Source organism: Kitasatospora sp. NPDC051164, from assembly GCF_044455625.1.
Classification (GTDB): domain Bacteria; phylum Actinomycetota; class Actinomycetes; order Streptomycetales; family Streptomycetaceae; genus Kitasatospora.
This window is the reverse complement of the sequence record NZ_JBITFB010000012.1, coordinates 1-54,929: the sequence shown is the minus strand read 5'-3', so window position 1 is coordinate 54,929 and position 54,929 is coordinate 1. Positions and strand designations below refer to the sequence as shown.

Here is a 54,929-nt window from a genome sequence, read left to right as displayed (position 1 = left end):
CGCCGACGACCAGGAAGTCGGCGGGCAGGGCGTCGATGTAAGCGTTCGCGTGGTCGTAGTACGCGGTGCTGCCCGTCTCGACGGCGTCGTCCGAGTTCAGCCAGGCGGGGTCGGTGGTCCACGTGTCGTCGAGCTCCCGGAGGCTGTTGCCGGGCACCGCCCGGCGGCGGGCCCGGTCGACGAACCCTGCGCGGTCCAGGCTGATCAGGGCAGCCTCCTCGTCCCGCTGCCGGGCGCCCGGCTTGCCCTTGATCTCGGCCAGCACCTTGAGCTGGGGCTGATCGCGGAAGGCGAGGAGCGCCCGGAAGGAGTCGCTGCCCCACTGTTCCGCGAACGCCGCCCATGGCTGGGCGGGGGGCATCCCCTCGGTGGCGCGCGACCAGGCGTCGTAGAGGTCGGCCGCCTCGGCCGCGCGGCGGTCCCGCAGAGCTGCGAGGTCGAGGAGGCTGAGGACGCCGCCCGCACACCGGTCGGGTTGTCCGGACGCGGACCGTACGAGGCGCGGATCGTCGGCGGGTGCTCCGGAGATCAGCGGGAAGTGGCTGGTGTACCGGCCTTGGGTGATTTGGTAGCTGCCGAAGTGGCCACCTCGGACCTTGCTGAGAGCGCGCCGCAGTCGCGTGTCGAGGGTGTAGGCGGTTTCGGCGGCGTGCGCGGGCAGGCACACAAGGGTGTGTCGTGAAGCCATCGGAGTTCCGTTCGCAGAGCGGGAGTAAGGAGCGCCGAGCCAGGAGCAGCCCCCAAGGGCGAGCTCTACTGGTGCGGCGAAGGAATGCTCAAATAATAGCCATTCCCATAGACTTAAGCAACAGCTTACCGACGCCGACTCCGCGGGATGTCAAAGGGGCGGCCGATATGCCAGTGCGGCTTTCGCCCGCTGTACTGGCACTCATAGGCGACCTTGGGGTGCCGCCACGGATAGTCGCGCGCCAGCCGATCGACGACATCCTGCGCCGACTCCAGTGACGGAAACTGCCGTTTGTCGAGACAGGCGCGCTTGCGAGTCGCGGACACCTTGGTGCGCCGCAGCGCGGACTTGCCCATCAGGTGCCACCCTCCGGCACGCCCCCCTGCGGCTGGCCGCCGCCTGAAGCGGGGCCGGCCGACCCCGGTTCCTCAACCCGAGGCGCGGGAGTCAACGACATCCCGGCCGCCGCCGATCGGAGATCCCGGTTGGCCACGGTGAAGAAGCGCCGCGGGGGGCCGATGCTGATCCGGCGGGCCTGCGCCCGCGGCGTTCCACCGGACTTCGTGTCGTCCATGATTCTCTTCCGTGTTCGTCGCGTGCGGGGACCCGCGGCTCGTGGCCGACAGGTCCCGGCCTGGGCGGGCTGCGGGGCCAGGGGCGAGCCCCGACCCCAGGGGTGAGGACGGAACTATGCGTAGTAGCTCGCCATGATCCACTCCGGCTTGGCGGTGCGGGCGCGCAGTTCCAGAACAGACAGGGCCCGTGCCAGGACCGCGTCGTACTGGGAGGCGGCGCCCATCGCTGAGGGATCCAGCACGAGCGGCTTGCCGTCGGGTTCCTTGACGACCGCGGCGAGGATGTGGCCGTCATCGTCCCATCCGATCGAGTAGGTCTGCAGCCGCAGCCCACTCAGGCCGGAGGCCGCCAACCGCTCCTCCGCCGCCCCGGCGAAGTGGTCGGAGTGGTTCTCCTCGCGCATCGCCTCCGTAGCCCACGACACCTGCGGCATCAGCCATGAAGAACCGTCGGCGCTGCACCAGGTCAGGTCGCTGGCCAGCCCCACCCAGCCGTCGGCTGGCCCTCCAAGGCGATACCCGTACATCAGGGCTTCGTGATTCTCGACGGCGCCCATGGCGTCCTCCATGTTCGTGGGCTGATTGGTCTGAGCTGAGCGGCGAGGCATCACGGGCGCGTCAGCGCCTTGTAGATGCCCTCCGCCTCCTCGCGGAAGTACTGGCACGCCTCGACGTACATCTCCTGCCGGGCGTTGGACACGTGGGTCCCCATGCCACCCGTAACCCCGATGTCGACGGTCCTCTCCGCGTTGGCGATCGCGTCCTGGAAGACCAGCGAGGCGTTCCTGAGCGCGCACTGACCGACGACGCTGGACCACATCTCAATGAGCCGCTGGCGCAGCTCCAGGCCCTTGAACAGGCCGGATGCGTTGATGACCCCCGGGTCCATGCCCTTGAACCGGTCCCAGTGCTCGGCCAGCTTCTTCTTCTGGTCCTCCAGTGCGCGCTGCGCCCGGCCGGAGAGGCGGTCGTGGATCTGGGCGGATCGCTTGCTGTCGGTGGAGGTCATTGTGGTCTCCCGGGAGGGTGTTGGGGTGGGTTCGACGCTTACGGCCGGCCCGGCGAGCGGGCCGCCGCGATGCCTTAACTCTATCTCTTCTCATAGAGTTAAGCAATATCCTTGTGGCGCGTCTTCCTTCCTCGGCTCGTCGGAGGCCGCTGGCGCACCCATTCCTGGGCCGCCGGGTGCCAACGGGCCCGCGCGAATACCCGGTTGAGGTCCGGCATGTATTCGGGCCCGTAGTCCACGGCGTCGGGCCTGGGTGCAACTGGCACCCAGCCCTCGCCGGGGCGGAGCGCGGCGAACCAGCCGAAGCCCACCGCGGCTTCCTCGCCGGGTACAAGTCCGGTCCACACGCCGCCGCCGCTGTGGCCGTGCCGGCCGGGGCAGATGGCCTGCGGGAAGCCGGTCTGCGGGCAGTGCGTCTCCAGGCAGCCGGCCGAGTGCCCCTCGCCGACCTGCACCCCGCAGCCGATGCACGGTTCACCGCGGGAGAGGGTGAGCTCGGTCGCCATCAGCGTTCCCCGTCCGACAGAGCCTGGGGCCCGAGGCGGAGTTCGAGAAGACGCAGCGCCTGATCCCGCTTGCCGTCGACGTACGCGCGTTGGCCGGGAGTGAATGAGGACCTGGTCGCCAGCTCGTAGTCGGACGGGTCCGCCCAGAGCGGGACGACCACCGAGGCGACCTCCCGAGCCGCCTCGACCCAGTCCGCGGCAGCGTCCTGCGGGATGTTGAACAGCGGGGCGAGAGTGCTTGCCGGATACGGGTCCCTGTCCAGCGGCGCCGGGGTCCGGGCCAGGTCGGCGGCCAGCGGGCGGAGGTGCTCGGCCGGGCAGGTTCCGTCGACGCGCTCCTGCGCGACTTCCGTCCCGCGCTCGGGGAGGTGGCGAATCTGGTCCTCCGACAGCTTGAACTGGTTGTGCACGGCCAGGCAGCCGAGCTCGTCCGAGTCGAACCGCTGGACGACCTCACCGCCTCGCCACTCGTACCCGGCGCCGAGCACCACCAGGACCTGGTGGAGGGCCTGCGTCCGGGTGGGGTACGAACAGGGGAACGTGCGGATGAGGTCGGCCAGGGTTAGGTCGACGCTCGCCATGGAGACACCTCTTGACGTTGGGGGATCGGGCTCCGGGGGCGCAGCTCATGCCGCGCCCCGTCGGTCGGATGGCGGTTGCCGCTATACGGCGGCGGTGCGGAACTCGACGCACGCCGGGAAGTCCGGCTTGATGTCCGGCCCTCGCCGACGCTGGGCCTTGATGGCGCACTTCATCCGCGCTCTGCCGTCGCCGGCGACCCGTTCCACCAAGAAGGTGCACGTCCCGCAGCGGGAGGCTGGGGTGATGGTGCCGGGCTCCAGCAGCGGCTTGAGGGTGGCCGGGTGGATGCCGCGGTCCAGGTTGATGCGTATCGCTCCGCGACCGACGACCGCCGGCGGAATGGTCAGGCTCATGTGGCTGCGTCCTTCGAAAGGTACTGGTGGGGATGGGAGATGGGCGGGCTTGGCCCGAGCCTGGCCGGTACGGCCAGAGCAGAGCCGGGTCAGCGGAGCTTGACGTGCGTGGTGTAGTGGCGGCCGACGTAGCCGCGGGTGAAGCGGGCCCCGCAGCGCCAGGCGTCGGTGAGCAGCATGTCGAGGGTGCGCTTGGCGTCGTTGGCATGTGGCCCGACGTGAGGCCGGGCGGCGCGCTTGGGCAGCCGGGCGAGCGGCCAGCCGCCGATGCGGTGCGTCGGGTAGAGCGCACGGCCGGAGCGGTGGGGCCCGCCGTGTCGGCGGCCGTCGGCCGTGTAGACGTCGCCGATGTACGCCTGGCCCTGGTGGGCGTGGACGGTGACGTAGGTCGCCTCGGGGTAGAGGGCGGCCAGAATCCCGGTGACGGCGTCCGTGAGCTGCTGCGCGACGGGGATGAGGGCAGCGCGGGCAGCGTCGAGGGTGCTCACGGCGTCGGTGCTCATGGTGGTCGGCCTTCCTCGGGTGTGCTGTCGTCGGCTCGGGTTCGGATCGCCGGTCGACTCCCGGAGCAGCGCTCCGCGATGCCCTAACCATAACGCGATTCATAGACTTAAGCAACATGAGGCTGGGTTGTCCGCCTGCGATGCGGGGCGGCTGCGACCGGGAGGCTTCCCCGCCCGAGCCGCCCCGCGGGACATCGGTCGTCAGCTTGGCTGTGCTACTGCCGCGCGACCCGCCGACGCTCCCGCACGGCTCGGAGGCGATTGATCATCACGGGGTGGCGGGCGAGAGCTGCCTCGCTGTCCAGGAGGTCGTTGAGCAGCTGGTAATAGCGCGTCGGCGAGATGCCGAGCTCCTCTCGGATCGCGGCTTCCTTTGGTCCCGGGGCGGCGGGAGCCAGCCTGGGCCAGTATCTGTGCTCGAAGTCCAGGAGGGCGGCGTCGCGCCCGCTGAGGGTAAGTCGGGCGACGGGGGTGCCCTCCGCTCCGCCCGCCATGTCGCCGCATGGGCTGCTCGGCGGGGGTGCGGGAGGTTGGATGGCTCCAGGGGGCGTGCTCAATGGTTGCTCAGCCACTCGCCGAGGCCGACGGCCACCACGATGGCCACCCACATCGGTGCGGTCTGGTCGTAGATGAACAGCCCCGCGGCGGCCATCCATGCGAGATAGCGGAGCGCGTCCAGCGCGATGTTCGTGGTGCTCTTGCTCAAGAGATCACTCCATGGGGAAGGTGGGCCACTGCGGCGCACGACTCGCCAAGGAGGCGCCTGGTGTGATCGGGGCCGGCACTGCCCTGGCGCAGCGAGGCGACGAGGCCGTGCGCGGTGGCGTGCTCGACCAGGGCGACCGCGTGGGCCCAGGAGACGGCGGCGGCCTTGGCGCCGACCTCGCCGATGAGATCGGCGATCAGGCGCGCGCAGGCCCGGGGGGAGAGTGCTGCGGCAGAAGACACGGAGTTCCTTTCACTCGGAGGCGGTCTCCGCGCCAGATGCCGCGGAGACCGCCTCCGAGCTGTTCAAGTCGACGTTGGGGGCGCGCCGTTCGCACGGCAGGTTCAAGGGCGAGGGCTTCTCACGATCCGGCTGCTCGGGCGCTGATCGTGCTGGTCCGGGCGGCACGGCGGGTGTCGAGACCTCGGTCCTTGGGGCCGTTGACGTGTGCCTTGACCCGGACCTTGATCTTGGGACAGGTCCCTCCTGCTTCGATGATGGCCTTGTGGTCGCGGGGGTTCGGGCAGCGCCAGCTCCATCGGGCGTCGACGCTCCAACGCAGCGTCTCGTCGGCCCACCTGCGGTCGTACTCGGCCGGTACGTGCTCGCCGGTGTAGCGGGTCGCGGCCTCGCGGATCACTCGGACCGGCCGGAACTTGACGCGGAGCTTGGGGCCCTTGCCGGTCTTCCGCATCAGGGTCTGGTCGTCGTGCTCGAACGCGGGCCGCAGCGACCAGAACGCGAGCAGGAGGCCGACCAGGATGGACGCCGGTGCCGCGCCCCAGTGAGGGTGGTGTCCGTAGCTCTGGATCTTCGTGCTGACCGAGGGGACGGCCAGGACCATGGCGTTGGGCGTGTAGGGGCTGCGGGCCCAGTGGGTGGGCAGTAGAGGCGGGGGGAGGGCCTCGTACAGGTCGGGTGTGCTGGTGAGCGCGATCACGGACAGCTGGAGCTGGTCCCCGCTACCTTCGGATTCCCAGGCCAGGCCGTGGATGGGGAGCTCGGAGGCGGCGGTGATCGGGATGGGGAAGTGCACGACGCCGACCGGCGCGGGGGCCTCGTCGGTGCTCTCCAGGAGGTAGCCGTCGGGGCTGGTGACCAGCTCGTGGTCGGCCACGGCTGCGGTGAGGGACGGCGAGGCGACCCACACCTGGGCCTGATCGAGGTTCTTGGACATCTGGAGCACCCGCTCCCGGTGGAGTTCGACGGCCCGCCGGTCGTCCCCGAAGTCCTCGCTGGTCCGGCTCAGGTGCATGGCCTGGATGAAGTCCAGGGCCACGGGCAGGCCGCGGACGGGCTTGCCGAAAAAGTCGGCGAGGTCGGCGCGCATCTGCTCGGCGGCTTCGGCGCTGTGCTCGATGCTCACGCGCTCACCTCCTCGGAGAGGATCAGCTCGCCGATCCGGGCGGTGTCGAGACCGTGGGCCTCGAACAAGCTGACGAACAGGGAGATGACCAGGTCCGCGGCGGACTGTTCGCGCAGCGGGAGCGCGTGGCTGCAGTTCGCGCAGTGAAGCTGGACCTCGTCGGTTTGGATGTCGGTGATCTCCATGCGCGCTGCGCTGGGGCTGTCGGCGTCGACGATGTTGATCCATGCCGTGGCGGCGATGGAGGGAGCGGTGTCGCCGCACTTCGGGCAAGGGCCGAACATGATCAGTACCTCCTGGAGGTGGCTGGTGCGTGGGGCGGGGTCGGCGCCCGGCCCGGCGGTGGCCGGGCGCCGTGTGCGGATGGGTCAGCGGGCGGGCTGCTTCGGGAGCCCGGCGACCTGCTGTCCGAGGCCGGTGCGGAACGGGTAGTGGACTGCGCCGGAGACACCGGTGTCGCCGTCGGTCGGCTTGGGGTTCCCGTTCGCGTCGCGGTACTCGGCGAGTCCGAGGTCGACGAGGGAGCTTGCCGTCTGCCAGGTCACGTTCGGCGCCAGACGGCCGCTCGGTTCGACGTGGCGGGTCAGGGCGTACAGCTGCGGCGTGCTCAGGACAGCTCTGCGGCCCTCCACTGTGATGAGGACCGGTCCCGCGGTCTCGGCGAGCGCGTCCTTGACCGAGAGCCGGTAGCCGTCGCGGTCCGGGCGGTAGGCGTATCCGTCGGTCAGCAGCGCGTGGAGGATCTTCTTGCTGATCTTGTCGGGCAGCCGGCCGTTCGGGTCGGCGCACGCGGTCTTGAGGTGCTTGACAGCCCTCGGCGTCGGGGGTTCGGGGGAGGTCCTGGTCATGGGAGGCGTCTCCGGGGTCTCGGGGGTGGGCGGGGCGGGATGGGGCTGGGTCGGCTGCTACAGGCCCAGGGCGCTGATCAGGGCACGGAGCCGGTCCAGTTCGGGCCGGGGGTTTCGCCGGATGGGCCGGATGCGGAGGACCGGCACCGCCAGGTCTACCCCGAGCAGCACGTTCGGCCGGTCCGGGGCCGCCTTGATTCGGTAGTGGGCGGCGTCGATCATCCAGGCGTCGAAGTCGTCGGCGGGACGGCCGGAGCGCGCGGAGTGCCCCTGGTCGGGTGCAGCCTCCAGGCAGGGGCAGCCGGGGTCGTCGCACGGGCGTCCCGCCGGATGCTTCGCCAGCGAGGAACTTGTGCGATACGTCGCGGCGGTCCCGTTGAGCATGGGGCACCGCAGCTTGCTGTAGGCCAGGCACTCCGGGTGGAGTGCGGGTTCGGGCGCGAAGCCGACCCGGACGTCCATCGGCCGGACGGCCAGGCAGAAGCGCTCCTCCAGCCGTTCTCCGCAGACCTGGCACAGCCGCTCGGTCAGTGCTCGCTGGGCCCTGACGGCGTCGATGGTGCCGAAGGCGGAGTGCCCGCCGTGCTGGTAGGAGATCCAGGGGACCACCAGGCCGCCCACGCGCTGCCGGGAGCGGCATCGGGTGGGCACCGACGGCCCCGCGGCCTGAACTGCCCGCCCGCCCGAGGCCGGGCACGGCGGGGAGGCAGGGTGTTGCGAGGAGGCTTCGGGGAGGGTGCTGGGCATGAGGATTCCTTCACGCTGGCGCGGGGCTGGGGCTGCCGATCAGCGGCGCCGCCAAGCCGTGCACGGCACCGGGCTCGACGGCCACCGGGCGAGCGTCCGTGGACGGATCGGCGGCACACAGACACATTAACGCCAGTCATAGACTTAAGCAACTTCGGTTGGTGCTTCTTCGTCACCAGCGGCGCACGGGCTGGTTGTCGGAGTGCTGATGGCGCTCCAACGAGGGCGAAGCGGCCCTGGCTCCATCTCCGGGAGGTGCCAGGAGGTCGGCCGGTTCGGCGCACGGCAGTCTGCCCACCCCGCCTCCTGCCGTGCGCGGTGGCGTGGGGGCCCGTGGCGCCCAGGGTCGTCTCCGCCTGCCCGGATCCCTGAACTGGCCACCCGCGGGCCTTCGGTTGCACACCGGCGTGCTCACGATCTCCGCGCCGCGGCGGCGGGAGGCGTACCGCGCAGGGCGCCGCGGTCGACCGCCTACGAGTTCGACGCCGCAGCGCGGCCCGGGGGCGAGGCCGGCTGCTGCCGGGCGGATTGCCGCGCTGCCGAATTGGCGCTGCGGGGGCCGTGTCGAGGGTTGTCAGGCGGCGATGCGGAGGGTGCCGTCGCCCGCCAGGGTCACCGTGTAGCCGCGATCGGCGAGAAGCGCCGTGCACAGGAGCCGCACCCCTCCTTCGGTCCAGAGGCTCGGGCCGCCCGCTACGTGCGATTCCCACCATGACACGGTCACCGTCGTGTCGCTGCCGTCGACCACGACCCCAACCGCCTGCGGATCGCTCCAGTCGACCATCCGGACATGCTGGGCGAGCAGGTCGCGGATGGCGGTGGTGCGGCGCACCGTCGCCTCCTTCCGCTCGCGGGCTGCGTCCCTCAGCTGGTGGGCGACCTCCGGGCCGACGGGCCGGAAGACCGTGCTGCCGGAGCCCACGGAGGTGATCACGATCGCCCCCGTGGGTCCGGCTGCGACGCGGGAGCTGCCGACGGCGGTGGCGAGCTTGAGGAGCTCCGCGCGGCGGGAGACTTGCGCCGTGCCGCCGCTGGCGCCCTGGCCGACCGTCAGCCAGAGGTAGTGGTCGTGTCGGACGGCCTCCAGTGCATGGCGGGCATCCGAGAGCCTGCGCCCGAGCTCGGCGGCGCCCGGACCCAGGCCCGTCACGTACGCGTCCAGGCGGCGCAGCGCCTCGACATCGACGTCGAACAAGCCCCGGGCCTGCTCGGCCTCCTTCTGCACCGAGCGGCGGATCCAGTCGATGGTCTCGCCGAGGTACGGGGCGGAGAAGGGGGCGCTGCGCAGGAGGTCGAGGAGGCTGTTCGCATCGGTTTCGGACATGACGGGGCTCGGCATGGCGTACTCCAGGGGGTGGACGGCGAGCGCGGGGGCGAGCGGCGGGGCACGTGCTGCCACCGACGTCATGACAATAGATGGAATCATAGCGTTAAGCAATCACGTGCCGTGCGTCGACCAGCTGCCCGGCGCGGATCTCCTCCAGGCCGGTCCAGCGAGCACACCGCGCCATGACCTCCTCCGATCCGTCGGGCAGCGCCAGCCGGATCGCCTCATGGGCGAAGGTGCGAGCCAGGTACATGCGCTGCGGCCTCTCCTGCGCCACCAGAGGTGACGACGGCCGGGTGGCACGGTCCTTGCGGTAGCGCGCGTTCGGATTCAGCAGGAACGGGCAGCCGGCCACGGGGTGGGTGGCGGCAAAGACCGCGCACGGTACGCACATCGGTGGATCCATCGCGAGGTGGTGCTCGACCACCTGCGGCCCTCCGATCACCGCCCGGACCAGCGGCAGCGGCTGCCCGCACAGGCCGCACAGGTGCTCGATGATCGCCTTGGCCCGCCGGGGTCCGTCGAGCTCGGTGAAGTCCGGCGTCCCGCCGGCCCCCAGTGCGGTGACGAAGCTGATCGGATAGCCGCGCGCGTCTTTCGGCCGGGCGGCGATCGGGTCCGGCAGTTGAGCGGCGAGGCGGCGCTCGATCGCGGAGCCGGAGTCGGCGCTCACGCTTCCTCCCCGCGGTGGGCCGCGGTGAAGGCGGTCCACGCGTCGTGTTCCTCGCCGGTGAAGATGAGCGCCGGACCCTGCGCGGAAAGGCCGAAGCAGGTGCCGCACCTGCGCGGGACGGAGCCGCTGGGGTCGTCGGCCACTCGCTTGGACAGCCATTGTCCGCAGACGGAGAGGGCGCCGTCGGCGTCGAACGCCCCGACGGCCAGGTGCAGCTCCCCGCCGTCCGAGCTCAGCCCCGGCGTGACCGGGACGAGAGCGGCCGCGGGAGCCGGGGGCGGCGCATCGCCGCCTGCGGCATCACGCGCTTCCTCGGAGTGGACCTGCAGAGCTCCGCCCAGGAGCCGCAGCGTGTCGTCAACGTGCCACAGGCCGAGGTGCAACAGGGCGCCGGCTGCCACCCGGATACGGAGCTCGACTTCGTCAGGCGCGGGGTGCGGCGTGAACCGCTCGCGTTCGGCGAGGAGGAGTAGCAGCAGCCGGCCTCCTCCCTGTCCCTGGACGCGGGCGTCCAGGAGGTGGGCGAGGCCGGTGAGGCCGTCCCGGGCGGCGGCCGCGACGGCGGGAGAGCTGCCGAGGTCGTCCCGGTTCAACAGCCCGCTGTCCAGGAGGGCGGCCTGCACGGCGTCGGCGCGGCGCGCGTCGTCCCGGGGCAAGGGGGCGGCCAGGGCGTTGATCAGGCGTTGGGCGTCCGCGCGGGAGTCGGCGGGGGTTCGCATCGTTCGGTACTTCCTCTCGATCGGGGCGGCTGCGGACCTTCAGGGGCCGGGCCGCCAGACAGTGCCGCGGTAGGCGTGGCCGGGGTAGCCGGCCCGCGTCTTCGCCAGGTGGCCCTCGTACGTACGGGCCCCGCACTTGCACGTCATGGCTCTCTCGTCATCGGGGCGCCTGCGCGCTCGTTCGGTGGCGGGCTACAGCGTGGGGGCGTGACCGGCCAGCCACTCCTTGGCGGCGATCCGGTGGGCGCCCTCGGGGAAGGCCAGGTAGAAGTCCAGCGGCCCCCTGCGGCGGGCGGCGGGGTCCCCGTACGGGAACAGGTCGTAGATGAGGGTGTACTCGGCGGAGACCCCGGTCATGCGGCGCTCGCGGAGGCTGTAGGTGCGGGCGATCGTCAGCTCGACGTCCTCGGCCGCCGCCAGCGTCGGACAGACCATCAGCGCGTACGCCGCACACCGGGGATGGACCGGGGGCTCGATGTAGACGGTTGCGTTCGGGCCGCCGATGAACACCAGGCGGCTCGTCGCCTTGATCGCTCTTCCGCAGATCCCGCAGAGGCGCTGCGACATCAACTCCCTCTGGCGGGGCGGGCACTGGTCGCCGAAGGCGGCCGTTCCACGACCGGGCTCGCACGGGCACACCACGTGCTCGCCCAGTTCGACGCTGGACCTGACGGCCAGCTGCCCACCGCTGGTGGCGGGCTCGTGCCAGGGCGTGTTTCTGGGGACCGGGCGCCCGGCGGTGTTGCGCGGGAGCCGCGCGATGTTCGGCGGCATGGGGATGGATCGCCAGTGGGCGGTCAAGGTCGTTCCTCCGTCGAGGGGCTGGGCGACTCCGGGTGCGCGATGCTGCGCCCCGCGCCCGCGGGGTCTGTGATGACGCTCGCGCTCAGGGCGAGCACCACGGAGTCCACGACCTCTGCGGCGAGTTCGGCCTTCGCCTCGCTGCGGGCGATGCTGTGGTCGGTGTCTTCGTAGTCGGGCTTCGAGGCCGGCGTGTACCAGGCGACGGTGTCAACGGCCGTCTGGACAGCGGCCGCGAGCTGGTCGCGGTCTGCCTCGCGGACGAGCCGGGCCAGGTCGGGGACGAGCATGACGTACTCCGGGTGATCTCGGTGCGGCACGGCTCCGGCCGGACGCCGGGGGAGAACGCCCCGGGAGTAGCCGACCTGCCGGTCGCGGATCTGCAAGCCGCAGCCCGCTCCGCTGAGTTACAGGGGCATCCGGGAGCTCTTCGCCGTTCCGGACGTTCTCGACCATACGCAGACTCATAGATTTACGCAACTTCGCCAATGCCCTTGACGTGCACTGTGACGCTATGACAACTTGTCAATACGTCGCGGCGGCAGCTCGCGGCCAGCCCGGCCGCTTCCCGCGCCGCGCCCCCTTCCTTCCCCGGCTCCGCCCACGTGCGGTCGCCGCCCCAGGCCCCAGCGGCCCCGCAGAAAGAGACCCCCATGCCTTCCTCCTCCGGCTCCCCCCGCCCCTACGCCGACCTCGGACCGTGGCCCGCAACCACCGACCTCGCGCCGCGCCTGGACGAGAAGGCCATGGACCGCGCCGCCGGCGTCATCCTGGGCGCGGCGGCAGGCGATGCGCTCGGCGTCCCGTACGAGTTCAAGCCCAGCATGAGCGACAGCCAGTTCCCGGAGATGAAGGGCGGCGGCCCCTTCAACTTCGCCCCCGGTGAGTACAGCGACGACACCCAGATGCACGTGTGCATCGCCGAGGTCGCCGCGACCGGCGCCGATCTGCGTACCCCCGAAGCACTGGACGCGATCGCCACGAACTTCCTCCGCTGGTACGGCGGCGGACCGGCCGACGTGGGCAACCAGACGCGCAGTGTCCTGAGCGCCACGGCGCGCGGCAAGGGGAGTTCACCCTCCGAGGTGATGCTGACCGTCTCCCGCCGGTACGCGGCCGCCAACCCGAAGAGCAGCGCCGGGAACGGCTCGCTGATGAGGACCGGTGCCGTCGCGCTCGCCTACCTGGACGACGTGACGGCCATGGCCGAGGCCGCGAGGCTGGTCAGCGAGCTGACGCACGCCGACCCCGACTGCGCCGAGGCGTGCATCCTGTGGTGCTCCGGCATCAGGACCGCCGTCCTGACCGGGACGTTCGAGGGTGTCCGTGAAGGCCTTGACCTTCTGCCCGAGGAGCGCCGCGCCGTCTGGGCGGCCCGGCTCGACACGGCCGAGGCCCACCCGCCGCGCCACTTCCGGCGCAACGGCTGGGTGGTCGAAGCCCTCCAGGCCGCATGGTCCGCCATCACCCGCACCCCGGTCCCCGAGGACCTGCCCGAACAGGGCAGCTTTGCCGCTCAGCACTTCCAGCTCGCGCTGGAGGCCGCCGTACGGACCGGGAACGACACCGACACCGTCGCCGCCATCACCGGAGCACTGCTCGGCGCGCGCTGGGGCTGCTCGGCCATCCCGCTGGCCTGGCAGCGAAAGGTCCACGGCTGGCCCGCCAACACCAGCGCCGACCTTGTCCGTCTCGCTGTGCTGACGGCCCGCGCCGGGCAGAGCGACCGCGACGGCTGGCCTTCCGCGCCCCGGGTCACCACCCCGCTCTCCTCGGGCAAGGCGTTCTCCGTGCGGCACCCCCGCGACCCCGGGCTCTTCCTGGGCAACCTGGCCCTGACCGAGTACACCGGTCCCGCGCCGGTCGACGCGGTCGTCTCCCTGTGCCGTATCGGCTCCGACCCGATCCTGACCGGGGCCGATGTCGAGCACTCCCGGGTCTGGCTGGTCGACAAGTCCGGCGCGAACTCGCATCTCCACTTCACCCTCGACCAGGCCGCGCGGGAGGTCCTGCGACTCCGGCAGGAGGGCAAGCGGGTCCTGCTCCACTGCGTGGCCGGACGCAGCCGCACCCCCGCGATCGCGGCCCTGTACAGCCACCTCGCCGACGGGGTGCCGCCCCTGGAAGGGCTGCGGGAGGTCAACCGGGCACTCGGCAGCTACTGGACGCTGCCGAACCACCCCGAGATGCTCGACGCGGTCTTCCAGCTGGCCGGTGAGGAGCCCCAGCGGGCCGCCTTCCCTCCGGCTCGGCGGTCGCGGTGGCGCGAGCTGATCCCCCGTCGCTGAAACCAGTGCGGCTGAGCTGCTGAAACGGGGTGTGGGCCCCCAGGGATTCCCTGGGGGCCCACACCCCGTTTCCATGACCCGCCGCCCAGCCGGTCAGCTCTTCTTCCGGGTCGTGCGCCGCGTCCGGCCGGCACGCACCCGTCCCTGCCCCCTGCGGGAGTACACGTGTCTGGTGATCGTCTCCAGGTACCACATGTCCTCGAACACCTCGGGCCGCTTCCGGTCCCCCGGGGTCCGGTCCGGTGGCTCCAGGTGGCCTTGCCGCTTGTAGTTCTGCGCCGTCGTACGGGGCAGCGGCTCGCCCCGGGTCGCGTTGCCGAGGATCATTCCGTAGCCGCTGATGTCGTAGAGGTCCTTCGGGTTGCCCTCCGGAGGCGGGATGACAACCTTGGGCCCATCGCCCTTGAACTCCGCCCAGACGTGCGACCGGTGCTCTTCGACCCAGGTGTCGACCTCGTGGGAGCGCCACCGGCCGGGTTCCGCCTCGTCCGGGAAGCCCTCGACCTTGGTCCAGGTGTCCACCGTCGTCTCGGAGACCTTGTACCGCAGCGCCAGGCCGGACTTCCCCAGCAGTTCGTCCTCTTCGGTGGCCTCCTCCGCCCCGGCCGCGCCGGCGGCCTCCGCCTGCGCGGTCGCAGGGGCTTCCACCGCGGAGGCAACGGCACGGCCGGGCCAGGACTGCGGCCGGCTGACCTTGACCCAGGCGTCGACCTGCTCCGCGTCCCACTGCCCGTCAGCGCCAGGGGCGGGAAAGTTCAGCAACCTCACCCAGGCGTCGACCGTCCGCTCGCCCTCCCCGTAGGTCTCCCCGATCCCCGCGCGGGTCAGCCGCGCAGCAGGGGGCTTGCTGGTGCTCACTACTTCACCGTCCTGTCGTGCCGGTTGCCGACCGCGAAGGCGGGAGCGGTGTCTGCCATCAGCGGGCTCCACCGAGCTTGCCGGGGCGGCGGATGAACGTGTAGGCGGTCGAGCGGTACCACTTGGGCTCGTCGACGGCCGGCTCCTGCCCGTCGTCCGGGGTGCGGTCGGCCGGCGCCAGCAGCCCGCCGTACAGGTACGTCCGCATCGACGCCACGGTGGTGGCCTTGCCTCGGCCGCGCACCTTCCCGTCGAGCTTGCCGATCTCCTGCAGGGTGAACAGGTCGGTGTCCGCGCCCGCCGGCAGCTTCAGATCGTCCCGCAGCGGCCCCGGATCCTCGGCATCCCGGCGGGGAGCACGTACGGCTGCTCCCAGGCGGCCGGGGCGGCGGATGAAGGTGTAGGCGGTCGAGCGGTACCACTTGGGCTCGTCGACGGCCGGCTCCTGCCCGTCGTCCGGGGTGCGGTCGGCCGGCGCCAGCAGCTTCTGCGACAGGTAGTTCTTCAAGGTGCCGACGGTGGTGGCCTTGCCCCGCCTGCGGGCCTCGCCGTCGAGCTTGCCGATCTCCTGCAGGGTGAACAGGTCGGTGTCGGCGCCGGCCGGCAGGTCCAGGTCGAGCAGGTCGCCGGTATCGGCATGCGGCTTCGGCGCGGCCGGCTGCTGGCCGGCTTCCTCCTTGCGCGCCGCTGTTCGGCGCGTGCGCCGCGGCCGGGTGATGTAGGCGTAGGCGGTCTCACGGAACCACATCGGCTCGGTGACCGTCGGCTGGCCGCCATCGTCGGGGGTGCGGTCGGCCGGCGCCAGGATCCCCTTGGACGGGGACAGGTAGCTGCGCAGGGTGGCGACCGGAGTGGCGTCCCGGTTCAGGGCCCGGCCCTCGAGCTCGCCGATGCGGCGCAGCGTCAGGAGATCGCGAGGACCGCCCTTGGGCAGGTCGAACGGGTTCTTCTTGCCCTGCTGGGACTGCACCCACGTGCCGAAGTGGTGTTCGCGCAGCCACGCGTCGACCTCGTCGTCGTCGTAGATCTGCTGTCCGCCCTGGCCGGCCGTGAAGAGGACGTCGGGGAAGCCTTCCTCCTGGGACCACTTGGCGGCGGACGTCCGGTCTACGTTGTACCGCGCCGCCATCCTGTCGAAGTTGGTGTGCTTGCGCTCGTAACCTGCGGGAATCATGATCGCTCCATCGGGGCCAGCTGGGCCGGCGGTAGTGCCGGACCGCCCACGGGGGCGACCGGGCTCTGTCTGTCGTCACGGCCGGCGCGTCCATCCGCCGGCAGCTCTTGTGTGCTGGCCGAGTGCCGCAGGGGGCGACCTCGCCGGAGAGATTACCCAAACTCATAGACTTCCGCAACGCGACGGGGTGGCGTGTCCCGCGCGGTGCGGAACGCCGCGAGGGCGGGCCCAGCTGAGTGCTGGACCCGCCCCGCGCCACTGTCGGGCATCCGGTCACGATGCCAGGCGGAATGTTTTCTCGGTCGCGCGCTGATTCTTCTTCGCATCCAGGGCTCGCTGACGGCTGGAGAATGTGTCCGCGCCCTGGAGCTTGAGAAGATGCGGAATCCGATTTGCTGGAATTCCGACGAGGGGTGAATCACTGAGCACCGAAAGGAGGTCGGACTCGGTCTGGTCGGAGTACCCGGCGGCGATGAGTGCCTCCGCATCGGGAAATACGTCGGCATGCCTCTCGTTCTTGAGGTCGATGAGGTGATCCTCGCGCCCGCCGAGACTATAGCACCAGAGGAAATTGTCTGGGGCGTCGTTCTCGACCAGTCGCCGGAATCGGGAAATCTCCTTGGTGTAGCAGTAGAAGCGAACGTTCGGCGCCCCCCTCATAATGCGCATCCATGCCATCAGATAATCGTCCGAGAAGAAATCTCCGGAATCGTGCAAGCGAATCCACTTCCCGTTGTAGCGGGAGTGCGTCAACTCCTTCGCCATCCGCTCCTCCCACTCCTTCGGAGAATCCCGGCACAGGAGAAGGTTGCGAATGTGCGCAGCACGGACGTTGCTGAACCTGTAGGCCCCGACCCGGGCGTAGCAAAGAGATGCACACGCGCCGGCCTGACTGCACACATTAAAATTCTTGCCGTCGGGAAGTTTGATGACGAAAGCCGGTAGGGTCCAGTTGAAAATACCCTCCTTGCGCAGCTGTGAGTTCTGCGTGAGAAGCCTTTTCTCGGCAGGCTTCTTCTTTGCCGGGGCGGTTTCAAGCGTGGTGGTCATTTCATCGTCTCTCGGAGGTCGGGGGTGGTGGCTCGCTCGCCGGGGCAGTAGGGGTGCGGGGCGGTGCAGGCGTGCACGCCGAGCGCGGTGACCCCGCCCTCGGCGCGGGCCAGGACGGCGAAGCCCTTGGCCAGTGCGGTCCGGGACGAGCTCTGGTGCCTGCCTCCGAACTGGAGGTCGTCGCCATGGGAGGCGATCTGCTCCAGAGCGTCGGAGCGGGCACGGTCGATCTCGTCGGCAGTAGCGTTCCGCTGCTCCGCGATGAACATCGGAACCATGAACAGCAGCCAGTCGGCCAGCCGCTCGCGGAACCCGTCATCCGATGGCGCGCCGGTCCGGGCCTTGGGGTCGAGCAGTACGAGGCCGAAGGAGCCGTGGGAGTCACCGGTCATCGCGGGCTCCCGTGTCGGCGCCGTGGCCTGACGGCTCGATGCCGAGGATGTCGACGAGCGCGACGTCGGTGATCCGGTCCAGCGTGGTGTCGGTGCACGCGGCGGCCAGGACGCCCGGCTGGAGGTCTTCGACGTAGCGGCGGATCGCCGCGGGATCGGCGCTCGAACCTCCGGGGAGGCTCAGGAGGAGGGTGAGGTCGTAGAGGGCGGTCCGGGCCGCCTTCACATGCACAACGACGGTGGCAGGGGCAGAGGGGTTCACTGCTGCTCTCGCTTCTTGTGGAGGCGGGCGACGTCGGCTCGAGTCCGCGACTGGGACAGGTCGGTGCTCGCGGCCGGGACGGGTTCCACACCAGATGGGATGCGCCGGCGTAGGGGGTGCGGCGCGCCGTTCATGCAGGGTGCCCCCGGCTCGAAGAGCCGAGGGCACCAGGGATGTACCGGGGCGCCGGGGGCGGCGCCGGGGGCGAGCCGGTCAGTCGCCGCGCACCGGGCAATGGGCACGGTGGACGGGCGAGGAGCGGAACTGCGGGGCCTCGCGCTGGTCCCGGGCGGCCATGAGCAAGTCACCGAAGTCCGCCAGGGAGTCGATCGCGACGGAGGGGACCGGAGAGAGGCAGGCGTAGCACGGCGCGATCACGCTGAAGGCCAGCCGGGCGGACCCGGCTTCGTAGGCGGCGATGAAGAAGTAGCTCCGTCGGCCGTGCGAGAGCTGGACGCGGCCCGCGCGGTAGTGCTGCGCGCCGGGGAACAACGGGTGGTTGGCGTCCTCGTACACGCTCAGTCGGATGCTGTTGTCCAGCCCCAGCCGGTGGCGGAGCAGTGCGGCTACGCCCTTCAGCTCGGAGTCCGAGTCCAGGATCGTGGGCTCCGGGCCGGAAGGGATGCCGCTTTCCGGGCCGGTCGCGCGGGCGATGGCGGCCCGGAGGGCGGCGTCCTCTATCGCATCCAGATCAGGGCTGATGGTTCCGGGCATGTCGTCTCCTCGACGGATCGCAGAAGGGGGGCGAGGCCCGGACCGGCTGGGAGGGGCGGCCTGGTCCGGGCCTCGTGGCCCCGCCGCCCGGGGGAGTGGCGGAGGGGCGAGCCGCGCGAGGCGGCTCCTACAGAGTGGTCTTCGCTGTGAGGTGTTCTCCCGCCCTCACAACAATGACTATACGCACACTCGTTGACTTAAGCAACATGCGGGGCTGTGCTTTCCGCCGGTCTCCGCCGATGTCGGGTCCGTACGGCCAGGAGTTGGGCCACGCCAGATGGCCTCCGCCGACTGGAGGCCACTGAGCGCGGGGGTGCCGCGCCGGCTATGCGGCGAGCGAACCGACCCGGTCCAAGATCTCCTGCGCGCAGGCGAAGGCCTCCCGCTTGTGCCCGTAGGAGGGAACCCGCAAGTGCATGCACTCGTGGGCGAGCGCGCGGTCGGCGTCCCCCCTCGTCGCCACCATGCTCAGGTTCATCACCATGAGCGGCGTCGCCAGACGGGCGCCGGGCTCTCCCCGGTAGACCTGGGCAACGTAGTGGGGATGGAAGGCCAGACCGGTGACCTCGGCGTACCAGGCGGTGTCGAAGGTGAGGGTGAACGGCCGCTCCGCCGCCTGGCGGAACAGCTCGGCGCGCCCCCGGAGCCAACGCGTGTCGACCGGCAGCTGGACCTCGCAGGGAGGGAGTCGGCTGAGCAGGGCCTCGTGCCGGGCGACGGTCAGCGGGTGCCCGCGGTGGTAGGTCACCGGGACTCACCACCCTCGCCGGCCGCCAGGCGCTGCGCCAGGTGGAGCAGGTCCTCGGTGGCCATCCCGAAGTGGCCCGCTAGGCCCTCCAGAAGAGCGCCCTCCAGGACGAGGGGCACCGGCCGAGACGCCTGGCCGGCCACCGACGCGGCATGGGCGGCCTCCACAGCGTCGCGTTCCACTCCGAAGAGCGCGGCGAGGCCCTCGGCCGCCTGCGCTGCCAAAGTCTTGGTGCGTCCCTGCTCGAGCATCGCGTACGTGCTGCGCTTGCGCCCCGCGGCCGCGGCCGCCGCCGGCTGGCTGGCGCCCGAGCGCTCTCGCAGCTCCCGCAGTGTCACGACGGTCGGCCGGCACAGGTCGGCGACCTGGCAGTCGAGGACCTCGGCCAAGCGCGAGAGCGTGCCCGGGTCCGGCAGGCGCTCCTCGGCCTCGTACTGGTTCAGGACCGTCACGGTGACGGCGATCTCGGAGGCCAGCTCGCTCGGGGTCCATCCACGCCGACCGCGGGCCTGCGCCAGGAGCCGGCCGTCGAAGCTGCTGACGCCGCGTCGCGTGGTCCGCATGCTGGCACCCCCTTTGTTCCTTCGGCGCCGGCCCGGGCGCCGGCGGAGCACCGCCGGCGAGCTGCCGGCGGCGGGACCATCATGCCAAGACGCTGCGGGCCGACCGGCTGCCGTGGCCGCGGTCACGAGAACTGCCCGTACCACGAGTCGGAGTCCAGGGCGTCGAGCTGTGCTTCCTCCTCGCGGGTGAGCCGGTCGGTGAAGCGGTCCCAGCGCTGCAGTTCGGCCAGGAGGTCGCCTTCGGCCGGCTGCACGATCGCGGTTTCGCCGGACTGCAGGAGCAGTACGACGTCGCCGTTCTCCTCCAGTCGGCCCTGCGTCCAGCTCAGCCCCCGGCGCCGGGTCGCGCTGAGGTTGAACAGGTAGCCGAGGTCCGCAGACTCCGCTCCGCCGACGAGCGGCCGTATCCATATCAACTGCGGGTCGTCCTCGTCGACGCGGTGGTGACGGGCGAGAGCCTGCAGGAACACCTCGGCGCCCTCGTCGTCGAACACCCTGAGCTGTGCGCCGGCGTCGACCGGATCCCCGCTGCTGCTGTGACGGCCGGCGATGAGTTCAGCGAGCCGGGTCTGCCAGGTAGTGCTCATGCGGACATTCTCCTTCTGGACGGGTGGGCCGGTGGCCTCAGTGGTTGCTCTTCACGACGTCCTCGACGGGCTTGCCGCCGAGGTGGGTGATGCCGCGGGCCTTGAACGACTCCAGCAGCGCCGTGCGCTGGTGCGCGTAGTGGCAGACGATGCGGCTGGGCGCCTCCTTGCCCAACAGGTCGATGCCGTCGCGGAACATGATTTCGTTGTTGGACGCGTTGTGCGTGGCGATCTTCAGGGGATCGCGGGTCAGTCCCGACGCCTTCTTCTTGTCCGGGCTGACCCCGTACTTGTCGCCGTTGTAGGCGTAGTAGTCGGACCGGCGCATCAGGACGGACGGGTCGTCCCAGATCAGCTGGCCGCCGTAGCCCGACCCCGGGGTGCTCGAGACGCGGAGGAAGACGGAGTTCGCCCCGCCCGTGTACTTGTCGGCCTGCTCGGACATGCCGACACCGCCGCCGATGCCCATGACCGCGCGCTTCTCCGTGGAAGCCAGCACCCCGGTGCCGAACAGGGCCACCATGTCGCCGCTGCCGATGCTGTGCGTCAGCGACCGGCCCTTGTACGCCTCCTTGATCTGCGCCGTCTTGCCCGTGACGTCGAACCGGGACCACGTCAGCCAGCCACCGGACGTCGCCGGCGTGGGGTCGTACCCGGAGCTGGCCGCCAGCGCGTCCCCGCTGTCGAAGCCGGTCGCCTTGGCGACGGCCTCCCTGAGCACCTTCACCTTCTTCGGCAGGACCTTCTGCGCGGCCTCCAGCTGGATGCGCTTGACCTGGTAGTGGAGCTCGTCCTCCCCCAGCCCGATCAGCGACTCGGCGCGCTGGTGCACGATCTCCTGGACCTGCAGGTCCTCCAGCCCCTTGGCCTCCTCGAAGGCAGCCTTCATCCCGGGAGCGGTCGCCAGGTTCTGCGCAGTCACATTGTTGGACAGGTAGGTCCATTCGCCCTCGGCGGCCGTCATCGGGGCGTTGACCAGGTGCAGCTGCTCCAGCCGGTCGACGAGCTGCTTGCCGTGACCGGCGCCGACGGGCGCGTGGACCTCGAGCTGGCCGCGCATCGAGAACTCGGTGCTGTGCGGGTCGTTGGCCGCGTACGGCCGGTACACCGCGCTCCAGCCGTCGCCCAGGTCGATCGCGTATTCCTTCCCGTTCGCCTTGCTGCGGCTCTTCCCGTCCCAGGACGACTCACCGCTCTCCCCGTCGAGCGAGGCCTTGATGCGGCTGGCGTCACGCAGCTGCGCGGTGAGCGTTCCCGGCTCCGGCTCGTCCGCCGGCGCCGGTATCTGCTTGGTCACCGTCTTGGTGACCGGCAGGCCGTGCGCATCGAAGTGCGCCATCGGCGCACCGCCGTTCTGGATCTTCTCTCCGACGGTGTTGACCTGGTCCAGGTAGTACTGGGCCATGGCCTTCTCGTCGTCCGTCAGGTTCGGCGACGCAAGTACCGCGTTCACCGCGTCGAGGGCCTTCTGGTGCTTCTGGATCGAGGCCTCCGACATCGGGCCGCCGCCCTTGAGCTTGTGCTGCACCGAGGTCGTCGCCGCGGTTACCAGCTCGGCGAGCTTCGCCTTCTTGTCCAGCGCCAGCCGCTCCTTGGTCTCCTCCTCGACCTGGACGTCGACCATCTTGGTTCCTGACACGCTCAGCGCGTCGAGCAGCTTGCCCTCGGCCTCCTCGCTGACGTGCGCGAGCAGCACCTCGCGGGGCCCGTCGGGGGAGAGGTAGGAGACCAGCGCCGCCTGCGAGTTGAGGAAGTCCTCTCCTCCGACCAGAATCGGCGTGCCGAGGGCTGCGCCGGCCACCGGAGCGTCCGGAACGGGCGTCAGCGGCGGATCGACGTCCTCCGGCTCCTCCGCCGGCTCGTCCTCGGTCTCCTCCTCGAACGCGGGTCCGGCTCCGGCTGTGCCTTCGGCTTCCTCCTCGGCGGCGGGGGTGAGGGCGGCGACCTCCTCCTCGGCCGGCTCGTGCACCTCGTGTTCATCAGCCTCGTCCACGGGAGCGCCCGCGGCCTCCGGTTGCTGCTGCTCCTCGGGCGCTGCGGTCGGCGGCATCTCACCGCCCGCCTGCCCGCCGAGCACCGGCTCACCGTCGGTGGTCCACACGCCGCCCTGCTCGGCTAGCGGCACCTCGCTGGTGAAGTCGGGCATCAGCATCGACGCCAGCAGCGCCGGGTCAATCTCGCTCACTGGCTCGGGGCCGGTAGCCGAGAGGTTCGGTGGCGCCGGTGGCGCCTCGGTCGAGACCGTCGGGGAGACGGCGTAGGACTCGTGGCTGCTCTTCGAGTTGGTGCCCATCACTCAGCTCCGTGCTTCAGCGACGCCGCCTGCGGCATCTTCAAGTCCTTGACGAAGAACTCCGCGAACGCCTTGCGGAGGTTCTGCTTGCGCTCGACGGCGTGGTCGAGGAACGCCTCGGCGATCTGCTCCGTGCTGACCTTCGCGGCCGCGATTCCGTGCTTCTTGGCGGCCTGCTTGCGCATCGCGGGCACCCAGTGCACGCCACTGCCGGCCTTCGCGCCCTCGTACGCGGTGGAGTGCAGCATGGAGCGCCACTGGCTGTCCGGGATCGCCTCGAAGCTCTTGATCACAGGCTGCACGACGGCGTGGTTCACCTTGACGCCGTCGGCCAGGCCGCCGCTGAGTGCCGCGGAGTAGAGCTTCTGGTGGACCGGGTCGTACGACCCTCCACCGGAGGGGGCATAGCCGAGGGAGAGCTTGTCGCTGCCCCAGTGCTTGAACGCTTGCCCCCTGTCGATCTGTACCAGGCCGCCCGACGCGGTCCGCAGCACGTTGGCCTGGTGGCCGTCGTGGTCACCGACGATCCATGAGCCGACGTGGGAGCGCACGATCGAGTCGACGTCCGGCTGCGACCACTTGTTCGGGTCTGACGCGAAGTGGCTGGCGCCCTTGAGCATCGGCTGGACACTGCCGACCTTGCCGCCGACTTTCTTGACGTATACCGGGACGGCGGGGACGCCGCCGAGCGAGAGAGCGTGGGAGGCGGCTGCCTCCGAGTGGGCGATCACCCCGCCGTTGTGGTCGGCCTTGAACAGCCAGCTGGAGCCGTCCGGCGCGGAGTGGAGCGTCTTGCTGTAGGTGCCGCCGAGGTTGGCGGGCGTGCCGGCGCCGAAACTCCACGAGCCGACGACGTCGGAGTCGATTCGGGCCGGCACGTCCTGGGAGGTGGCCTTGACCTGCTGGAGGCCGGCGATCAGTGCCTGGACCTTGCCGTTGAACGATCCCGGAGCGGCCGGCTTCTTCGGGGCCTTCGGGATCGGCTTCTTCGGTCCGGCCGTGGCGGCCTGGGCCAGTTGCTGCGCCTGCACGGGGCTGGCGCCCATCTTGATCGCGGCCTCGACCTTGCTCTCCTGGGTCAGCCCGCCGACGCCCGCAGGACCCGCAGGCGGGGCGGACGTGGTGCCCGTGCTGCTCGCGAGCTTGGACTTGAGGGCGTTGACCGCCTCGTCGGAGGCGAGCGGGGCTGCGGCCTTGGCGGCTGCGGCTGCCTGCTTCTTGGCCACCGTCGCCTGGACCTTCGCGTTGATCGCGTCCTTGTCCAGCGTGGGGTTGAAGCTTGCGGCGATGTAGCCCTGGAGCTGGGCGCGGTTGGCCTTGCCCGGGTCCGGCATCCCCAGCTCGCCGGCTACCGCGCGCAGATCACCGACCTTCTGGTTCTTCGCCCAGGCGTTGAACTCGGTGGTGAGCGCCTTCGGGTCGACCTGGTGGGTGTTGAGGAGCGCGGGGTTGGCGAAGCCGATGTCGACGGGAGACTGCAGGGTCTCGTGGATCCACCCCTGCGCGTCCTGCTGCAGCGTGTGCAGCTCGCCGGTGCTCTTCGCCCAGGAGGCGACCTGGGCGGCGGCTTCGGGGCTGCTGGCCAGGTCGGGCAGCGTCAGCTCGGTGTGGATGTCCTGCTTGCCGCCCTGGTGGACGTCCAGGGCGTTGTCGAGCGCCTTGAGCTGGTCCTTCCGGGCCTGAGCGGTCGCCTTCAGCGCCTCCTTCTCAGCCTCGGGCGTCCCCGTGCGCAGCAGCCCGACCAGTTCGACCGGCTTGAGGTGCTGGGCCTCGGTCAGGGACATCTCCCCCGACGCCAGGGCGTCCTGGACCAGCGGCATCACGGTCGACTGGTTGATCTTGGCGACCGCGAGGGGGTCGCCGGTCCACACCTGGATCTCGTTCTTCTTCTTCTCCAGGTCGGCAGTGTCGGGCGAGTGCGCGGTCAGGACCTGCTTCTCCGCGTCGAGGAGGTTCTTCAGCTTGTCGCTGTCCAGCACCCCCTTCGCGTAGGCCGCCTCATGGCTCGCCTGGGACCACGTGTCCACCGCGGCCTGGAACTGGTCCGGCGTCGCGGCCCACGTTCCGACTGGCGCGTCGGGGGCGCCGCTGGTGCCCTCGATCTGCTGGAGGTCGGCCAGGGTCATCCCGCCGACCGTCTGCCCGGCCGCGAGCTGCTCGTACCTCTTCTGCGCGGCGGCCTGGATCTTCTGCTTGGACGGGATGTCGTCGTTGTAGTACGGGTCGAGCCAATGGACGAGGGGGTGCTGGCCCTTCCCGGACAGGCCGACCAGGGCCGGGTGTTCGAACCCCTTGGCGGCCGCGATCTGCTGCAGCTCTTCCGGATCGAGCGCGTTGAGGTAGGCCAAGGACTGCGCGCGCAGGGCGTCGAGCTGCGCCTTGACCTCCTCCTCGGAGGCGCCCTCCTCCTTCATCTGCTCGATGGCCTCCCGAGCGGCCTTGATCTGGTCGGCGAAGATGTCGTACCGCTCGACCGGGTCGTCGGGCAGCTCCGGGTAGTTGCCGGTCGCCACGCCGTTGCCGATGGCGAAGGCGTCCAGGTTGTCCATGGCCACCATCAGGTCGGTCGTGGCCTTGACGAGGCCGTCGCTGAGCTCGGGCTCCGTCGGCGCGGCGGCCAGTCCGACGTCCTCACCCCCCTCGACGGTCTCCGGAGCGCTGGCCGGCGCGATGGCGTAGGACTCGTGGCTGCTCTTGGAGTTGGTGCCCATCACGCACCGGTCCGCGGAGGCAGCGCGGGGATGACCTCGCCGAGGAGCTCGTCCAGGACGAGATCAGCGGCGTGCCGCAGGTCCAAGGCACCCTCGGGCAGGTCGGCCGCGGCAATCTGGCATGCGCCCGCCTCGGCCTCCCACCGGGCGATCCGCTCGGGCGAGACTCCCTCGGCCAGCCGCTCGCGCCAGGGGTTGGCCTCGTCGTAGACCAGGGGCACCCAGACAACGTGCTGCGCCGGCTCTGCGTCCTCGGCGGTGTCCAGCGCGAGGACGGCGACGGGGTCGACGGGCATCCCCAGGGCGGGGTGCCAGACCATCAGGATCCACAGCTTCCAGGTGGTCTCGGTGTCGGATTCAATGCTCGTCGGCTGTGGCTCGGGGGGTGTCGACATGGCGGAAGCCCTCCTTTTCCGGGTTCGAGGAATAGAGGTGTCGAACCCGACCTCCGTGTGACCGAGACCCGGGGAGAAATCTCCGCCCGCCCCGGGAAGCGCGACCGCCCGCCGACCGGGATCGGTCGGCGGGCGGCTCCGGGAGCGGGCACGGCGCGGTCGATCACACGCCGGCCACCGCCCTGTGCCGGCCGGCAGGCTTCGCACGGGCGTACAGGGGAGCATCAGGGGAGGTCAGGCCGTGCAGCCGGGCCCGGTACAACAGGGCGATGGTCAGGCCGTCGGTGATCTGGCCGTCGCGGACCATCCCTTCCGCCTCCTCGAACGTCACGGTGAGCGCCTTGCGGATGCCTTCGGATGCGGCGAGTGCACCGACCGAAGCGATCAGCGCCACGAAGAGGCGGACCTCGTCGCCCAGGGCGCCGGTGTCGGGGTGGACCCGGCCGAAGGCCAGCAACTCGGGGGCGTGCGCGCCGATCTCCTCGCCCAGCTCCTTGGCCGCAGTGTCGGCTGAGGTCAGACCCGCCGCACCGAACCCGCGGGGAGCTTCCAGGTGCCAGGACCGGGTGGCGTGCCGGAAGTGCTCGACGAGCACGAGCTTGCCGTCGGGGAGCACCGGGAGGACGGCGGCGCCGGGTTGGGGGGAGGCGCTCATCGTGCGCAGGTAGGTGCCGGGCCAGCCGCCGGGGAAGGTCACGGCGTCGCAGAGCACGATCCGCCTCGTGTCCTGGTAGATGACGCCTCCGGCGCGGGCGACCGCGTCAGGGGAGGTCTCGATGTCGATTCCGCCGGGGGTGTTCTTGAACCATCCGGGCCGGACGGCCCTGAGAGCGTCGTACGCGTGCATCGTCGGTGTCCCTTTCGGCGGAGGTGCCGGTGGCCGGGCGTTGAGGCCTGTTCGCGGCCGGACCGTGGTGGCACGTGTCCGGTCGAGGCCGGGTACTGGAAGCCCTGGCCCGGGGTCGGCAGATAGAGGTGCCGCGCGGGGCCGTCGTGCGACGGCTGCTCATCGGGGCGGCAGGAGCGAGGCCATGAACTGGACCGTGGAAGCGAAGGCGTCGCCCGGCCGGGCGTGGACATCCTCACGGCCGTTCGCGGTCATGATCGCGCCGTGCAAGGCGTACTGGTGGGGATTCTGGCTGACCAGGGTCAGTCGGTTGCCGAAGAGCGCGACCACCTGGGCGATCCTGTCGATCCGCGACAGGCCGGTGAGGATGATCGGCATGTCGGCCGGCAGGTTCTCCGCGAGCCAGTAGAGACCGGGCAGCGCCCACGTGTCCCAGTTCGAGTTCTCCCTGACGGTCTGCAGGTTGACGGCGATCGCCGGCGGCGGCGCGTCCTCGATCCAGGAGGTGTAACGCTCGAGGTCCTCCAGCCTGAACCAGTAGATGTTCGGAACGGTGGGCACGCCGGCGTCGGCGAGCTCCTGGGCGATCAGAAGGCACCGGCGCATGTTGAGCAGGTGTTCGGTCCGCGGCCAGTTGCCGTAGATCGAATAGTTCGGGGCGAGCACCAGGTCCCAGCCCTGGGCGGCGATCTCCTCGACCAGGCCGTCCCGCTTGCGGTACGTCCAGAGCGCTTCGACCAGCGGGTCCTCTCCGTAGCCGACGAGGACCGCCTTCTGGCCCTCGCGCAGGGCGAGGACCTCACGGGCCTGCTTGCCGGCGAAGCGCGGGTAGATCGAGTGGGTGTCGGGGGAGAAGACCCGGCGGAGGCCGACCCCGTACGCGGGCCAGCGCAGGCTGGCGTCCAGCTGCGTGACGTTCGAGCCGTCGGTCATCGGGATGAAGGCCGGGAGCTCGGGCAGGGCGCCGTCGATGGTGATGTCGTCGAAGGTGAGGGTGCCGCCGACATCGGACATCCACTGCGAGATGTCCGTGCGTGATCCGCAGCGGATCGGGCAGCCGCCGCACGCACCGGCCGGCGAGCCCGCCTCGGTCGCGGAGCAGCTGCAGTACGAGCAGTCCGAGTTGCTGCCCGAGCAGAGCGGCTCGACGGTTGCCGGGCCTCCCCGACCGTCCGGGCCGGCCCAGAAGGCGCAGCTGCGGCAGTCGCAGCCGCGACCGGGCAGGGGCAGGGGCTGGCCGACTCGGGGCATCTGAAGGGAAACGGCGGTCATGCGGCGGTCTCGCTCTCTTGGATCGGAGTGGGGTTGGCGGCGTCGGCCAGGTGCTGTTCGAGCTCGCGGAGCGCCAGGCGCAGCGACCCGCGGTCGAACCGGGGGACTTCCCGGCCCGCGCGGACCTCGGCCAGTAGGCCGCGGAGTCCGTCGAGGGCGCTGCGGACCACGTGGGAGTCCGCCGCGGGGGCCGGAGGGGGAGCCGGCGGCGTGTCCTGCGCGGGGGGAGTGGGAACGGCGGCGACAGCTGCGCGCTCGACCTCGCCGTCGGGCCCGGCGTCCTGGATCTGCTCGTGGGTGTCGTCGGCTCCGTCGGTCTCCGTGTCAGCGGGGCTGAGGGGCTCGGGGACGCGGGTGAGCGCGCGGCGGCGGCCGTCGTTGGCCCGCTCCAGGCGTTCCTCCGCAGCCTCGATCACCTCGTCGGGCTCGAGTTCCGGTGCCGTCAGGCCGATGTCGACGGCACTGGGCAGCAGGTGCAGTCGGCTGCTGCTCTTCAGCGCCGCCCAGATGTCGGCCGCCGCGGCTTCGCGCCCGCGGCGCAGCGCCGCGAACTTGATCCTGGTGTTGAGACGGACGGCCTCCTCGTCCATCTCCTCCGTCAGCTCCCTGGGCAGCTCCCGGAAGGCGCGCACGAGTTCGGTGGCCTTGCGCTCGGTGAGCTGTAGGCCGAGGCGGCTGAGGACCTCGGTCCAGGGTGCCGCGCAGCTCTGGTCCGTGCCGCGGATCTTCTCCAGGGCCTTGAAGCGTTCGACGCTGTCGGTGATGGCGTAGACGTGGCCAGGGACGGGCTTGCCAGCCCGCAGCAGTTTGCCGACCAGCACGGCGCACCGCTGGTACATCAGGGCAGCGGCCTGCTCGCCCGGGCGCAGAGGCTCACGGGCGAAATTCTCCACAAACCGCCACATGTGCCGCTCTTCGTCGCTGAGCGGACCCGGGCACACGACGGCGGCCAGCGCCGCGAAGTGCGGGTTGTCCGGCAGGTTCTGGGCACCCCAGCGCATGGCCCGCAGGCGGCGCTCGCCGGTGACCAGGCGGATGGTCGGAGCGCGGCCGGCGACGGTGATCTCTTCCGCCAGGACGGGTTCGAGCATGCCCACGACCGACATCGACGAGATGAGGTCGGACAGCTCCTCCGGGGCGGTCACGTCGCCGGGCTTTCGCCCCTGGGGCTCGGTGAACGGACTGCCCGGACCGCGCATCGGCAGCATCTCGAAGCGGCGCTGCCTCAACTTGGCGCTGCGGTGCAGGATCTCGGTCAGCTGGATCATGCTGCCGCCCTCGGGCGGCGCGTCTTCCACCGTGGCGATGGTCATGAGCTGGTGTCCTTCGTGCGGTGGCGGCGCAGCCGTGCGGGCCGCGCCGGCTCACTGAGCGGTCTTGAGGTACAGGTCGGTCAGCGGAGGCCGCTGCTCGGGGGTGCCGCGCAGGAGCGGCGTGAAGATCGGCTCGAACGGCCCGCGCTCCTGCAAGAGCTGCAGCGTGGTCACGCCGATCGACAGCCGGCCGGCCAGACGCGAGAGCCGCGGATCCGCCCGGGTCAGGGTGTAGAGGTCCTCGGTCCGCGCGGCGAGACGGGAGGGCAGCGTGGGGGAGGGCCTGCCGTCCAGCACCACCAGGAGCCGAGGGAAGACCGGGTACGTGTACTGCCACGCCGGCCTGGTCGAAGCCGCCGACCGGCGGGCCCGGTCGGGGTGCTGCGGCACGTACTCGTGCATCCGGCCGTACGCCGCGACCTTGGCCGCCAGCCGGGCAGCCGTCATCGTGGCGCGGTCCAGCTCCAGGAACAGCGTCATCATCGCCCGCTGCCCCCGCCGCACATGCACGTAGCTCAACACCGCGTCGCTGATGACGTGGTCGTCCTCGAAACGGCGCTGCCCGTCCCGGATCCGGTGGGCGACCTCCGGTGTCCAGTCGAGCGGCCCGCACTCGTGCCCCAGCCGAGCCGCGTGCCTCGCGAAGGCGATGCCCGTCTCGTTGACCGCCAGGGTGTGCAGCTGCCGGGCACCGGCGACCGCCTCCGGCGTGATCCGGTAGGGCCGCGGCTGAAGCTCCCCGCCGTCCTCCACGGACTGCGCGCCCTCCTCGGTCAGGAACCACAGGTACGGCGGCTTGGTAGGACGCCGCGTCTTGCGCTCCCCCTGCCCGGCCACCTGGGGCTGGTGGCTGGCCCAGATGCGCTGGACCAGGCCGGCCGCGAGGAGGCCGCGCAGCTGACGACGCAGGTAGGAGGCGCTCGCCGCCGGCAGCAGCAGCCGCTGCAGCTGATCGGTGGACATCACCCGGTGCTGGTACAGCACATGGAGCACCCGGGTGCCGATGGAGTGGAAGCTCGCGCGCTGCTCCACGCCCAGAGCAGGGGCATCGGTGATCATGCTCATACGACCACCGAGCCGCCGGCCGGGCCGTCGTCCTCGTCGTACGGCGGCTCTTCCTCGTCGTACGGCGGTTCCTCGTCGGTCGAGCCGCTGATCACGGTGCCCGGGTCCTTGCTGATCCGAACCCGCCCGTTCTCGGGCGCGTCCTCGGACTGGGCCTCGGTGTTGTCCGCGGCGCGCTTCTGGTCGCGGCCGCGGGGCACGTCGTCGTCATCGTCCGGCTGCACCTGGATCGAGGCGAGGGCACGCATGATCCGGTTGTCGAGCCTGCGGAGGTCGTCGAGGATGTCCCGGACCGGGCGCCGGCTCAGGTTCTGGTCGACGGACGCCGACAGCTTCGGCAGATCGTCGGGACGGTGGTAGTCCTCGTACAGCTCCTCGACGCTGGCACCCCGCACCCGGAACGGGTCGGTGCGCCCGTCGGCGAGGGTCACCGACATCACGTAGTTGTACGGCCGCAGGGCGGTGATGGTGTCCGGCTCGACCTTCTTGCCCCAGCGCCGGGTCACCAGCATCGCCTCGTCGACATCGCTGGCGGTCGTCGAGAGCACCGACAGGTTCTGCAGCAACCCCTGCCTGGTCGTCGGCGTCAGACGCTGCGCCATCTGCGTCATCGCCAAGAGCTTGACCCGGAACTTCCTCAGCTGCTCGGCGATCGCGGCCAAGGTGCCCTTGCTGGCCCCGTCGACCGCGGTGAGCTCGTCGATGAAGCAGTAGAAGTCCTTGCGGTCCGCCACGGGTATGTCCCGGCGCGACAGGCCGGCGCGGAACAGGTCGTAGATCAGCAAGCACGACACGATCCGGTCGGTGTCGCCCGTGCCCGACGGGCAGATGAAGACGACCTTGCCCTGGTCCATGGCGGTGCGGATGTCGTAGGTGGACAGCGACGACCCGAGGAACGCCTTCACGGCGTTGCTGCTGTCGAGGCGCTCGATGATGTTGGTGACGACCGGCGTCGCCTCGCCCGGGTACTTCTTGTAGGTCTTCTCCCAGAAGTCCCTCAGGTTCTTCGACAGATAGGGGACGACGGCGTCGCGCCACTCCTCGTCGGTGAGGATCGTGCGGATCTGGAAGATCGTCGGGGCGAGCTCGGGCTTGCCGGCCTTCGCGAGCAGCAGGGACAGCTCCACGAGCGACTCGACCGAGCGGGTGAGGATCGTCTTGGCACGGCCCGCCGAGTCGCTCCAGTTCAGCGCGCTGGAGAAACCCGTGACCACGTACTGGACGATGTCGGGGATGTCCTCCTCTTTGCGGTTCTGCATCGACAACGGGTTCCAGGACGCGACCATCGCGTTCATGTCGGGCGAAGTCAGGTCGATCTCCCAGATCCGCGGCGCGAGCTCACGGTGCGCGAGGTACGGCCGGGCCCGCTGCCAGCCGTCCCCATGCGGGTCCAGGAACAAGATGCCGTGCCCGTTGTGGGCCAGCGCGATGGCCTGGACGAGGGACATCTCCGTCTTGCCGTAGCCCGCCTTGCCGAGGAACAGAGCGAAGAGCAGGTAGCGCAACGGGATGCCGGCCAGGCGCTCGCCGCCGCCGGGCCGGGAGACCCAGCCGAGCGGCAACAGGTCGGGCTGGCCGGTCCACGAGGGCAGTCCCGGGTGGGGCGGCGGGACCACACCGCCGGAGCGCATCACGTTCGCCGCCGAGTTGTGCTTGGTCGGGGGCTTCAGCAGCCCGGCGATCTCCTCGCCGGTCACCCACCCGCGCCGGCGCGGGGCGAAGAGCCCCGTCTCGAAGCGACGGTCGAAGTGCTGACGGTAGAACACCGAGTCGGCGCGCAGCCGGGTGAGGCCGAGGTTCAGCCCGACGGGCCGCAGGTAGTTGTCGCCCGCCCAGCCCTCCAGGGCCGCGAGGAGCTGGTCCAGCAGAAGGCGCGGCCGGTGCGGGTCGGTGGAGCAGGTGCGCAGGAGCAGCTGAAGGTCGAAGACCGGGTTGACGCCCGGGTGGAACTTCCCCAACGCGGCCTTCATGTCGGTCGCGTTGAGCATGCGCTGCGGCCGGGGACGGCTGCCCGCGGCGGGACGCTGGGCCTGGGCGCCGCGCATCTCGGCGGCGATCTCCGAACCGATCGAGGACAGCCGGTCAAGGCTGAAGCCGGAGCCGCCCCCACCCTGGCGCGGCATCCCGGGGATGGCCGGCATGTCGTTCGGCGAGCGCCGGGCCGCGGCCAGGAGCCGGCTGCGCCTGCGGGCGACCTTGCCCTCGGCGACGGGGACCAGGTCCAGGACGAGGTCGGCTCGCTCCTGGAGGGAGGCGCGGACATCGGCGACCGCGGCGGCCAGGGCCTCGAGCGGATCGGGCTTCAGCGGGACGTCCCGCAGGGCCAGGTGGTCCGGCAGCGCCAGGGCCAGTTCGGCGCGCGCGACGTGGAGTCGGCGCTCGGCAGCCGGTGCGGTGTCCTTGGACAGGCTCACGGCCGCGTCGGAGTCGGACGAGTTACTCATGATCGTTTTCCTTCGTGCGGACGGTCAGGCGGCGGCGGTCGAGGCGCCGGTGCCGTCGTTGTGGACGCCGAGCCGGATCTTCGGGCGTTCGGGCTTGCTCTCCTGGCCGGTGACCGCGCGCAGCTCGCACTGGGCGTAGCCCTGGTGGCGCAGCACGGTCGTGGCGCGGGCGGGCCCTTCGACGCGAAGGGTCAGCGGACCGCCGACGGACATCAACCGCACGCGCATCGCGGTGCCGCGGGCCGGCAACGCCCAGCGGGACGTGCTGCGCTGGGCCCGCGCGATCTGCTTCGCGAAGCGCAGGACGTCCTCGAGCGCCGGGTCGAAGCCGTTGGTGGGGAGGACCTCGAACGCGGTGCGGTTGCTCAGCGTGGACCGGCTCATCAGCCGCTGCGCCGAGCTGACGGTGACGGCGACGGCGAGGGCGCAGGCGGCGACCCACCACAGGTTGCCCATGGCCCAGGACTGGGCCTGCTGGGCGAGCTCGGGGAGGTTGCCGACGCCGGAGATGATCTCGTCGATCACGTCGTTGGTCGTCATCGGCGGTCGGCCTTGCTGATGAGCGGGGCGGTGTTCAGGCGCTCGGACACGGGATGGCTCCAGGTGGCATCGGTCGGAGTTCGGCGGATGCACATAGAGGTGTGGAAGAGCCCCGGGGTGTGACAGCCCGCGGAAAGAAGTTCTGCGCAGCGCGATGGGACAGCAAAGGAGCCGGGGTCCGCCTGAGCGGACCCCGGCTCCAGTCGAGGTGTAGATTCCGGCCGGCCTCGTCGTCTTACACAGCCGCGGCCTGCGATGCCCTTACGCGTCCGGATGGCTTGTCGGTGACTTCATCCGGCCGATCGGTCAGATTGACAACTCACTGATCCCGCTGGGGGTGCTGCCGGCGGCACGCGGCTCGAACAGCTGCTTGCGTGCAGCGCTGTTGGCGAGTCGGACCGGGTCTACGCCCGGGTGCGAATCCCGTAGGACGGTAGGCATGATCAGTAGGTGGTGATCGAAGCGACCGGGCTCGGGCCAGTTGTCGGGCACGGTCACGGGAGCCTCCAATGAGCACAGACGCAAGATCTATGGGACGTTGTCCGGCTGAGTTGCCGCAGATGACCTGCTGATGACAAGTCAACCGGAACCTACACGGGGGACTATCCGACGTGCCGCATCTCGACGACGGTGTTCATGGGACCGGCGGACCCGGTCCACTGTGACAGGGGGGTGATGCGGACGGGCTTTCCCGTACGCGGCGCTTCGATGACCTCGTTGTTTCCTATGTACATGCCGACGTGGCCGGGGGCGGAGGCACTGCCGTCCGATCCGGGCGTGAACAGCAGGTCGCCCGGTGCCAGCCGGGACACGTCGCTGACGTGCGTACCGGACTTGACCTGGTCGAAGGTGACCCGGGGGAGGTTTACGCCGGCCGATGCCCACGCGAACTGCATGAGGCTGGAGCAGTCGCAGCCGTTGTTCCGGGCGTGGTCGAAGGGGGGCTTGCAGTCCCCGCCGTACTGGTACATCGTGCCGAGCGCGGTCCTGGCGGTGGCGATCGCCTGCGCGGCGCCGCCCGATCCGGAGGGCAGGGGAACGTTCCCGCCGCTGTCGAGGGCGGCCCACTTCCCGGCCAGGTCCCGGATCGTCTTGACGTACTTGCGGGTCTCGGTGATGGGCGGGATGCCGCCGGCCTTCTGCACGGCGTAGGGGCCAGCGTTGTAGGCCGCGAGCATGTTGTCGGTCTTGTCGCCGGCGACGTCTTTCACCTGGTTGGCGAGGTAGCAGTCGTAGGCGATCGCCGCAGGGATGGCGTCCTGGGGGTTCCAGACGTCCTTGACGCCGTCACCATTGCCGTCGACGCCGTGCTCGGCCCAGGTGGTGGGGATGAACTGCGCGATTCCATCGGCGATCGGCTTCTTGACCTTCTCGCCCGTCTTGGGGTCGGTCACCCACTCGAAGGACTGGGCGGTCGGGTCGAAGCTGCTCTCGCTGTAGATCTGCGCGGCGATCAAGGACGCGGTCACCTCGGCGCACCCGTACTTCCCGATGTTGTTGAGGATGAGCGTCCTGTATTCGGCGGGCACGGGTGCGTTGTCCGCGATGCCGCCGCCGAAGCCGGCGTTCTCCATGCCGCCGCTGGTGTTGTCGCTGCCCACGGCCATCGCTACCGCGACGACCGCGGCGATGACGATGGTGAGCAGGAGGCCGCCCAGGCTGGTCAGAGCGAACATGACCTTCTTCATCTGCGCCCCCTGCTCACGCGTCGGGCAGCGCTGTGACCAGCCAGGTCCCGGCCTGGCTGCGCGCGAGCTTGAGGGCGACCTGCTCGTCCGTACTGCTCGGCTTGCCGGCCGCAGGGGTGACGGTCAGCCGGTACTGCACCCGCACCCAGGCCGTGTCGGACGTCGGGGCAGGAGCGCCGTCGGGAACGGCGACGCGGGAGATCTCCGCTGTGACGAGCGCCTGGGCCTGAGTCCACTGCTGCCACTGGCGGGCGCTGCCGGCGGAGGTGGTCGTCAGCTGCTCGGCCAAGTCCTTGCTGACGTAGGCGACGGCACGGCGGGCGGCGTCGTCGTAGGAGCCGTCCTTCCCCGGCCGGGCGTCGTGCCCAGTCCAGGCAAGGACGAACCGGCGGGCGGCGGTGGCGACGTCCTCCGGCACCGGAGCGACGCTCGGGGCAGCGTCGCCGGCCGGCGTCGGCGAGGGGCTGGTGCTGGAGGAAGGCGTCGCCGCCGGGTGGCTCGGGGCGCTGTCCGAAGGCTCGGTGTTGCTCTCCGCTCGGGTCGCGGCCGCAGTCGGTGCCGAGGCTGACCTCGGAGCGGACGACGGTCCGTGGGTCAGTAGCGCGATGCCGACGCAGGCGAGAAGGCCTGACGTCGCGAGCAGGGCCACAGTGCCCGCGGTGCGGGGGCGTCGCTGGCGATCGGTGTGCGGCATGGGGGTACCCCGTCCGGTGGTTCGAAGTGGTCGCGCACAGACGGCGCGAGAAGGGAGCGGGGCTGGTGGGGCCCGCGGGGCGGACCCCACCAGCGGGATCAGGACTTCGGGCGCGGCGGTCCGGCCGGCCGCTCGGCGCGGCGGATGCGGCGCGGCGGACCTGAGCTGGAGCCGGAGCTCGGAGCGGCTGGCGTGCTGCCGCTGCCCGGGCCGGCCGCCTTGGGCGCCGGCGCCTTCGGCGGGTTGGGCAGGGCCGGAACCGACGCCGGCCCGCCTGCGGACTGGCCCTTCGGCGGAGCCACCGGCGTGCTCTTCGAAGCCGTCTTGGGCGTCGCCTTCGGAGCGGATGCACCCGGCCGCGGAGCCGTTCCCGGAACACGGGGAGCGGTGGCGGCGACCCTGGTTCCCATCGGCGTGGACGGCTTGGGCGGTGCCGTGGGCTGTGCCATCCCGAGCTGGATGTTCGCGCCGTGGCGTCCCACGAACTTGCTCGCGGTGGCCACGTTGCGCACGTACTCGTCCTTGAAGGCCTTGGCCTCGCCGTACTTCTTGTCCACCCGGGCGGCCGTCCGGTCCTTGACGGCGGTGAGCTGGCCCTTGACCTGGTCGGCGCGGGCCTTCGCGGTTGCCGTGCCCCGCTTGGCCGCGGCGACTCCCCGCGGGATGCCGACCGGTGCGCCGACGGTGGCCAGGGCTGTGAACTTGGTGGCCTTCCACCCGTACTTGCCGGCCGCGGCCGCCACCTTGCCGGTGGCCATGGTGGCTCGGCCGCCCCTGGTCTGGGACAGCTTGTTCGCGGCGGCCGTGGCCAGGCGCTTCTTCAGGGTCTGCTTCGCCACGTTCTGCGCTGCGATCTTTGCCGCCGTGGCGGTGCCGCCGGTGCCGACCGCGGTCGCGACGTTGGTGGCCAGCCTCGCGGCCGCGCGCACCCGGCCGCCCTTCTTTCCGGCCTGCGGCGGTCCGGTCCACAGCTGCTTGGCGGTGCGGCCGACCTTGCTGAGCGGCTGGGTGACCTTCCGCGCTTCACCGCGGGCCTCACCCCAGACCTGCTTGAGGCCGGGGGCGGTCTCGGCGTACCGGCCGGGGGTGTTGAAGACGCTCTGCCGTGAGCCGCCGATGCGGGCGTTGGCCAGCCTCCTGTTGAGGTTGACGGAGATCTGCCGGGCGGTCTCCTTGATCTTCTTGTGCCCGGCGAGTCCGGCGATCGCGGTGATGTCGATGGCGATGAACTTGACCGCCAGGACGCTGCCGGTGTCGGCGCGGACGAGCGCGATGATGATCAGAATGAAGATCGCCAAGAAGAGGATCGACAGGACCACGGCGAGTACGGCCTTGGTGATCGCTGACACCCAGCGCCACAGGACGGCGCGCCCGCCGCCGGGCAGGATGCCGGCGCACAGCGCCCAGTGGCCGCGGATGCCCTCGAAGGCGATCCAGCCCTGCGCGGTGAGGAAGCCGCCGGTGACCAGGACCACCAGGACCGAGACGATGATCGCGGCCAGGGCGACGAACGCGGCGCTGAAGGTGAGGTCGGCGGACGCCTTCTTCGCCTGGATCTTGGTGTTCTGGCCCTGGCACGCCTTGGTGAACTGGTCGCCGGCGTTGAGGAGCTGGTCGCTGTAGGACGCGCCGCCGGGGTTCGCCCGGGTGGCCTCCCAGAAGTTGAGGCCCTTCTGCTGCCAGTTGTATTCGACGAGCTTGGCCTGGGCGAAGGCCTCGGCGCACTTCCCGTCGAAGACCTGCCCGTAGAGCATGAGCTGGGTCGGCTTGACGATGAAGGCGTCGACCAGGGCGTCGGTGATCGGCTTGCTGACGGTGGAGGTCTGGGCCTGAGTGTGGCTGGGGTCGTTGGAGAGGACCAGGCTGGAGATCTGCAGGGACAGGTCCTTCGACTTGCCCAGCAGGCCCTCCTGGGACAGCAGCATCGTCGACCCGCCGGGGCTGGGCTGGTCCTGGGTACCGAGGAGCACCTGGGCCGGCGAGAGCAGCACCGTGGTGGCGATGGCGGCCACGACCAGGGACATCCCTGCCTCGGCGAAGCCCCGCGACTTCTGTTTGAACATGATGTGCCAGCCCGCGTAGACGCCGGCGAACGTGAGGAACAGTCCCGGCAGGCCCAGGCGGTTGATGACCTGGTCGCGGATCGTCGTGGCGATGTGGTCGACCGGGCCGACGAGGATCTTGGCCAGGCCGAAGTCGAGCGCCCACTTGATCAGCCAGCAGGCGAAGCCGATGAACCACTTCGCGACGCCGAAGAACAGCTGCGCCAGGATGTTCCAGATCTTCAGGTCGATGTCGGTCCAGTCCCCGGTGTCCGCGCTGACGGTGTAGGCGGAGATCGGTACGCCGTACTGGTCCTTGACGTTGAAGGGCTGGAGGAGGCCGTCGGAGCCGTCCGTCGGTGGCTTGCTCAGGTCGTCGACGGGCTTGCCGTCCGGCGGCGCCGGGGTCAGGCCCGGCCGCGGCTCGGTGATCGGGTTCGTCGGCGTCGGGTTGGGCGCCGGCGTCGGCTTGGGGGACGGGGTGGAGCCCGGCGCGGAGGGGGCCGGGCCCGGCGACGGCGTCGGGACCGGGTCGGCCCAGGCCAGGGCGGCGAACAGCGCGAGGAAGACGGCGATCGGAATCGCGAGGAGCCAGATCCGGCGGCGGCCGATCGCCGGGCGGCGTGCGGTGGCGCGGCGGGCGCTCATGCGAAGCTCTTCTCAAGCACCGGGACCGCGTCCAGCTCGTCGACGTCGGCGTCCTTGCCGCCGGGGGTGGTGTGGATCGCGTCGGCAGCGCGCTCATCCGCCGGGATGAGTACCTTCATGCCGCCGATCCGCTTGCGCAGGTCGCGGTACAGGCACTCGCCGGCCCGCAGCAGCCGCTCGGTGTCGGAGACGTTGATCGGGCTCAGGTTCTCCGTGATGACCTTGAGCATCTGCGGGTCGGCCGGGTCGAGGTCCAGGAACTCCAGGCACCGGCTCGCCAGCGTCTTGCCGCGGTGGCGGAAGACGAAGATGTGGGACAGCAGCGACCTGATCTTGTCGCCGATCTCGCTCCGCGGCCCGATGTCGTACGGGTCGTGGCTGCCGGCGAAGACACCCGCGAAGTGCTTGCGGCCGTCCGCAATGATCTCCAGGAGCAAGTTGGAGCCCTCCGCGCTCGAGGTCAGCCACCAGCACTCGTCCAGGAAGACACCCGTGAACTCGGCCGGGTTGGAGAAGGCGATCTCCCTGCACAGGGCCGTGATGAGGTACATCAGGCGCCAGCCGAAGAGCTTTTCGATCTCCAGGCTGCCGAGTCGGTGCTCGGCCAGCTCTTCCTTCGTCGGCAGGCCGATCCGGTCGACCGCGAAGACGATGCTGTCGGCGTTGGTGATCTGGACGACCGGCAGCGTCGGGTCGAAAATGACCTTGCCCAGGTCCTTCTTGGCCAGCGCGCGGAGGGTACGCACGAGCTCCGAGGCGGAGGCGCGCACCGCGGCGTCGTTGGGCTCGTCCGGGTCCGGGGTCTTGGCACGCCGGGCCAGCGTGTCGACCAGGGCGCTCATGCTCGGGTTCGGCGCAAGGCGGGTCGCCTCGATGGCCTCGGCCAGCGTGACGCCCTCGACGCTCATGGAACCGATGCCCAGCAGAGGGGTCAGGAAGGACTCGCAGTACCGCGCGGCCCGTGGCCCGCGGAAGACCCGCAGGGGGTCCAGGGATATGCCGGCCATCTCGTCGACCCGGATGATCTGCGTGGTGCCCGGGCACGCGGCGGCGAACCGGCTCCATTCCTGCTGCGGGGTCCGGTCGATGACCAGCGCCCGGCCCCGGCTGCCGGCGGTGCCCTCGCGGTGGCCGGTGGACAGAATCGAGTGCATGGCCGTCTTCATGGCGACGCTCTTGCCGGAGCCAAGCTCGCCGACGAACGCCGCGGAGGCGCTCGCGTTCACCTTCGGGCCGTGGCTGAAGTCGACCAGGACCGGTCGCACGCCGCCGCCGTTGAGCTGGAGCCCGTACAGGCTGCCGGTGTCATCGCCGAGCGCGGCGCCGCAGAAGGGGAGGGCCATCGCGAAGTCGCGGGCGAGGAGGTACTGGGTGTAGTCCATGACGGGCTTGGGCGTGGGGACGCCGGGGAGCATCGCGTGGAAGAGGGCGGCCTGGTCGCCGACCGGCCGCACCAGCGTGTAGTCGTTGCCCCCGAAGTGGGCGGCCAGGCTGCTGGCCTTCTCGTTGGCCTCGTCCGCGTCGGCGCCCCACACGCACGTCATGACGGTCGCCCGGATCTCGACCTCGGTCGAGGAGGAGGTCAGGCGGTCGCGGTACTCGTCCAGCTGGAACGAGGCCTTGTCCAGGGAGGCCGGCACGCCTGCGGTTTCGCCCTCGTACTCGCCTCGTTGGTGGGCGAGCTCGCGCTGCTGGCGGCGCGATCGGGGCTCGGCCTTGGAGCCGGCCTCAATGTGCAGGCGGACGGCCCAGTCCACGGGGAACCCGAAGTCATCGAGGGCGCTGAGGTACTCGCTGCCGGGGAAGACGAAGCTCTCGGGCATCTCGGACAGGACGCAGAACGCCTGGTAGGAGTCGCCGTGCTCGGTCGACGACTTCAGGTAGCGGCGACGGAAGGGGTTGACCGGTGCCTTGGATCCGCTGTCGCTGCGGGCCCCTTCGTCCAGGAGCACCTGGGTGTGCGCGGTGACCGTGTGGCCGCGGCCCCGCAGGGAGCGGGCGGCTCCCTCCTCGGGCAGGAGCGGCTCGCTGACGCCGCGACGGGCGCTGTGTCCGTATATCCAGAGGATCTCGGCCTCGGTAGCCGGCCTCATCTTGATCCCGGTCGGCCAGGAGGCGGCCATCCGCCGGGCATCGGCGAATCGCTTCTCCTCCTCGGCGACGCTCACCGGCGGCACCGGCATGCCGAGCGTGGAGAGCAGCTCCCCCTGCGCGGAGGCGAACACGGCCTTCGCCGACTCCTTGAAGTCGGCGGCCGGCAGCGGAACCGCGATGAAGTCCACCCGGCCCGTCAGCTCCCAGTCCTCCAGCTGGTCGAGGACCTTCAGGGACAGGTCGATGTACTCCGGCGACTTGTCGAGGTCCACCCCGGAGGTCATGCGTGTGACCACCGACGCCGCGTCGACCTGCGGGCACAGCGACAGCAGTAGGACCTCGCCGCGCAGCGACTTGAAGAGCGCTTCGAGGGCGTCCAGCCGCTCCCTCTTCGTGGCCCGGGAGGCGTGGGTGTAGTTCTCGGAGTCCACCTTCCACACGCCCCACACTGCGGCGTTCTTGGTCCAGAGGAGGTGGCCGCTGATGTGCCGGACGGGGAGGCGCATGGGATTCCTGCTTTCGGTGCGAAGTACGAGGGGTGCCGCGCCGGTCGGCTCCGGAGGCCGGGCCGGCGCGGCGAGTGGAGAGGAGGTCAGGGGGCCGGGACGGTGCCGGCCGGTGCCTCGTAGGGAGCGGTGATCCGGTTCAGGGCGGCGCGGACGCGCGCGGCGTTGCCGGTGATCCAGGAGGCGAAGACCTCCTCGCTCACCTGGCCGCGGCAGGCCCGTGCCTCCTCCGCGGGGCTGCCGGCCCGCGCGGCGGCCGCTTCGAGGTGCTTCATCGCGGCGACCAGATCAGTGATCAGCGGCGTCTCGATGAGGGCGACCTTGCGCACGTGGTCGCAGGAGGCGGCCGGGACGAGGGAGGCCGGGGAGATGGTGTTCATGCTGGTAGTCCTTCGGAAGTAGAAGTAGGGGTCATCGCTCGTCGAGCGAGGCGAGCAGTGCCTGCAGGCCGGACCTGGCCGGCGGGCGGGTCGCGGGCGTCGGCGCGGCTGCGACCGGAGCGGGCTGTGGGGCGGGGGCCCGGCGCGGAGCCGGCCGGGCCGCCGGCTTCCGGGCCGCGGGGACGGCCGCTGGGACCGGCTTGGCCTGAGCGGCCCGAGGGGGAGTGCGCACGTGGACGGTGCAGGTGGCGCCGGCCAGCCGCGGCCGGCGCCGGTGCTGGGGCGAGCCCGCCAGCCGGCCGTCGGCCGGGGTCGACGCGTAGACCAGGAGGCTGCGCAGCGCACGGGCGGGATCGCGTCCGTCCAGGCGGGCGTATCGCAGGACCCAGGCCGCGCCCCAGGGCAGGATGACCATCGCCAGGACGTTCATGACGCCGAAGTGGGCCCACAGCTGCCGGGTGATGACCAGGAGCAGGAAGGTGGCGACCATCGTCACGATCTGCGTGATCGTGTACGGGCCGCCGGGGAGCCGCCCGGCGCCCGGGAGCTTCCCGATCACCAACGGGTGCTTGCGCGCCCGGGTGTAGGAGTGCCCGATCAGCTGTTCCTCGTCGGCGCTCACAGCACGGGCCCGTCGCCGGCTGCGGGCGGCTGGATCACCGGCGGGACCACGAGGTGGATGGCCTTGGTGCCGGTGTCGTTGATCTCGGAGCCGACCTTGCCCTGGAGGCTGGGCATGTTGGCGATGCCCCACAGGACAAGCGCGCCGAGCAGGAATGCGACGGCGGTGGCTACCCAGGACTTGGTGCGCCAGTAGGCGCCGATGATGGCGACGACGACCAGGACGCCGGCGACCAGCTTGACCAGGGTGCCGACCTGGTTGGTCTTGGTCGTGGCCCAGGTGAGGATGTCGCCGGCCAGCAGGACGGTGTTCGGGTCGGTGGTGGTGTGCATCGTTCTTCTCTCTGGATCACAGGGTTAGGAGCTCGACGGCGACGGCGAGGGGCTGGCCCCTGTGCCGTCCGTGCCGCCGGAGTTGGGGGAGGGGGCGACCAGCGCAGGGGTGCCTCCGCGCTGGAGCACCGGGGCGGACCCGAGGGAGGCGACCTCCCAGCGGCCGCCGCGCGAGCGCAGCGTCAGCGCGTAGGTCAGCGGGTACGTCGCGCCGGAGGTGTCCTTGGCGTTGACCGTGGCCAGGGCCTGGCGGACGGCGCCGTCGGTGGGGACTGTGGTACTGCTGGCGTTGCCCGAGTCGTCGGCGACGTCGGTGATCTCGACACCGGCGTACGGCGCCGGGGCGATGGCCTGCAGGGTGACGCCGGGGGAGGTGTACCGATCGAGCTCGCCCTTGCCGGCGAGGTACGCGCTGAGGAATCCGGCGATCGTCTGCGTTGCGGGGTCGGCCGGGTTGCTGCCGCGGTCGGTTCCGTAGCCGAGCCCGCTGGGCTTCAACGCGCCCGGTGCCGCGACCTGGGCCGGCAGGGCCGTCGCCGCGTAGCCCGCCGCTCCGTCGTCGGACTTCTTGCTCCCGCCCGCAGACAGGGGGCCGAGCACCTGGACGGGGACCTGGTAGTACTGCAGGCCCGCGTCGGCCCAGGCGCCCTTGGCGTCCTTCTGCGCCACCCGGGCCGCGACGGTCACCGTCCAGTACCCCGGCTGCACCTCGCGGCTGGCCACCGCCACGGTGCGCGTGGTGCTGCGCGTCCCCGGCTGGTTGGTCAGTGTGATCGACCCGGCGAAGTAGGGGCTGAGCGAGCTCTCGGTGCCCTGCCCCGCCTCGATGTAGGCCGCCACGTACAGCTGCGCGAATCCGCTGGGCCCGGTGTCGGCGACCGACTGCGCGGCCGGTGCCGCGGCGGGCGCACTCTGGGCCGGGGCAGAGGTGCCGAGCAGCGACGCGACCCCCAGCAGCGGGCCGGAGGCGATCAGGACCCAGGCCCCGATGCGGGCCAGCCGTGTAGCGCCGGACAGGCTGGCGGTGCTGGTCTGCCAGCCGGTCTCGTCCTCGCTGTCGACGACGTCCGGCTCCGGGTGCGCCGCGGGGACGTCGTCCCACGTCTCGTCCTCGGCCGCCGGCCGGCGGCGGAGCTTCACGACGCCCTCCGCTCGGCCTGGGCGGTGATGACGGCGCGGATCCGCTCGCGCAGCTCGTCGGGGGTGCGCTGGAGCATCGACTCCCAGGACTGCAGGGCGGGCTCGGAGTCGCGCTCCATGAAGCAGCGCAGGGCCTGGTGCACGCCGCGGTCGAGCGGGGCAAGGACGAGCGCGGTGCCCAGCTCGGTCAGCTGGCGGCGGGCGCGGGCGACGCGGGTCTCGTCCTCGTCGAGGAGAGAGTCGGAGGGTCCGTGCGGGCCGGCGAGGGAAGTGGACACAGTGGTACTCCCGGTCTCGGTGGTGGGGCTGGGCGGAAAGAGGTCGTGGATGCGGATCGCCACTAGAGGTGTCGATCGGGGCCGCGGTGTGACGGTCGGCGGCCGGGAACTTCAGACGGTGGCGAGGTAGCCGTTCAGATCGGCGTCGCGCAGGGGGCGGACCGCCCGGCTGGCGCGCTGGCGGAGCCGGGCGCCTTCGGCTCCCATGGCGCGGGTGGTGCGGAACGCCTGGTCGGGGTCGAGCGAGGTGCTGAGGTAGTACTCCGTGATCCGCTGGGCGTCGGAGACCTTCAGCGCCTGGATGTCGACCGCCCACATGACCAGGGCCAGGAGCTCGGTACGGGCCTCGCCGTCGGTCAGCTCCGGCTCGTCCTGGCTGACGAGGTCGAGCTCGGCGGCGTGCGCCAAGAGGTCGGCGAGCTCGAACTGCAGGAGAGGGTCCGGCGACTCGGTGCCGATGAGCGGCACCTGCGGGTCGCCGGCCAGCGGCGCCAGCGACCGGGTGATCTTGCGGAGCTCGCGGCGGTCGTCGAAGTCGTCGGCCAGCGTGCTCTGGGCCAGCATCAGCGTGTCCATCGACAGGTTCGCGAAGATCGCTCGAGGACGGCGGTCCAGCGGGTAGGTGCGCACCACCTCGAACAGCGCGCTCAGGACCGTGCTGAAGATGACCTCCCAGTCGACCCCGGGCCGCAGCTGGGTCTTGGCCATCAAGATCGCCTTGGGCAGGAGGATCCGGACGGCGACCCGCCAGGCCACCTGTCCGTCGAAGTCGTCGGCGGTAGCCCGCCGCAGCAGCGCGGCCAAGGCCTGGTCGTGGCCGGCCCAGTCACCGCGGCGGAAGAGCTGGACCAGGCGCTCGACGACGTCCTGGGGGGTACGGACGCCGGAGAACTGCTCGTCCTCCTCCGACCAGCGAAGGATCCGGTCCGCGGCGCGGGGGTCGTAGCTGAGGACCTCCCAGTCGCGGTTCATGCGCTGCAGGGCGCCGTACCCGGACCCGGGGAGAGCGGTGGCAGAGGCGGTGCGGTTCTTGGTGGCCACGTCCGTGCCCGTCCTTTCGCGTCATCTGGCTGATGTCGCTCACGCTCTTCGCACCCCCCTTGTCCGCGGCCTGATCGACTTCCGCGGCCGGTGCGGTCCAGGGGAAACGCCGATGCGGTCCGGCTGGACAAGGGGTGCGCGGACAAGGGGGTGCGGTGCGCGGACAAGGGGGTGCGGTGCGGTGCGGTGCGCGGACAAGGGGGGCCGCACCGCACCACCGGCCCCGACCGCACCGCACCACCGGGTGCGGCGCGCTGATGCGGTGCGGTGGTGCGGTCGCCGTCCGCACCACCGCGATCCAGGCCGTCATCCCTGGGTGCGGTGCGGTGGTGCGGGAGGTGCGGTGCGGACGCTGCACCACCCCCTGCGGCCCAAGGCGATCAGGGCAGAGAAGCCGGCATGGACGCGGAGGGTGACCAGAGGGGAGAGATCTCTCCCCGTGTGAGCAGCTGCCGGCCCGACCCCGCGCCTTCGCGGCCGCGGACACCGAACGGGGCTGGGCGCGCGTCGGGCGGGAGGGAGCTGACCCCGGTCCAGGAGAAACGCGGTCGGGGCTGACCTGGACAAGGGGTGCGGCCAGACACCGGACAAGGGGGTCAGGGTGCATACCGGGCCCTGGACAAGGGGGTGCCCCGGACGGCGGTCGAGCTGGACAAGGGGTGCGGCCAGACACCGGACAAGGGGGTCAGGGTGCATATCGGGCCCTGGACAAGGGGGTGCCCCGGACGGCGGTCGAGCTGGACAAGGGGGGCCGCCAGACACCGGACAAGGGGTGGTGACCAGAGGGTCCTTCCCGGACAAGGGGGGCTGGCCGCTACGTTCCGCAGTCGCGGAGACGGAGCCGGGCGGGGGCGTTCGGCTCCGCGCACGCGCCTGTCGACGGGGCGGCTGGCCGCCGCACCGCACCACCGCACCCCAGGCGTGGTGCGGCCGGTGCGGTGCGGGTGCGGCCGGTCCCGCGGAGCACAGCGCACCATCTGCACCTGCCTCGACCGCACCACCGCACCGCACCACCGCACCGGGCAGGCGGTGCGGTGGTGCGGTGCGGTCGAGGCGGAGATCGCGGGCACTCCGCACCCGGCGCACCGCACCCTCGGTCCGTAGCTCCGAACCCCGTGGTGCGGTGGTGCGGAGCTCGCGTCCGACGACGGTCTCGGAGTGCCCGCACCACCGCACCCGGCGCGCCGTCCCGTCCAGGGTCAGGGTCGGGTCCGGACGGGCATGGTGGTCAGACAGCCGCGGCGGCGATCTCCACGATCCGATGGCGGACACAGACGCTGCGGGCCGGGAGCGCGGGGCGGTCGCACAGCGCGCCGTCCGCACCGCCGATGCACGGCACAGGTTCTGCGGTGGGGCAGGAGGGGCGAGTCACGGCCTGCGGCAGCCCGGACATCTCGGAGCGGCAGAGTAGGCAGGAGCCGTCGACGAGGGCCTGGCCGATCAGGAAGGTCCGGGCACCGCACCCGGTGCACGTTCCGCGCGGCGGTCCGGCGGGTTCGGTCCGAGGGGCCGGGACAGGGTGGCGGATGGCGTCGTCCAGGGCGCAGTCCGTGCAGGATCCGGCAGGCCCGGGCCTGGTGCCGTGCTCAGGGCACAGACCCTCCGCCAGGCGCTGACTGCGCTGGCGTGCTGCGGCCCGGTCGGCGACGACTTCCGCGCATACGTCGCAGCGCTGCCCGGTTGACCACATGACGCCGCTCTCGCAGTCCTGGTGCCCGCAGCCCCAGCGCGGCAGAGCCACGCCGAGCAGCCACCGGCCCGGATCGCGGATCTCCGAGGCCATCGTCCGGGCCGCGCGGATGGCTAGGCGGTGGCTGATGCGCTCCGCGGCCATCCCTTCGCGCAGCTGCCGGCCGACTTCCCGGGCGATCTTCCGCGCGACGAACGTGCTGTCGACCCGCTTCAGCAGCCAGTGGACAGGCTCCAGCACCGCATAGATCTCCGGGCTCATCGTCAGCTGCGGGCCGCTGTACGCCCCCCGGGAACCCGTTGAACGGACGATCGTCGGCTTGGGGATGACGGGCTGGTTGTGTGCATCCGCGCGCAGCGCGAGAGCCGCCGAAGCCCGGTTGCGCGGCTTGGGGACCGGCGGGTTTTCCACAGGCGCAGCGCCCTCTACTACCTGAATCTCGCCTACGGCGGGTGAGCCAAGCGCACCCGTGTCCTCCGGTCGGTCAGTCCTAAGTGTTTCCTTATTCGCGAGGGATCCCTCATCTGCCAGCGGACCCGAACCCTCACCAACCGGAGGACTGTCCGTCTCGGCCGGAAGGATGCCTGCCTGCCCCTGCCGGGCCTGTTCCGCGTCGTCGCCGGAGGCCGGGCCGGCCAGGCCGGAGACCTCTTCTTCTCCTGGCGCGGCGGCAGGGGCGATGTCGTGAGCGGTGAACAGGTGGCGTCCGCGGGCTCCGGCGCGGCGCCGAACCGTCAGCCACCGGGCCGTCTCGAGCTCGTCGACCACCTGGCCGGCCGCCGTCGCGGTCAGCTGCTGGCCGGCCTTCTCGCCGGAGTGGTGGAACAGGGAGCCGGCGAGCTCCCCCTCGGTCAGCTGGATGCCCACCGCCTGCGCGTACGCGATGATCGCGTACGCGCGCAGCTGGCGGGGCGTAAGGTCCTCCGCGGCCGCCACCGGCACCCACACGAAAGTCTCCGTCCGCGACATGGGCCTGGTCCGGCGGAGCGCCGAGGTCCCTTGTCCGCCGCGTAGCGTGCGCCGCTGGGAGAGCAGCTCCACAACCTGGTCCGGAGCGGGCCGCGACAGCTGCGCGAGCCCTCTCTCCACGGATGCCTTCGAGAGGTGCAGGTACGAGGCGATCGTCGCGGACTTCGCCTGGCAGCCCTCCTCGCGCATGCCGAGCGCCTTCACCTTCACGTACACCGCCAGCGCGATGTCGGCGTAGAAGGGCGAGGTGACCAGTCGCATCGGCACCTTCACCCGCTGCCGTCGGACGGGCACGCCGCAGAGCGCCGCGGCGGGTCCCGCTGCCGCCGCCGGAGCGGGGCGCTCGCGTGAGGCGAGCGGTGAATCAGAGGAAAGAGCGGTGGTGGGCACACTTCTCCTGGCACAGCGGCCCATGGCTCACTGCGCTGGGTTTCGCAGCCCCCGCCGGTCACAGAGGGGGCTGTCGTGTTGTCGATGTGGGCGCGGTCCTCGGCCGGTCAGAGGTGGGTGTCGGCCATAGAGGTGTGCGGGCCCGGTTCGGTGTGACGGGGAAGGCGGAAGAATTCGGCCCCCCTTGTCCACACCCGGACCCACTGCCTCCTCGGCGCCTCTCCGACCTGGCCGGAACCAGGGGCTGACCTGCTGGACAAGGGGGTGCGGCAGCGCCGTTCTCCCCTCGCCCGCCGTACGGGCCGGCGAGTCAGCCGAGAGCGGGACGAACCGTGGACCGGAGACGGCGCGGCGGCGGGCCGCCAGCAGCCGGACAAGGGGTGCGGGCAGCGGCAAGAAGCCGTGCCGGTGCGGGCCCGTGCATCCCGGCGGTGGGCATGCGCGAGGAGCCTCGGCGCGCGGATCTGGTCGCACGGGCCGGGGCAGTGGCCGGGATCAGACCCTGTCGGCGGGGTCTGAGCTGACAAAGGGCATGGCGGTACTGCAAGATGTACTCCGTCCTCTCCGGGCCTGGCCCGGGGTACGACAAAGCCCCGCTTGGGGCAGCTGCTGGTGAGGCAGTGATCATCAGACCGCGAGGTCTGAACCTCGCTCAGGGGAGCGGCAAACTCCCGCTGAGCGGTGAAGGCCGGGTCGAGGAGCGGCAAACTCCGGGACCGGCGGTGAAGGGCGAGGAGCGGCCTGGCAAAAGGCGCCCGCCCGGCGAACTACGACATCCCGCCCCCCTCAATCGGGGCAGTGCGCCCATCGCGCGAGCCGCACAGCAGAACAGCCCGCTGCGGCGACGTCGAAGACGCCGCTCGATCAGCGGGCTGACTGAGTGCTTGCGCGTGGGTGCGGGTACGCTTCACCACGAGACACCGCCTTATCGGTTCTCGGTTCGATAAGCCCCCGCGACTTGCTCAAGGTCGCGGGGGCATCGTGCATTCTCGGGGTCGATGCTAGATCGACTGGATGTCACCCTATCCCCATACCTGTCGTATGTGGACAGCCGATTGATGGTCGCCACACATGGCGCGCACACACCAAAAACCTGTCATGTCTCTGGCATTTCAGGCGGATTGCCAGCTGACCGCGACAGATGCACGCGATCGGCGCGAATCGCCGTCAGCTCGCAGAAGACGGGTTGGCCCTGGTGGAAGCCGGTCCGCTGGATGAAGTGCACGGGGGCGGAGCCGGACTTCAGCACGCGGGCCTCGTCGGCGGTCGCAGCTCTGGTCGACCAGCAACTGCGGATGCCGTCCTGCCCCAGCCCGTGCTCCGCGAGCAGTCGCTCCTCGTCGACGCCCTCCGGCTCCAGGAGTCGACGGGCCACATCGGCCACCGACCGCGGGGTGCAGAACTCGCGAAGCGCCCACGGCGCCCCCGCGTACCGGTGCACGGTGCTGCGCACCGCCACCGTCATCCCGTCCGGGCCCTGGAGGAGTCGGGCGACCGGGCCCGGCGCTTGGCGGATCTCCGCGCGCAGCTCCCCGCCGTGGCCGAGTTCCTCCTCGCCGGCGGGCAGAAGCTGCCCGCCCTGCGTCCAGACGACCTCGAACGCCGAAGGGGCGCCGATCACCCGGTAACCGCGCTTGGGGAGCGACTCCACCAGCCCTTCTTCGACCAGTGGCCCGAGGCCGGCCATGACCGTGTTCCGGACCACGCCGAACCGCGGAGCGAGCTCCCGGCTGGACGGCAGGAAGCTGCCTCGGGCGAACTCGCCGGCCACGATCGCGCGGCGCAGTTCGGCAGTGACTTTGTCCTGCTGGCTCGGCTGCGACATGAGGCACATCTTGCCGTACCGGCGCGGGCGGCCCCGGGCCCTGGTCCGCTTCATCGAGCATCCCCCTTGACGTGGTCGATCTTCAGGTGCACCATCATCACACATCTGGCTCAACTGGAACGAGCCAGATGAGCCAGATGTGTCTATGAGTGATGGAGTCCCGCCATGAACGCCCGAACCCGAATCGCCGTTGCCGCCGCCTTCACCACGGTGCTGGCCCTCGGCGCCACCGGCTGCTCCCTGGACGGAAGCAAGGCCGACCAGCCCTTCATGGACGCGCCGAAGGGCGCGATCAACAAGCAGCCGATGGACATCGTCGTGATGAGCGACGGCTTCTCGAACGTCGGCGCTAAGTGCGACGGGCCGAACCGCGTGTACGTGATCTTCCACGGCAACGACAAGTACGGCTCCCTCGCCGTCGCCCCGAACGACCCGCGCTGCACCACGCGCTGACCTCAGGCCGTGCCCAAGCACGGCGCGGACCGGGGCGGCCACCACCGTCGAACGGTCCGCCCGATCCGCGCGCTCCACGCAAGCGGCCTCCGGGGCTGGACCCCCGGAGGCCGTGCGGAGCGCGCCGCCCCCCGCTTCACAGGAGACGACAATCCATGAACAGCATCATGATCGCAGGCCAGTCGGCCCGTGCCGAGACGCGATCGGCCGCCAACGGCACCGACGAGGCGGACATCGCCCTCTACCTCGCCCAGGCGGACCCGATCGACGTCCTCGCCGCCGGCGGATACCTCGCCGGCCGCGACGGCAATCTCATCGCCCGAGAGCTGCGCCGGCCGCAGCTGCGCAAGGCCCTGGAGCACTCCGTCTGCCACACGGTGGCTCCCGACCCCGACCACTTCTACCAGGGCGACGAAGAGCCCGACGCCACCTGGCGCCGCCGCAGGGCCGCCACCATCCGCGACCACTGCTCGGTCTGCCCCGTCCGCGCCGTATGCGCCGAGCTCGCCCTCCGGGACGACGACCCGGACGGCGTCCGCGGGGGCCTGTCCCAGCAGAAGCTCGCCGTCCGCCTGAAGACCGAGCACGAGCGACTGGCGAGCGCCCGCGCCGAGGACACCCGATCCGCCCTCGCCCAGTCCGACCGGATCCAGGCCGGCGCCGATGTCCAGCGCATCGCCCAGCAGTACACCGGCAACTCCATCCCGGCCAACCGGCGAGCCGAGAACACGGCCGCGATCCTCGCCGCGGTCCAGCACCGCGACAACCTCCGCCGCACCCATCGGGCTGCGGCCGGCTGGACGGAGGCGGCGTGATCCACCACCTGGCCCTCCGCACTGCCGCAGCGTCCTCGACCCCCTACCGCGCCGGCGCCACCACCCAGCAGTCGACCGGCCAGCCGTACCGCGGAGGTTACCGATGATCCGCTACATCCGCGCGAGCACCCTCGCCGGCCTGCTCCGGACGGCGGCGACCGCGCGCCACGAGGCCCGAACCGCCCGCCGCGAGCTGACCGAACTGCGCAGCCGCCACCGCCGCCTGATCAGCCACCTCGCCCGGCGCGAACCCGCCCAGATCCTGGTCGTGCCGGTCCCCGCCACGGCCGACACCGACCAGATCAGCCCGTTGACCCTCCTGCTGCTCGCGCTGTGGCACCAGGCCGCCCTTGAGCGCGAGGCGTTTCGCACCTGGGTCACCGAGGAGCCCGCCCTCGTCACTGCCGCAGAGCTGCAGGCACGCGCCGCCGAGGCCGCCAGCGAGGCCGCCCGGAGGCACAGCCCGTGACCCTCGACCAGCTCCCGGGAACGACGCTCCCCATCACCGAGCTGCTCACCTCCTGGCAGTTCGTCGCCGGCGCGGTCGTTCTCACCCTCGGCCCGGCGCTCGCCCTGCGCCGCCGGCGGGCCGTCCACGCCGCCCTCGACGACAAGCAGCGCTCCGCTGCCGCCGACCTGTACGGACGCCGTCTCGAAGACCGCCTGACCATGGTTATCGCCGCCGCGGCAGCGGCCCTGTCGGCGACCGGGCTCCGCCGTGTGGGCCGTCACCAGATGGGCCTGAGTGACCCGTTCGACCTTCTGCCCTTCGTCGCCCTCGACGTCGCCGCGATGGTCTGCGGCCGCCGCGCGCGCCGCCGCGCCCGCGCCGGCGAAGGACCAGGGCTGTCCGGTGTCCTCTTCTGGGTACTGGCCGGCACCAGCTCCCTGTTCTCCGCAGCCGAAGCCGCCTCGTTGCTCGGCGCGGTCGTCCGCGCCGTGTGGCCGATCCTGGCCGCGGTCCTGTGGGAACTCGGCTCCCTGGAAGAACGCCGCGCCGCCCGCAGCAGCCGCGCCCGCCCGGACCGCCGTCTGGCGCTGATCCGCCTCTTCCACCCCGTCGAGGCTGTGCGCGTCGCCCTGCTTCTGGCCGCCCGCCAGGACCTGGCCCAGGAAGAGGCCACCGCCGAGGTCCGCGTCTCCCGGGCCGCCTTCCGCTGGTACCGGCTGCGCCGCGCCCAAGAATCGGTCCGCAAAGCCGGCCGACCGAGCCGCTGGGCATACCGGCTCCTGGAGGCACGAGCCGACAGCCGCGCACAGACCGCCAGCGAGCGCGCCCGGTGCGCCGACCCGGCCGTGCTGGAACAGGTCGTCGGCCGACTGCAGCTCCGCGTCCGGCAAGCGGAATGGGCCGGTATGAATCTGCGCTCCGCCGCGGCCTTCGAAGCCATGCGCGGCACGCTGATCGGAGCCGTCGGAACCGTTCCACCTCATACCGGCACCACCCATACCGGCACCCCGGACGACCCGGCCTTTCCCGAAGAACCGCAGGTGGGGAGCGGTATGGGGGCCGCCGACGGTATGACCGACGTCCTGGCGGACGCGGAGGTGGAGGAGCGGTTCGTCCGCCTCGTGCCACGACGCCGCGACGGCAAGCTCGCGTGGGGCATCAACAAGTGCGCCAGTGCGGTCGGCATCGGCACACCCCGAGCCCGCAAGTTCCACAAGTCCCAGGACACCTGGCTCCCGGCCGCGGTAGCCCGGTATGGCGTCGGCACGGCAGCCCCGCTGGAACGGCACGTCGACCAGGCCCTGGCCCTGGTCACCGCGGTTCCTGAAGCACCCGACACCGAGGGCCAGCCGACACACCAGACCTTCGACGACGAGCTCCTGCTCGCCGGCCTGGCCGACGGCTACCAGGTGCTTCCCGGCTCGAAGCTCCTCGTCCCTGCGGGCGCCGGCCGACGCTGACCCGCCCCGCCCCACCTGCCTCGCTCTGCGGACGCCGGCCCCGGCCGCCCGCCAGCTCCCGAATTCTCGTGAGGACCCGCCATGCCCAGCCCCGCCAACACGCCGGCCCAGTCCTTCGACGACCACGTCGCGGACGTGCTCGCCCTTGTCGCCGACCGGCAGCCCGCGCTCTCCCCGCGCGTCCCCGCGCACCCGTGGCCCGCCGGACGCCCGCACCTCATGCTGGTCCCGCCTCTGACCGGCCGCGCCGCCGAGAACCGCGAGGCCCGCCGATGAAGATGATCTCGACCGGGCGCCGCCGAGCAAACCCCACCGACGCGCCCCGGAGCCAGCCCGGCGCCGACTCCGCCGCGATCGGCGGAGACGAGCTCAGAGCCCGGGCCTATGTGAAGGCCGCCCTGGGGGAGACGGACACCCTCGCCCCGACTCGGTGGAACCACCCCGCCGCCGAGGGAGAAGGGGAGCACCCCGCCGTCGCCCCGGGGGTCGAAGTCCATCACCACCATTACTACTACGCCGAGATGCAGGCCCCGACCGCCGGCCGGGACCGGATGTTCGACTTTTCCTGGATCGTCGCGGACAAGGCCCGCCTGAGCGCAGTGGCCGCAGGGGCGCTGATCCAGCCCGCCCTCTACGCCCTGGCCCACGACGCCGGCACGGCCGCGCCCGTCGGGATGGCGTTCATGGCCGCCCTGATCACGGGCTCCTGGCGGCTGCGCTACCCCGGCGCGGTCACCCGATGGCTGTTCACCCTGAACGTCTCCGCCGCCGTGCTCTACGGACCCACCTTCCTCCTGATCGTCACAGCCCTGACCGGAGCCTCCTGATGTTCACCACCGCCACGTACGTCACGATCGGCGGCCTCACCGTGGCCCTCTCCTTCCTCGTCTGGCGCGGAGTGCGCTTCTTCCGCCACGACCTGCGCAGCTGGAAGGCCCTCATCCCCTTCCTCCTCGGCCAAGCACTCGGCATGCTGTCCGTCCTGTGCACCGGGGGAGCGCTCGGATACTTCTTCGGCTTCGTCGCCCACGTCATGAACATGGGCGGCGACAAGGTCCTGTCCGGCGCGACCGGATCGGCCACCCCCGCAATCCACGGCGGCGCCCACCCCGGAGTGATCACCCCGTCCGGCGCCATGGTGTTGGTGCTGCTCTGCGTCGGCCTGGCCACCGCCTGGAAGTCGATCACCAAGTCCGTCTCCCTCGACTTCGGGCTCGGCGCTGCCTCCGGCAGCGGACTCGGACTGTCCGCAGGTGGCGCCGGCTTGGCCGCAGCCACCCTCGTCCCCCTCGTCAACGGCATCGGCATCCAGATCACCGGCGCCTTCAACTGACCCACTGATCCACGCCGCGGTTGCCGCCGCCCGCCCGCCCAGCCGGCAACCGCGGCACCGCCAGGAGCAGCAGCATGTCCGCCTCCCCCGCATCCTTCGACGAGTCCGACAAGGAAGCCGTCGACTCCGGCCCCCGCGACGATCCCAACGACCCGCCCCTACCGGACCGGCCCGCCCGAGGCGCCGCCCTCACCGCGTACGTGCACAAGATCGCCGTCCGGGAACGCTCCGTCCTCGCCAACGGCACCCGCCACACCGCGCGACAACTGAGCCGCTGGTGGAACGCCCAGGACCTCTCCCCGGAGTACCTGACCGCCTTCCACCTCAACCACCAGCACACCCAGTGGAAAGACCGCCGCACCGCCGACCTGCGGGAGATCAACACCCAGCTCAAGCACTGGAAGAACTCCAACGAGCATCAGGCACACCGCCAGCGCGCCCTCTACTCCCGTGAGGCGAACGCCGTCCGCGGCGAAACGTTTACCCCCTGCCCGCCCAGCAGCGCAGATCTCGCAGCCACCCGCACCGCCCGGGCCCGCAACCGGCGTCTGGGCACCACCGTGCTGGTCGCCATCTCCGTCGCCCTCGGCGCACAGAACCCCGCCCCCGCCGCTTACACCGCCGCCACCGTCACCCTGCTCGCAGGAGCAACGGCCTGGATCCAAGGGCGCAGGCCCACTGTGCTGAACCCCCCGCCGCCCCACCTCGGATTCCCCATGCCCGAGCCGGCCCCCGGCGTCACCAGCGCAACCCAGTCCGACACCACCCCGTACCCCATCGCCCGAGCGACCACCACCGACGAAGCAGCAGAGTGCATCCTGCGCGCCCTGCGGGCCGAGAACATCCCCGTCGCCGAAATCACCGACGTCGAGCAGCAGCCCTGGGGCTGGCAATCCACCATCCGCGTCTCCAAAGGCACCCCCGCCGCGATCATCGACAAGGCCCCCGACCTCGAGACGCTTTTCGACCTCGGCAAGGGCGACGTCATCGTCCAGACGCTGAAGAACCGCACCGCCTGCGCGACCCTCCTGCTACGCCAAGGCGACATGTTCGCCGATCTAGCACCCGCGCCCTACCTCGCGCCGAAGTCGATCAGCATCACCGACCCCGCCGTCTACGGCGGCTCCGCCAACGGCCGCCCCCTCGCCTTCCCCCTGGC

The 54,929-nt window shown here is 71.2% G+C and carries 59 protein-coding genes and 1 pseudogene (1 of these 60 running past the window's edge); 10 read left to right on the top strand and 50 right to left on the bottom strand.

Features of this window, described 5'->3' with window-relative positions:
• The 20 genes from ACIBEC_RS19060 to ACIBEC_RS18965 form a co-directional block, all read right to left on the bottom strand.
• On the bottom strand, nt 1–688 hold the 5' portion of the coding sequence (locus ACIBEC_RS19060; RefSeq protein ID WP_396288028.1) for a hypothetical protein. Its footprint begins 17 nt before the window's first position; only the first 688 of its 705 coding nucleotides appear in the window; its start codon is at nt 686–688; the stop codon falls past the left edge of the window.
• 125 nt (nt 689–813) lie between these two features.
• A complete protein-coding gene (locus tag ACIBEC_RS19055; RefSeq protein ID WP_396288027.1) occupies nt 814–1,044 on the bottom strand; it encodes a hypothetical protein in 231 nt (76 codons plus the stop codon).
• A 332-nt stretch (nt 1,045–1,376) separates the two neighbouring features.
• Nucleotides 1,377–1,820 carry a hypothetical protein gene (locus tag ACIBEC_RS19050; protein ID WP_396288026.1) on the bottom strand — a complete coding sequence of 148 codons (444 nt, stop codon included), beginning with the start codon at nt 1,818–1,820 and terminating at the stop codon, nt 1,377–1,379.
• A 50-nt stretch (nt 1,821–1,870) separates the two neighbouring features.
• Nucleotides 1,871–2,272, bottom strand: a complete 402-nt coding sequence (locus tag ACIBEC_RS19045) for a hypothetical protein (protein WP_396288025.1) — start codon at nt 2,270–2,272, stop codon at nt 1,871–1,873.
• 98 nt (nt 2,273–2,370) lie between these two features.
• Nucleotides 2,371–2,778 (bottom strand): hypothetical protein, encoded by a 408-nt coding sequence (locus ACIBEC_RS19040; RefSeq protein ID WP_396288024.1) that lies wholly within the window; start codon nt 2,776–2,778, stop codon nt 2,371–2,373.
• Nucleotides 2,778–3,359 (bottom strand): hypothetical protein, encoded by a 582-nt coding sequence (locus ACIBEC_RS19035; protein ID WP_396288023.1) that lies wholly within the window; start codon nt 3,357–3,359, stop codon nt 2,778–2,780. The genes ACIBEC_RS19040 and ACIBEC_RS19035 overlap by 1 nt, the downstream gene beginning before the upstream one ends.
• Nucleotides 3,360–3,440: 81 nt before the next feature.
• Nucleotides 3,441–3,713 (bottom strand): hypothetical protein, encoded by a 273-nt coding sequence (locus ACIBEC_RS19030; RefSeq protein ID WP_396288022.1) that lies wholly within the window; start codon nt 3,711–3,713, stop codon nt 3,441–3,443.
• Between the two features lie 89 nt (nt 3,714–3,802).
• Nucleotides 3,803–4,216 carry a hypothetical protein gene (locus tag ACIBEC_RS19025; RefSeq protein ID WP_396288021.1) on the bottom strand — a complete coding sequence of 138 codons (414 nt, stop codon included), beginning with the start codon at nt 4,214–4,216 and terminating at the stop codon, nt 3,803–3,805.
• A gap of 215 nt (nt 4,217–4,431) precedes the next feature.
• Entirely contained in the window at nt 4,432–4,710 is a 279-nt protein-coding gene (locus tag ACIBEC_RS19020) for a DUF3263 domain-containing protein (RefSeq protein ID WP_396288020.1), read from the bottom strand.
• A 59-nt stretch (nt 4,711–4,769) separates the two neighbouring features.
• Nucleotides 4,770–4,922 carry a hypothetical protein gene (locus ACIBEC_RS19015; RefSeq protein ID WP_158834667.1) on the bottom strand — a complete coding sequence of 51 codons (153 nt, stop codon included), beginning with the start codon at nt 4,920–4,922 and terminating at the stop codon, nt 4,770–4,772.
• Entirely contained in the window at nt 4,919–5,164 is a 246-nt protein-coding gene (locus ACIBEC_RS19010; RefSeq protein WP_396288019.1) for a hypothetical protein, read from the bottom strand. The genes ACIBEC_RS19015 and ACIBEC_RS19010 overlap by 4 nt, the downstream gene beginning before the upstream one ends.
• A 119-nt stretch (nt 5,165–5,283) precedes the next feature.
• Nucleotides 5,284–6,288 (bottom strand): hypothetical protein, encoded by a 1,005-nt coding sequence (locus ACIBEC_RS19005; RefSeq protein ID WP_396288018.1) that lies wholly within the window; start codon nt 6,286–6,288, stop codon nt 5,284–5,286.
• Complete coding sequence (locus tag ACIBEC_RS19000; protein WP_396288017.1) at nt 6,285–6,572, bottom strand: hypothetical protein; 288 nt, start codon at nt 6,570–6,572, stop codon at nt 6,285–6,287. The genes ACIBEC_RS19005 and ACIBEC_RS19000 overlap by 4 nt, the downstream gene beginning before the upstream one ends.
• Before the next feature lie 84 nt (nt 6,573–6,656).
• Nucleotides 6,657–7,136, bottom strand: coding sequence for a hypothetical protein (locus ACIBEC_RS18995; RefSeq protein ID WP_396288016.1), 480 nt, complete (start codon nt 7,134–7,136; stop codon nt 6,657–6,659).
• Nucleotides 7,137–7,193: 57 nt separating this feature from the next.
• Complete coding sequence (locus ACIBEC_RS18990; RefSeq protein WP_396288015.1) at nt 7,194–7,787, bottom strand: cell envelope biogenesis protein OmpA; 594 nt, start codon at nt 7,785–7,787, stop codon at nt 7,194–7,196.
• A 670-nt stretch (nt 7,788–8,457) separates the two neighbouring features.
• Nucleotides 8,458–9,282, bottom strand: coding sequence for a hypothetical protein (locus ACIBEC_RS18985; RefSeq protein ID WP_396288014.1), 825 nt, complete (start codon nt 9,280–9,282; stop codon nt 8,458–8,460).
• A gap of 31 nt (nt 9,283–9,313) precedes the next feature.
• On the bottom strand, nt 9,314–9,883 hold the full coding sequence (locus tag ACIBEC_RS18980) for a hypothetical protein (RefSeq protein ID WP_396288013.1): 570 nt from the start codon (nt 9,881–9,883) through the stop codon (nt 9,314–9,316).
• Nucleotides 9,880–10,602, bottom strand: a complete 723-nt coding sequence (locus ACIBEC_RS18975) for a hypothetical protein (protein ID WP_396288012.1) — start codon at nt 10,600–10,602, stop codon at nt 9,880–9,882. The genes ACIBEC_RS18980 and ACIBEC_RS18975 overlap by 4 nt, the downstream gene beginning before the upstream one ends.
• A 192-nt stretch (nt 10,603–10,794) precedes the next feature.
• On the bottom strand, nt 10,795–11,403 hold the full coding sequence (locus ACIBEC_RS18970; protein ID WP_396288011.1) for a hypothetical protein: 609 nt from the start codon (nt 11,401–11,403) through the stop codon (nt 10,795–10,797).
• Nucleotides 11,400–11,789 carry a hypothetical protein gene (locus ACIBEC_RS18965; RefSeq protein WP_396288010.1) on the bottom strand — a complete coding sequence of 130 codons (390 nt, stop codon included), beginning with the start codon at nt 11,787–11,789 and terminating at the stop codon, nt 11,400–11,402. Before ACIBEC_RS18965 ends, ACIBEC_RS18970 begins: the two co-directional genes overlap by 4 nt.
• 267 nt (nt 11,790–12,056) lie before the next feature.
• On the opposite strand from ACIBEC_RS18965, the gene ACIBEC_RS18960 reads away from it, so the two are divergent.
• Nucleotides 12,057–13,691, top strand: a complete 1,635-nt coding sequence (locus ACIBEC_RS18960) for an ADP-ribosylglycohydrolase family protein (protein ID WP_396288009.1) — start codon at nt 12,057–12,059, stop codon at nt 13,689–13,691.
• Nucleotides 13,692–13,784: 93 nt separating this feature from the next.
• On the opposite strand, the gene ACIBEC_RS18955 is transcribed toward ACIBEC_RS18960, so the two are convergent.
• From ACIBEC_RS18955 to ACIBEC_RS18890, 14 genes are all read right to left on the bottom strand, one after another.
• Entirely contained in the window at nt 13,785–14,549 is a 765-nt protein-coding gene (locus ACIBEC_RS18955) for a hypothetical protein (RefSeq protein ID WP_396288008.1), read from the bottom strand.
• 58 nt (nt 14,550–14,607) lie between these two features.
• Nucleotides 14,608–15,723: a hypothetical protein gene (locus ACIBEC_RS18950; RefSeq protein WP_396288007.1), complete on the bottom strand. Its 1,116-nt coding sequence runs from the start codon at nt 15,721–15,723 to the stop codon at nt 14,608–14,610.
• A 273-nt stretch (nt 15,724–15,996) separates the two neighbouring features.
• Complete coding sequence (locus ACIBEC_RS18945; protein WP_396288006.1) at nt 15,997–16,773, bottom strand: hypothetical protein; 777 nt, start codon at nt 16,771–16,773, stop codon at nt 15,997–15,999.
• Nucleotides 16,770–17,165 carry a hypothetical protein gene (locus ACIBEC_RS18940; protein ID WP_396288005.1) on the bottom strand — a complete coding sequence of 132 codons (396 nt, stop codon included), beginning with the start codon at nt 17,163–17,165 and terminating at the stop codon, nt 16,770–16,772. Before ACIBEC_RS18940 ends, ACIBEC_RS18945 begins: the two co-directional genes overlap by 4 nt.
• Entirely contained in the window at nt 17,155–17,391 is a 237-nt protein-coding gene (locus tag ACIBEC_RS18935) for a hypothetical protein (RefSeq protein ID WP_396288004.1), read from the bottom strand. The genes ACIBEC_RS18940 and ACIBEC_RS18935 overlap by 11 nt, the downstream gene beginning before the upstream one ends.
• A 249-nt stretch (nt 17,392–17,640) precedes the next feature.
• Nucleotides 17,641–18,141, bottom strand: a complete 501-nt coding sequence (locus ACIBEC_RS18930) for a hypothetical protein (RefSeq protein WP_396288003.1) — start codon at nt 18,139–18,141, stop codon at nt 17,641–17,643.
• 325 nt (nt 18,142–18,466) lie between these two features.
• Nucleotides 18,467–18,889, bottom strand: coding sequence for a hypothetical protein (locus ACIBEC_RS18925; RefSeq protein ID WP_396288002.1), 423 nt, complete (start codon nt 18,887–18,889; stop codon nt 18,467–18,469).
• On the bottom strand, nt 18,886–19,452 hold the full coding sequence (locus ACIBEC_RS18920) for a helix-turn-helix domain-containing protein (RefSeq protein ID WP_396288001.1): 567 nt from the start codon (nt 19,450–19,452) through the stop codon (nt 18,886–18,888). Before ACIBEC_RS18920 ends, ACIBEC_RS18925 begins: the two co-directional genes overlap by 4 nt.
• Nucleotides 19,453–19,574: 122 nt before the next feature.
• On the bottom strand, nt 19,575–20,039 hold the full coding sequence (locus ACIBEC_RS18915; RefSeq protein ID WP_396288000.1) for a hypothetical protein: 465 nt from the start codon (nt 20,037–20,039) through the stop codon (nt 19,575–19,577).
• A gap of 37 nt (nt 20,040–20,076) precedes the next feature.
• Nucleotides 20,077–22,332: a hypothetical protein gene (locus ACIBEC_RS18910; RefSeq protein ID WP_396287999.1), complete on the bottom strand. Its 2,256-nt coding sequence runs from the start codon at nt 22,330–22,332 to the stop codon at nt 20,077–20,079.
• Complete coding sequence (locus ACIBEC_RS18905; RefSeq protein ID WP_396287998.1) at nt 22,332–25,043, bottom strand: hypothetical protein; 2,712 nt, start codon at nt 25,041–25,043, stop codon at nt 22,332–22,334. Before ACIBEC_RS18905 ends, ACIBEC_RS18910 begins: the two co-directional genes overlap by 1 nt.
• Nucleotides 25,043–25,438 (bottom strand): hypothetical protein, encoded by a 396-nt coding sequence (locus tag ACIBEC_RS18900; RefSeq protein WP_396287997.1) that lies wholly within the window; start codon nt 25,436–25,438, stop codon nt 25,043–25,045. The genes ACIBEC_RS18905 and ACIBEC_RS18900 overlap by 1 nt, the downstream gene beginning before the upstream one ends.
• 163 nt (nt 25,439–25,601) lie before the next feature.
• A complete protein-coding gene (locus ACIBEC_RS18895) occupies nt 25,602–26,285 on the bottom strand; it encodes an NUDIX hydrolase (protein WP_396287996.1) in 684 nt (227 codons plus the stop codon).
• A 159-nt stretch (nt 26,286–26,444) separates the two neighbouring features.
• A complete protein-coding gene (locus tag ACIBEC_RS18890) occupies nt 26,445–27,299 on the bottom strand; it encodes a hypothetical protein (RefSeq protein ID WP_396287995.1) in 855 nt (284 codons plus the stop codon).
• Nucleotides 27,300–27,309: 10 nt separating this feature from the next.
• On the opposite strand from ACIBEC_RS18890, the gene ACIBEC_RS18885 reads away from it, so the two are divergent.
• On the top strand, nt 27,310–27,540 hold the full coding sequence (locus ACIBEC_RS18885) for a hypothetical protein (RefSeq protein WP_396287994.1): 231 nt from the start codon (nt 27,310–27,312) through the stop codon (nt 27,538–27,540).
• Between the two features lie 13 nt (nt 27,541–27,553).
• On the opposite strand, the gene ACIBEC_RS18880 is transcribed toward ACIBEC_RS18885, so the two are convergent.
• From ACIBEC_RS18880 to ACIBEC_RS18805, 16 genes are all read right to left on the bottom strand, one after another.
• Complete coding sequence (locus ACIBEC_RS18880; RefSeq protein WP_396287993.1) at nt 27,554–28,870, bottom strand: ParB N-terminal domain-containing protein; 1,317 nt, start codon at nt 28,868–28,870, stop codon at nt 27,554–27,556.
• A 51-nt stretch (nt 28,871–28,921) separates the two neighbouring features.
• Nucleotides 28,922–29,935: a replication-relaxation family protein gene (locus ACIBEC_RS18875; RefSeq protein WP_396287992.1), complete on the bottom strand. Its 1,014-nt coding sequence runs from the start codon at nt 29,933–29,935 to the stop codon at nt 28,922–28,924.
• A complete protein-coding gene (locus ACIBEC_RS18870; RefSeq protein ID WP_396287991.1) occupies nt 29,932–32,379 on the bottom strand; it encodes an ATP/GTP-binding protein in 2,448 nt (815 codons plus the stop codon). Before ACIBEC_RS18870 ends, ACIBEC_RS18875 begins: the two co-directional genes overlap by 4 nt.
• A gap of 24 nt (nt 32,380–32,403) precedes the next feature.
• Nucleotides 32,404–32,919: a hypothetical protein gene (locus tag ACIBEC_RS18865; RefSeq protein WP_030230701.1), complete on the bottom strand. Its 516-nt coding sequence runs from the start codon at nt 32,917–32,919 to the stop codon at nt 32,404–32,406.
• A gap of 602 nt (nt 32,920–33,521) precedes the next feature.
• Complete coding sequence (locus ACIBEC_RS18860; protein WP_396287990.1) at nt 33,522–34,607, bottom strand: NlpC/P60 family protein; 1,086 nt, start codon at nt 34,605–34,607, stop codon at nt 33,522–33,524.
• Nucleotides 34,608–34,620: 13 nt separating this feature from the next.
• Nucleotides 34,621–35,025, bottom strand: coding sequence for a hypothetical protein (locus ACIBEC_RS18855; RefSeq protein ID WP_396287989.1), 405 nt, complete (start codon nt 35,023–35,025; stop codon nt 34,621–34,623).
• 374 nt (nt 35,026–35,399) lie between these two features.
• Nucleotides 35,400–37,991, bottom strand: a complete 2,592-nt coding sequence (locus ACIBEC_RS18850; RefSeq protein WP_396287988.1) for a hypothetical protein — start codon at nt 37,989–37,991, stop codon at nt 35,400–35,402.
• Entirely contained in the window at nt 37,988–40,591 is a 2,604-nt protein-coding gene (locus ACIBEC_RS18845) for an ATP-binding protein (protein ID WP_396287987.1), read from the bottom strand. Before ACIBEC_RS18845 ends, ACIBEC_RS18850 begins: the two co-directional genes overlap by 4 nt.
• Before the next feature lie 86 nt (nt 40,592–40,677).
• On the bottom strand, nt 40,678–40,971 hold the full coding sequence (locus ACIBEC_RS18840; RefSeq protein WP_030230716.1) for a hypothetical protein: 294 nt from the start codon (nt 40,969–40,971) through the stop codon (nt 40,678–40,680).
• A 31-nt stretch (nt 40,972–41,002) separates the two neighbouring features.
• On the bottom strand, nt 41,003–41,593 hold the full coding sequence (locus ACIBEC_RS18835; protein WP_396287986.1) for a hypothetical protein: 591 nt from the start codon (nt 41,591–41,593) through the stop codon (nt 41,003–41,005).
• Complete coding sequence (locus ACIBEC_RS18830; protein WP_030230721.1) at nt 41,590–41,925, bottom strand: hypothetical protein; 336 nt, start codon at nt 41,923–41,925, stop codon at nt 41,590–41,592. Before ACIBEC_RS18830 ends, ACIBEC_RS18835 begins: the two co-directional genes overlap by 4 nt.
• Before the next feature lie 24 nt (nt 41,926–41,949).
• Complete coding sequence (locus tag ACIBEC_RS18825; protein ID WP_396287985.1) at nt 41,950–43,065, bottom strand: conjugal transfer protein; 1,116 nt, start codon at nt 43,063–43,065, stop codon at nt 41,950–41,952.
• Nucleotides 43,062–43,343, bottom strand: coding sequence for a hypothetical protein (locus tag ACIBEC_RS18820; protein WP_396287984.1), 282 nt, complete (start codon nt 43,341–43,343; stop codon nt 43,062–43,064). The genes ACIBEC_RS18825 and ACIBEC_RS18820 overlap by 4 nt, the downstream gene beginning before the upstream one ends.
• 111 nt (nt 43,344–43,454) lie before the next feature.
• Nucleotides 43,455–44,384, bottom strand: a complete 930-nt coding sequence (locus ACIBEC_RS18815; protein WP_051708990.1) for a hypothetical protein — start codon at nt 44,382–44,384, stop codon at nt 43,455–43,457.
• A 1,228-nt stretch (nt 44,385–45,612) separates the two neighbouring features.
• Entirely contained in the window at nt 45,613–47,304 is a 1,692-nt protein-coding gene (locus ACIBEC_RS18810; protein ID WP_396287983.1) for a hypothetical protein, read from the bottom strand.
• A 1,225-nt stretch (nt 47,305–48,529) separates the two neighbouring features.
• On the bottom strand, nt 48,530–49,258 hold the full coding sequence (locus tag ACIBEC_RS18805; protein ID WP_396287982.1) for a GntR family transcriptional regulator: 729 nt from the start codon (nt 49,256–49,258) through the stop codon (nt 48,530–48,532).
• A 165-nt stretch (nt 49,259–49,423) separates the two neighbouring features.
• Here ACIBEC_RS18805 and ACIBEC_RS18800 point away from each other — a divergent pair, with 165 nt between their 5' ends.
• The 8 genes and pseudogenes from ACIBEC_RS18800 to ACIBEC_RS18765 form a co-directional block, all read left to right on the top strand.
• Nucleotides 49,424–49,711: a hypothetical protein gene (locus ACIBEC_RS18800; RefSeq protein ID WP_030230738.1), complete on the top strand. Its 288-nt coding sequence runs from the start codon at nt 49,424–49,426 to the stop codon at nt 49,709–49,711.
• A 155-nt stretch (nt 49,712–49,866) separates the two neighbouring features.
• A complete protein-coding gene (locus ACIBEC_RS18795; RefSeq protein ID WP_396287981.1) occupies nt 49,867–50,526 on the top strand; it encodes a WhiB family transcriptional regulator in 660 nt (219 codons plus the stop codon).
• 103 nt (nt 50,527–50,629) lie between these two features.
• Entirely contained in the window at nt 50,630–50,995 is a 366-nt protein-coding gene (locus ACIBEC_RS18790) for a hypothetical protein (RefSeq protein ID WP_396287980.1), read from the top strand.
• Nucleotides 50,992–52,437, top strand: a complete 1,446-nt coding sequence (locus tag ACIBEC_RS18785) for a hypothetical protein (protein WP_396287979.1) — start codon at nt 50,992–50,994, stop codon at nt 52,435–52,437. Before ACIBEC_RS18790 ends, ACIBEC_RS18785 begins: the two co-directional genes overlap by 4 nt.
• Before the next feature lie 81 nt (nt 52,438–52,518).
• On the top strand, nt 52,519–52,713 hold the full coding sequence (locus ACIBEC_RS18780) for a hypothetical protein (protein WP_396287978.1): 195 nt from the start codon (nt 52,519–52,521) through the stop codon (nt 52,711–52,713).
• Entirely contained in the window at nt 52,710–53,264 is a 555-nt protein-coding gene (locus ACIBEC_RS18775; protein WP_396287977.1) for a hypothetical protein, read from the top strand. The genes ACIBEC_RS18780 and ACIBEC_RS18775 overlap by 4 nt, the downstream gene beginning before the upstream one ends.
• A complete protein-coding gene (locus ACIBEC_RS18770) occupies nt 53,264–53,770 on the top strand; it encodes a hypothetical protein (RefSeq protein ID WP_030230748.1) in 507 nt (168 codons plus the stop codon). The genes ACIBEC_RS18775 and ACIBEC_RS18770 overlap by 1 nt, the downstream gene beginning before the upstream one ends.
• A gap of 74 nt (nt 53,771–53,844) precedes the next feature.
• Nucleotides 53,845–54,929 (top strand): annotated as a pseudogene (locus ACIBEC_RS18765) (hypothetical protein); the annotation flags it as partial.

Excerpts from the sequence above, each read along its gene's own strand:
- ACIBEC_RS18875 (WP_396287992.1), bottom strand. The coding sequence starts at position 29,935 with ATGAGCATGATCACCGATGCCCCTGCTCTGGGCGTGGAGCAGCGCGCG.
- ACIBEC_RS18800 (WP_030230738.1), top strand. The coding sequence starts at position 49,424 with ATGAACGCCCGAACCCGAATCGCCGTTGCCGCCGCCTTCACCACGGTG.
- ACIBEC_RS18805 (WP_396287982.1), bottom strand. The coding sequence starts at position 49,258 with ATGTCGCAGCCGAGCCAGCAGGACAAAGTCACTGCCGAACTGCGCCGC.
- ACIBEC_RS18880 (WP_396287993.1), bottom strand. The coding sequence starts at position 28,870 with ATGACCATCGCCACGGTGGAAGACGCGCCGCCCGAGGGCGGCAGCATG.
- ACIBEC_RS18890 (WP_396287995.1), bottom strand. The coding sequence starts at position 27,299 with ATGTCCGATGTCGGCGGCACCCTCACCTTCGACGACATCACCATCGAC.
- ACIBEC_RS18960 (WP_396288009.1), top strand. The coding sequence starts at position 12,057 with ATGCCTTCCTCCTCCGGCTCCCCCCGCCCCTACGCCGACCTCGGACCG.
- ACIBEC_RS19040 (WP_396288024.1), bottom strand. The coding sequence starts at position 2,778 with ATGGCGACCGAGCTCACCCTCTCCCGCGGTGAACCGTGCATCGGCTGC.
- ACIBEC_RS19045 (WP_396288025.1), bottom strand. The coding sequence starts at position 2,272 with ATGACCTCCACCGACAGCAAGCGATCCGCCCAGATCCACGACCGCCTC.
- ACIBEC_RS18930 (WP_396288003.1), bottom strand. The coding sequence starts at position 18,141 with ATGCCCGGAACCATCAGCCCTGATCTGGATGCGATAGAGGACGCCGCC.
- ACIBEC_RS18770 (WP_030230748.1), top strand. The coding sequence starts at position 53,264 with ATGTTCACCACCGCCACGTACGTCACGATCGGCGGCCTCACCGTGGCC.
- ACIBEC_RS18900 (WP_396287997.1), bottom strand. The coding sequence starts at position 25,438 with ATGTCGACACCCCCCGAGCCACAGCCGACGAGCATTGAATCCGACACC.
- ACIBEC_RS18910 (WP_396287999.1), bottom strand. The coding sequence starts at position 22,332 with ATGGGCACCAACTCGAAGAGCAGCCACGAGTCCTACGCCGTCTCCCCG.
- ACIBEC_RS19030 (WP_396288022.1), bottom strand. The coding sequence starts at position 3,713 with ATGAGCCTGACCATTCCGCCGGCGGTCGTCGGTCGCGGAGCGATACGC.
- ACIBEC_RS19020 (WP_396288020.1), bottom strand. The coding sequence starts at position 4,710 with ATGGCGGGCGGAGCGGAGGGCACCCCCGTCGCCCGACTTACCCTCAGC.
- ACIBEC_RS18940 (WP_396288005.1), bottom strand. The coding sequence starts at position 17,165 with ATGACCGGTGACTCCCACGGCTCCTTCGGCCTCGTACTGCTCGACCCC.
- ACIBEC_RS18790 (WP_396287980.1), top strand. The coding sequence starts at position 50,630 with ATGATCCGCTACATCCGCGCGAGCACCCTCGCCGGCCTGCTCCGGACG.
- ACIBEC_RS18915 (WP_396288000.1), bottom strand. The coding sequence starts at position 20,039 with ATGAGCACTACCTGGCAGACCCGGCTCGCTGAACTCATCGCCGGCCGT.
- ACIBEC_RS18795 (WP_396287981.1), top strand. The coding sequence starts at position 49,867 with ATGAACAGCATCATGATCGCAGGCCAGTCGGCCCGTGCCGAGACGCGA.
- ACIBEC_RS18865 (WP_030230701.1), bottom strand. The coding sequence starts at position 32,919 with ATGACGACCAACGACGTGATCGACGAGATCATCTCCGGCGTCGGCAAC.
- ACIBEC_RS18895 (WP_396287996.1), bottom strand. The coding sequence starts at position 26,285 with ATGCACGCGTACGACGCTCTCAGGGCCGTCCGGCCCGGATGGTTCAAG.
- ACIBEC_RS18850 (WP_396287988.1), bottom strand. The coding sequence starts at position 37,991 with ATGAGCGCCCGCCGCGCCACCGCACGCCGCCCGGCGATCGGCCGCCGC.
- ACIBEC_RS18860 (WP_396287990.1), bottom strand. The coding sequence starts at position 34,607 with ATGAAGAAGGTCATGTTCGCTCTGACCAGCCTGGGCGGCCTCCTGCTC.
- ACIBEC_RS18810 (WP_396287983.1), bottom strand. The coding sequence starts at position 47,304 with ATGCGACTGGTCACCTCGCCCTTCTACGCCGACATCGCGCTGGCGGTG.
- ACIBEC_RS18995 (WP_396288016.1), bottom strand. The coding sequence starts at position 7,136 with ATGACCAGGACCTCCCCCGAACCCCCGACGCCGAGGGCTGTCAAGCAC.
- ACIBEC_RS18845 (WP_396287987.1), bottom strand. The coding sequence starts at position 40,591 with ATGCGCCTCCCCGTCCGGCACATCAGCGGCCACCTCCTCTGGACCAAG.
- ACIBEC_RS18775 (WP_396287977.1), top strand. The coding sequence starts at position 52,710 with ATGAAGATGATCTCGACCGGGCGCCGCCGAGCAAACCCCACCGACGCG.
- ACIBEC_RS18945 (WP_396288006.1), bottom strand. The coding sequence starts at position 16,773 with ATGACCACCACGCTTGAAACCGCCCCGGCAAAGAAGAAGCCTGCCGAG.
- ACIBEC_RS18975 (WP_396288012.1), bottom strand. The coding sequence starts at position 10,602 with ATGCGAACCCCCGCCGACTCCCGCGCGGACGCCCAACGCCTGATCAAC.
- ACIBEC_RS19000 (WP_396288017.1), bottom strand. The coding sequence starts at position 6,572 with ATGTTCGGCCCTTGCCCGAAGTGCGGCGACACCGCTCCCTCCATCGCC.
- ACIBEC_RS18840 (WP_030230716.1), bottom strand. The coding sequence starts at position 40,971 with ATGAACACCATCTCCCCGGCCTCCCTCGTCCCGGCCGCCTCCTGCGAC.
- ACIBEC_RS18885 (WP_396287994.1), top strand. The coding sequence starts at position 27,310 with ATGTCCGTGCGTGATCCGCAGCGGATCGGGCAGCCGCCGCACGCACCG.
- ACIBEC_RS19025 (WP_396288021.1), bottom strand. The coding sequence starts at position 4,216 with ATGAGCACCGACGCCGTGAGCACCCTCGACGCTGCCCGCGCTGCCCTC.
- ACIBEC_RS18905 (WP_396287998.1), bottom strand. The coding sequence starts at position 25,043 with ATGGGCACCAACTCCAAGAGCAGCCACGAGTCCTACGCCATCGCGCCG.
- ACIBEC_RS18920 (WP_396288001.1), bottom strand. The coding sequence starts at position 19,452 with ATGCGGACCACGCGACGCGGCGTCAGCAGCTTCGACGGCCGGCTCCTG.
- ACIBEC_RS19035 (WP_396288023.1), bottom strand. The coding sequence starts at position 3,359 with ATGGCGAGCGTCGACCTAACCCTGGCCGACCTCATCCGCACGTTCCCC.
- ACIBEC_RS19050 (WP_396288026.1), bottom strand. The coding sequence starts at position 1,820 with ATGGGCGCCGTCGAGAATCACGAAGCCCTGATGTACGGGTATCGCCTT.
- ACIBEC_RS18830 (WP_030230721.1), bottom strand. The coding sequence starts at position 41,925 with ATGCACACCACCACCGACCCGAACACCGTCCTGCTGGCCGGCGACATC.
- ACIBEC_RS18950 (WP_396288007.1), bottom strand. The coding sequence starts at position 15,723 with ATGATTCCCGCAGGTTACGAGCGCAAGCACACCAACTTCGACAGGATG.
- ACIBEC_RS18870 (WP_396287991.1), bottom strand. The coding sequence starts at position 32,379 with ATGAGTAACTCGTCCGACTCCGACGCGGCCGTGAGCCTGTCCAAGGAC.
- ACIBEC_RS19055 (WP_396288027.1), bottom strand. The coding sequence starts at position 1,044 with ATGGGCAAGTCCGCGCTGCGGCGCACCAAGGTGTCCGCGACTCGCAAG.
- ACIBEC_RS18780 (WP_396287978.1), top strand. The coding sequence starts at position 52,519 with ATGCCCAGCCCCGCCAACACGCCGGCCCAGTCCTTCGACGACCACGTC.